Genomic DNA, 56836 nt, shown 5'->3' with positions numbered 1-56836 from the left:
TGGAGCATTCCACCCCTTTTTCATATTCGAGGGGCAGTTGGTTAAGCTAAGACTGGTGAGCTAACCTATGCGACGAATAAACACATGGAGTAAACTGGATCGTTCAGCATGGCTATTGTTGCTGGAAAACGGCTTGTTTGCCGTAGCTACTGCTTTGTCTGGAACATTTGTCAATGTCTTTCTGTGGAAGATCAAAAAAGATTGGAGCATGATCAGCTGGTTTAATCTCATCCATTTCGTGGTGGCGGCTCTTACTTTTGTCGTGGCCGGATGGATGGTGAAAAAGGTTGACCGCGTGGTGTCGATTCGCTTGGGAGTGGCCATCTTGTCCTTGTTTTATTTGGTGGTTTGGCTGCTTGGCAAAAACGCGGCTTCTTATGTCTACTTGCTCGGCGCGCTGCTGGGGTTGGGAGCGGGGTTTTTCTGGCTGGCCTACAATGTGCTTTATTTTGAAATCACTGAGCGGGACAACCGTGACATTTTCAATGGAGCGAATGGACTGATCACCTCCATCACGGGGATCGTTGCCCCGTTTATTTCCGGTTTGTTGATCCGCAACATGGGACAGGTCCGCGGCTACCATTTCATTTTCGGACTGTCGCTATCGATCTTCCTAGCGGCGGTGGTGGTCAGCTTTTTATTTAAGGCTCGATTGGCCCGGGGAGAATTCCAATTAGCCCGGGTGGTGCGTCTATTGGGGAAGCGTGATGCCCATTGGCGTTATGTCGGTCTGGCTATGGCCGCGCAAGGGTTGCGTGAAGGGGTGTTCTCCTTTCTCATCGGTTTGTTGGTGTATGTCACAACCAAAGATGAATTCACTGTGGGTAGTTTTTATACGGTGGGCTCCCTTGTGTCTATGCTGTCGTACTTTGTGGTCGGCAAAATGATGAAACCGAAATCACGCAATATGTTTATCTTGGTTGGGGCCTTGATGATGGGTTTGGTCATTTTGCCGTTTGCGTTTCACATGAGTGAATGGACGATGTGGGTGATGGGTGTGGGTGGCGCGCTTTTTTATCCGTTTTACCTGGCGCCTCTCACTTCTACTGTGTTCGATGTGATCGGGGAGACCAAACAATCGGCGGCCTTGCGGGTGGAGTATGTGGTTTCGCGGGAGTTGATGTTAAATGTGGGACGTGTCACGGGTATTTTGCTCTTTATTTTGTGGGTCGCCCAAATTAAGGATCCCACCGAGTTGCGGTGGTTTGTGCTGGTCATCGGTTTTACTCAATTGCTGACATGGTTAGCGATTCGCAAGGTGCCGCTGGTTGGACGGGCGAAGAAACGATTGCCCGCGAACCCGGCACATCAGGGAACGGGGCGTTAACGCCCCTTTTTTTGTGTATTTTCCCAGATGAACGGGTAAAGAAGATGGACGGTTGCACATATGATGGTTAGAGCGCGTTCGGCCATCCGAGTTGACCAGTAGGCAGAAGTTTCCGGATGAAGGGAGAGGAGAGCGTGTTATATTATTTTGCATACGGTTCATGCATGGATGAAGAGAGCTTCAAAGGGACGGTGGGCGAAGGTCGCTATCAGGTGCTTGGATCGGCGACGCTTCCCGACCACCGGCTCGCGTTTACCATGTACAGCGAATATCGGCAGGGTGGGGTGGCAGACATTGTGCCGGCGCCAGGAGAAGAGGTGGAAGGTGTGCTTTATCGCCTCGATCAAGAAGCCCTGCCGGATTTGGATAAGCGGGAAGGCGTGGATGTCGGCCATTATCGGCGCATTCGCGTGAAGGTGCGGCATCGGGAAAGCTGGATCGAAGCTGAAACATACACGGTGGTTAACAAATCTGAGGAAGAAATCCGGCCTAGCCTCGCTTATTTGCGTTTGATTCATCAAGGGGCCGTTCAGCAACTGAGCGAATCATACCGTCTCCGTTTGGTGGAACACTGGCGCGAGCGGTTTGGGGTGCATTCGGTTTTTAAATGAATTGCTTTTCTTGAGAAAGTCAGGCTCATTTTCTATACTGAAGCTGATAACATCTGAGTGGGGGCGTGGTGAATGGATGCGACATAAAGAGATTTTTGAGAAGCAGAAGGAGTTTTACCTGACGGGGAAAACCAAGGAGATCGCCTTTCGCTTGGAGAGCTTGCGCAAATTGCAATCTGCCATCAAACGATATGAGCCTGACATTACCACTGCATTGAAAAAGGATTTGCACCGTTCGGAGTTTGATGCGTATTTGTCGGAAATCGGACCGACGCTGGATGAGATCAAATATGTTAGCAAGCGTTTGAAAACATGGGCCAAACCGCGAAGAGTTCCGACACCGCAAGTGCTGATGGGATCGAAGAGTTATGTGTATCCTGAGCCGTATGGGCTCACCCTGATCATTTCGCCTTGGAATTATCCATTCAATCTCGCGGTGATGCCGCTGATTGGAGCGATTGCGGCAGGGAATTGCGTCACGCTCAAGCCATCGGAATGGGCACCGCATACGTCCCAAGTGATCATGCAAATGATTAAGGGGATTTTCGAGGAGGAATACATTGCGGTGATCGAAGGAGATGTGGAGACGAGCAAAGCGCTATTGGATCTGCCGTTTGATCACATCTTCTTCACCGGAAGTGCGCAGGTAGGCAAAACGATTATGGAAAAGGCGGCCCAAACGTTGACTCCGGTGACGCTGGAGCTGGGGGGCAAAAGTCCGGTCATCATCGATAAAGATGCCAATATTGAGCTGGCTGCCCGCAGAATCGTGTGGGGCAAATGGCTGAATGCGGGCCAGACGTGTGTCGCCCCGGATTATGTGTTGATCCATGAGGAACGCAAAGATGTGTGGTTGGCACAGTTGAAACAAGAAATTGCGCGGTTTTACGGGACAGATCCGCTGACAAGCGAGAATTATGGGCATATTGTGAATGAACGCCATTTTTCACGATTGGAGGCGTTCTTGGCTGATGGAGAGATTGTCATTGGCGGCAAAACAGATGCGCAACGGCGTGTCATTGAGCCGACAGTGTTGACGGGCGTGAGCTGGGAGGCACCGGTGATGCAGGAAGAGATTTTTGGGCCGATTTTGCCGGTGTTTACTTATACCGATCTGGATGAAGCGATTGCGGAAATCCGCAAGAAGGAAAAGCCGTTGGCATTGTACTTTTTTTCGGAGAATGAGCAAAACCAAGAAAAAGTGATTCGTTCTTTGCCATTCGGTGGTGGTTGCATCAATGACACCATCGTTCATATCGGCAATCCACATTTGCCGTTCGGTGGTGTTGGCACAAGCGGGTTGGGTAATTACCATGGAAAGTACAGTTTTGATTGCTTCAGCCACGAAAAAGCGATTGTTAAGCAGACGACGCAGTTTGACATGCCCTTGCGATATTCTTTTACTAAGAATGCGCTCAACTGGCTGAAAAAATTTTACGGCTGATCAGATGGGAAAGGGATTCACCGGTACGAGGCGAATCCCTTTTTTTGTTTATTCATCTCCAGTGGCGACCGGATTGCTTTGGTATGAAATCCAATCACTCCAACTACCAGCGTAAAGCTTGATCTTTTGGTAACCGGCCTCCATGAGGGCGATAACATTGGGGGTCGCTGTCACCCCAGAACCACAATAGACGATCACTTCATGTTCTTTGGAAATGTCGGCGAAGTGTTCAGCAAGCGCTTCTTCCGATTTAAAACGACCGTCAGCGAGCTGGGTTTCTTTGAAGAAATAGTGTTTCGCGCCCGGTATATGCCCGGCCACGGGATCGATCGGTTCCTGTTCGCCGCGGTAACGTGCGCCTTCGCGGGAATCGATGATCACCGTGTGTGGGTCGTTAAGCTTAGCTTTCACCTCTTCCATGGTGGCCAACCAGCGGTGGTTGATCTGGGGATGAAAGGTGCGGGGCTGTGCTGTTGGCAACTCGGCGGTAATCGGCAAGCCTTGTTTTTTCCACAAGGAGTAAGAGCCGTTCAACACTTTTGCTCGATGGTGCCCGAAATAATGAAGCAACCACCACAAGCGTCCAGCCATGGCTCCTCCTTGGTCGTCATAAGCGACGACGGTGACGTTTTCTCCGATACCGATGGCCCCTGCCTTGGCGGCAAACACATGGGGATCAGGCAGGGGATGACGTCCGCCGTGGACGGATGGGGGAGCGGACAAGTCTTGGTCAAGATCCAGATAAAAGGCGCCTAGGATGTGATCACGGAGATAAGCCTCCTTCCCGGCAGTAGGTTGTCCAAGCTGGAAACGGCAATCCACGATAATCAATTGCGGATCGTTCAGGTGGTTGTGTAGCCATTCAAGAGAAACGAGCTGAGTCACAAGCCGTGTCCCCTTTCGAGATCTGAACTGGTCAAGCGGGTATAACGTGACATTGCCTGACATCGTTGTGAGCGAAAATAGAGTGTCCAAAGGACGTTTGATCACTTTCTTCGTAACGTTTTAGCGATTTGAAGGGGGATTGATGGCGCTTTCGCTTCACCGTTTTTCAATGTATTCACTGACGAATGATTCCCCATCACGGTAAAAACGCGGATCAAATATACCCAAGCGTTTGCTGTCGTTGACGACGACGACAAACGGCGACCATTCGTAGAGAACCTTCGCTTTGGGATTCTGATTGAACAAGGGGGACAAATCGGTTTCTTCATGCGATTTGAGCGCAGCCACGGGTCGGCTGGTCGACCATACGGTGGCATCTGTCAATTCCACATGGTTTCCGGTTTTGCCGATCACCCGAAAATGCCAAGGAACAAAGCTGGCTGCCAGTTCGACGCGGTCATAACGTTGCTCGGCCCGTTGTTCCACAATCAACCCTTGAGCCGTTTGGATGCTGAAATGAAGGAGCATTCCCAAAGCCACCCATTGGAAAATTCGCTGTTTGGGGATGTGTTTCTTCATATAAGAGAACAAAAAACCGGCTAGGAAGAGACCCCAAAAAACGAAGTCGACAATGGGAAGGGTTCCAAAGGTGATGCGAGCGGAGGAAAATGGCTCAAATAAGCCGGTGCCCCAGGCGTTGAAACAATCGACAAAATCATGCAGGGCGACTCCGAACAAAGACAGGTGGAAGAAGCGCCAGTTTGTCACTTTGAACATCAGCCGTACCAAAACGTAGATCAGCAAAGCCCAAATGGGAATGAACAACAAGGAATGGGTTAGCCCGCGATGCCACATCTGTTCCATGATGCGGCCCGTTTCAGTTACGCGGACAACCACGTCGATATCGGGGATTTGGTTACTGACCAATGACACAAACAATAGGGCTTTCCCCTCTTTGGCGGGAATGTCCTCTTTTTTTAAGCACCGATACATCGTATAGCCAAACAGGCCGTGTGTGATTGTATCCATTGTGTCGCCTCACTCTGTTTGATGGAAGTTCATCATTTATTATAAAGGATATAAAAAAAATCGTCATATGACGATGGAATGGAAGCAATGATTAGACGAGAGCGAGTTTTAAAAGGAAGTGGTTGTTTCCGGCAAGCGAATGGTTAAGACGAAAAGCCAAAAGTGCTAGGGATGATTAGAGATATGGGAGATGCTGTATTCGCCAGGCCCAGTGAACATGAGTGAAATGGCGTTCACTATGATCAAGGCGTCAAATTCGTACCCATCGATGAAGCCTTTGGCCCCTTTGACAGTGATGATGGTGCCGCACATCAGCAGAATGGTGCACAATCCGGCCAACCGGATGTGAATCCCCAAGTAAAACGCGATACCACACAAAGTTTCCATCGTGGCGATGCCATAGGCGGACAAGGAGGGGAAGGGAACGCCAATCAGCTCGAAAAATTCCATGGTTCGGCTGATGAACAAGAGTTTTTGCAGTCCGTGGGCGAAAAGGATGCTCCCAAGGCCGATGCGCAGAAACAAGGGAGCAAGTGCGTTGGGTTGTACCATGATTTTCTCCTTTCTGTGTCTGTCATGCACCAGTGTGACCACATTCTACCTGCCGATTGTTGAAGAATAATGAAGGGATTTTTAAAAGCTAACAAAAAATGCGGCTCCGCCCTTCGGCTGAACCGCATTTAAATAAGATGAAGATGTAAATGTTGAATGGATTGATTTATATTTTTACAACTCTTCCTTCGTGTGCGCTGACGATTGCTGCCGAGATGACTTGCATAGTTAGCCGCGCTTCTTGAGCTGAAACGGGTACATCGGCTTGTCCCCTGATCGCTTGGGCCAATTGTTGATAGTACGTTTCATATCCTCCGGTCAGGGTAGGTACGGTGCCTTGCATCTCCACCCCTTGCACGGTGGTGGAGAGAGTGGCTTGGAATTCTGGAGATTCCTGCCCCCACCCCGGATCGCCTGGTTTCATCCCTTGTTTCAACATTTCTTCTTGTGGGTCCATCCCGTATTTGGTCAATGTGCCAAGGCTACCGTGCACCTGATATCGCGGCCCTGGTGCTTTAACCAGACAGCCGGCACGCAAGATGGCACGCAACCCGTTTTCGTATCCGAGGATGAGATGGAAGCAATCGGTTACTTGGGCTTGCGGGCGTTGCATCAAGAGGTCAGCCCACACTGTCTGAGGTGGCCCAAACAATTGGATGGCCTGATCGATCAGATGAGGCCCGAGATCGTACAACACTCCGGCTCCCGGCACATCTTGTTCGCGCCAACGAATGCGCACCTCCGGACGGTACCGGTCAAAATGCGCTTCATATGTATGAACCGTACCGAGCAAACCTTGCTTAACCACCTGTTTGACCGTGAGGAAATCGCTGTCGTAGCGGCGGTTGTGGTATACGCTTAAGATACGGTTTTGTTTGGTGGCTAGTTTGATCAATTCATCGGCTTCAGCAACATCGATCACGAAGGGCTTTTCGATCACCACGTGTTTCCCGCTCAGCAAGGCTTCTTTGGCGTAAGGGAAGTGCGTGTCGTTAGGCGTGGTGATCACGACCAACCCGATGTCGGGATGATCCCACAACGCACGGGGATCGGCCAGTACCTCTACTTGGGGGAGCCGACGATGCACTTTGCTGGGATCAGAAGAGACGACATGAGTCAGGTTGAGGCCAGGCACCTGTGTGATGACGGGGGCGTGAAAGGTGGACCCCGAGAAGCCAAAGCCGATTAGTCCAACTTGTATTGGTTGCAATGGTATCACTCCTTGCATCGAACATGAGGTTATAGAGATGGACAGTGAGCAGAAAGTCTTGCCAGTAAAGCGGCTGAGAGACGATGTTTTATCCGTCCTTTTAAGCATGCGTAGGCGACAAACACCGGTAGCGGGCAACGCGTTGGCCCGCTTTTCCCACTTGTGCGATGATGCTCGTGGGGATTGTCTTTTATCATGGTGGCGATTTGTTGAATAACCTCTTGCCAGCACTGCCATATTTGTTATTATAGCATTACGGGTTCACCAAGCAGTGAACGCCGGGAATACATCCCAGAATAGTTGGTTTATCATAACCAACAAGAAAAATGATTATCATTTGATGATTATATAGGTTTTTTAGCAGGATATATAGGTCATTTTGTGGAATATTATAATAATTGCCAAAATAGTTCTAGGATGTTGAACAGGTGAGGTCGAGGAGGAACGAAGGATTGAGACCGCGAGTCGTAGTGACCAAAGACATAGGGAAAGAACCGTTGGCCCGGTTGGCTAAGCATGCTGAAGTGGTGCTGTTGCCGCCGGAATGGACGGCTGTGGAGCTGATCCATCATTTGCAAACGAGCGAGGCCTTGCTCTGTAACGTGACTGACACCATCGACAAGGCTCTACTTCGCGCTTGCCCCGGTTTGCGGATGATCAGCAATTACGGAGTGGGAATCAATCATATCGACATCGCTTGCGCCCGCGAACAACAGATCATTGTGACCAATACGCCCGGGGTGTTGACGGAAGCCACGGCTGATTTGACATGGGCGTTGCTTTTGGATGTTTCGCGGAGGGTGAGTGAAGGCGACCGATTGGTGCGCGAAGGGAAATGGGCCGGTTGGGAACCTTTGTTCATGTTGGGAAGGGAAGTGTCCGGCAAATGCCTAGGCATCATCGGCATGGGGCGCATCGGGCAAGCGGTGGCACAGAGGGCCAAAGGTTTTCGGATGCCAGTCATTTATCATTCGAGACGCCGCTTGCCAGAAGAACGAGAAAAGGAGCTAGGGGCTCAATATGTCGATTTGGAGCAGTGTTTGAGCGAGGCTGATTATGTTTCCATCCATTGTCCTTACACGCCCGAGACCCATCATCTGATCGGTGCGGCCGAATTGGAACGGATGAAGCCCACGGCGTTTTTGGTCAACACGGCCCGCGGCCCGATTGTGGATGAGACCGCCCTGATCAAGGCATTAAAGGCTGGGCGCATCGCTGGAGCCGCGCTGGATGTATATGAAGATGAGCCTTATGTGCCTATGGAATTGCGGCAATTGGAACAAGTAGTGCTTGCTCCCCATCTGGGTAGTGCCACAGAGGAAACCCGCTTAGCGATGGCTGATATGGCGGTGAACCATTTGATCGCCTATTTCCAAGGAGAGACTCCGCCCAACGTTGTCTGTTGACCAAAAAACTTTAAGTGATCACTTGGAGTATTGATATAAATGTGCTAATATATTGTCCAGCTTGGCTTTTTAGTGAGGATTGCTGATGCAACATCACTAAATGGATGTGAAATCGTTACCAATGAATCTTTTGATCTGCGTAAAGTGACTAGGAAGTATGCATAATACTGGCTGGTTTGGCATATGCATTTGACGGGGATCTATCACATTTGCAAGCTTATGTGATTAAGGAGGAAACGTTTGATGTCTCAAAATAAAAAAGAAGTTTTATTAACTGAAGAAGGCCTAGAAAAAGTAAAACAAGAACTAGAACTCCTAAAAACGCAGAAGCGCCACGAAGTAGCTGAACGCTTGAAAGAAGCGATCGCGCAGGGAGACCTCAGCGAGAATTCGGAATACGATGCGGCGAAGGAAGAGCAAGCCTTTATCGAATCACGGATCATTACATTAGAGAACATGATTCGCAATGCGAAAATCATCGCTTCCAATCAAAACACGGGAGTGGTGAGTGTCGGTTCCAAAGTGACGATTGAGGAAATTCCGGATGGGGACAAGGAAACGTATACTATCGTGGGCAGTGCGGAATCGGATCCCTCTTCATTTAAGATTTCCAATGAATCTCCGATCGGCGCAGAACTGATCGGCAAAAAAGTGGGCGAAGTGATCAACGTATCCACTCCGGGTGGGACGATTCAATTTAAAATCATCGAGATCGAGTAAAGTAAACCCCCGTTAGCGCGGGGGTTTTTTTACGCATGTCCAGAAGCGGAGCATAAGTCTAAAGCGATTGTAAACTTCAAATGTTTTATTTTTGCGAATCCATTGTAAAAAAGTTTGAAGCTGGATCAACGAGAAGGAGGAAGCGGCTCCCCAAGAGTGGGCAGGACTTGGACCTGCACTTGGCGGAGTGCATGAGCGAAAACAGGGTGCGCAGACGATACAGATCCGTTTGTCAGCGCAAGGCGGTGTGAGATGTCTGGCCGGGGAAAACGGGTCCTCTCACTTATTGATGATGTGCGGCTTAACGCTACGCAAGAAGGCTTCAATCCGCGCAATGTCTTCCAACGCGATTTGGTTTTTCCGCAATGCGCTGTTGAGGTGTTTAATGGCGATTTCATACTCCTCCGACGTGATGTTCAAACCGCTATGTGCTTTGCGCAAGGTATTTCCTTCATAGTGCATTGGCCCGCCCAACGCGTAACTCATGAAATAGGTGACTTGGCGGCGCTTTAGCACATCCATGTTCACGCCGATGAAGTGATGGTTGACACGGTCGTCTTCAAGCATGCGATCATAAAATTCATTGATCACGATGGTGATCAATTCTTCCCCACCCAGTCTCTCGTACAAGGTGCTTCGCGTGCTTCTCAGCATGATGGGTCCCCCATTCCCAAGTGGAATAGACTAAAAATTTAATCAAATGAATGCGGATCAAGTTCTCTAAATCATTTATGTAAGTTCTAGAACATCATTTGAAACTTAAAAGGAAGCAATTCATTCATTTTCCAAAAACGCCCATTTTACCGATGATTGGTTTGTCAGAGCATCATTGATCAAAACGTGCGCAGTTATAAAACCTCAACGGAGTCTTTTCATATTTTCAAGTGCAAATAGAATGTTGCGTCAATGTTTGATAAATTTCGTATATCATCATATGATATTTTTTACATTTGCGCAATGGTATTTCTATTTCATTAGAGCGAATTAAGTCCCATGTTAACCATGGGACTTAATTAAATTCTTACTCATTATCATGATTTCCTGCTTGGCTATACATTTGTTGAATGGCGTTTTGCACGTGGCGGATGCCCTCATCCAGACTGGAGTCCACCGAAAAGGAGGATTCCCCTGGCTGGGGGGAGAAATGGAGTTCCGTCTCTTGGCGGGGGTTGTGCATTGAAAGTCACCTCCTGAAGCGGGTGTGGTGTTGACAATGGTTAACCTATCACCGCGCCTAATGGAATATGCGTGTCAGCCAACTGTATAATTATTGTAAATTGCCAGCAGGAAAAGGTTTGTCTTATGATGGAATGGGTATGATCATCTGAAAAACATCTGTTAAGGAGAGTATGGAAAGTGGAAGCGTTGCAAGAGGGATTTTCCGCATTTATTTCAGGATTCGCCCGTGTTTTTTTGGTTTCGATTGTAATCTGGATGATTGGCTTGGTAGTGATTCTGTTTAAAGAAATGTTCCAATCGAGAGAGCTCAATCTACGCGATTACTTGCAAAAAGTGTGGAAAATGTTACTTGCGTCCTTTGAGTTTACCGCCTATGGGGCCGTGGTTGTCGGGCCCATTTTGTTCCTGCGGGCTGAAGAAGAAGAACGGTTGACTTATGGGATGTTGACGGTGGCGGCGGTGATCCTGTCCATTATCTATTTGTATATCCGCAAACAGACAGGCGGGTTCAAGAAAGCCAAGCAAAGTGAATAGCAGCCACGTTTGCCGGTCGGTGTCAGCGCCGACCGGTTTTTTGTGCACCGCGGGTGGGGGAATTGTTTTCTAAATTCCCGATACAGCAGTCTTTTCCAACGCTTTACTTTCCTATTGGTCTGAGTAATAATAATAGGAAAATTTTATTCTAGGTACGGATGTGAGCGAAATGCCGGTAGAACAATTACTAAGCTTAGCCGCCACTTATTTAACAGAGGATGATCTTGTGCAGCTGAGACGGGCTTATGAGTTTGCGGATGAAGCGCACAAAGGGCAATTCCGTAAGTCAGGGGAACCTTATATTTTGCATCCCATCGCGGTGGCGGAGATTCTTGCCGATCTGCGCATGGATGTTCCCACGCTGATCGCCGCTTTGTTGCATGACGTGGTGGAAGACACGGGAGTGACGTTGGAAGAGATCGAAGAGCGCTTTGGGTCTGCGGTGCGCCATTTGGTCGATGGTGTGACGAAACTGAAGAAACGGATGAAATTTAAATCAAACGAAGAGCATCAGGCGGAAAACCATCGCAAAATGTTTGTGGCCATGGCACAAGATGTGCGCGTGATATTGATTAAATTGGCTGACCGCTTGCATAACATGCGGACACTCAAATACATGCCAGAACACAAACAACGGCAGAAATCGACGGAGACATTGGAGATATTCGCCCCGTTGGCTCACCGCTTGGGGATTTCCAAAATCAAATGGGAGCTGGAAGACATCTCGCTCCGCTATTTGAAGCCCCAGCAGTATTACCGAATCGTCCATTTGATGAAGAAAAAGCGGGCGGAGCGGGAAAAATATCTCGACGAAATTATCGATACTTTGAAGTCGCGCCTGGAGGAAATGGATGTCAAGGTGATGGATATCTCTGGCCGACCCAAACACATTTATAGCATTTATAAAAAAATGGTTACGCAAAACAAGGAGTTTAATGAGATATACGATTTGATGGCCGTGCGGGTCATCGTCGATACCGTCCGCGACTGTTATGCCGTCCTAGGTATCATTCATACGGTGTGGAAGCCAATGCCGGGCCGTTTCAAGGATTATATCGCCATGCCCAAGACGAATATGTATCAATCCCTGCACACCACGGTCATCGGGCCGAAAGGGGAACCGATCGAGGTGCAGATCCGCACATTGGAAATGCACCGAACGGCCGAGTACGGGATTGCGGCCCACTGGGCTTACAAAGAGGGATCGGCGGTAGAGAAATCCAAGTTTGACGAGAAATTGAAATGGTTTCGTGAAATGATGGAGCTGCAACAGGAAGCGTCCGATGCGAAGGAATTTGTGGAAAACCTCAAGATGGATTGGTTTTCTGATTCTGTCTTCGTTTTCACCCCGAAAGGCGATGTGATTGAATTGCCGATGGGTTCGGTTCCGCTGGATTTTGCTTACCGAATTCACACGGATATCGGCAACATGTGCATCGGGGCCAAGGTGAACGGCAAGATCGTCCCTCTGGATTATCCACTAAAAACGGGCGACATCGTCGAGATTTTGACGTCGAAGCACAGCTATGGGCCAAGCCAAGATTGGCTCAGCCTAGTTAAATCTTCCCATGCCCGGAGCAAAATCCGCAATTGGTTTAAGAAGCAGCGCCGCGAAGAGAGTGTGGCCAAGGGCCGGGAGATGGTTGAGGCCTTGTTGAAAAAACATGATTTCACAGTGAGTGATGTGTTGACGTCGGATCGGATCGAAGATGTCACCAAAAAGTTTAATTTTAATGAGGAAGAAGATTTGTTCGCCGCTGTGGGATACGGAGGCATTTCTACCGCCCAGGTGGTTCATCGCTTAACGGATGGGTTGAAAGAAGAGCAGCAGCCCGTCGTCCTACCGGAAGTCAAGGCGTTGCCGATTCGCAAACACAAGCTGGATCAAGGGGTTCGCGTAAAGGGCGTAGACAACTTATTGATTCGTTTGTCGCGTTGTTGCAATCCTGTGCCGGGGGACGAGATTGCTGGCTATGTGACGCATGGGCGGGGCGTAACGGTCCATCGGATTGACTGCCCCAATCTCAGCACCGTTCCGGATGAGCGTCGCATCGATGTCGAGTGGGACAGCCATGCGACTAAACATTATTATCAGGTGGACATCGAAGTGTCTGGGTTTGACCGCCAGGGATTGTTAAATGAGGTATTGCAGGCACTGACTGATTCCAAGACGGAATTGGCGGCCATCAGTGCTCGCGGTGACCGCAGGGGCATCGCTTCGATTCATGTCCGCATCAGCATTCAAAATATCAACCACCTCAAGTCAGTGGTGGAACGGGTTAAGCGCGTTCGTGACATTTACAGCGTGAGAAGAATCATTCAGTAAGGGGGCCACCGGATGAAAATCGTGTTGCAGCGCGTGCGGGAAGCCAGTGTCACCGTGGAGGGCCAGACGACGGGAGCAATTGGGCCAGGCGTGATGTTGCTCGTCGGCGTGGCTGAAGGGGACACTGAAGAAGATGTGCGCTATTTAGCGGAAAAAGTAGTTCATCTGCGCATTTTTGAAGATGAGACGGGCAAGATGAACCGCTCTCTGTTAGATGTGGGCGGGAGCGTCCTGTCCGTTTCCCAATTCACTTTATACGGGGACTGCCGCAAAGGACGGCGCCCCAATTTCATGAACGCGGCGAAACCGGAACTCGCCCGACCGTTGTATGAACAGTTCAACGCATGCCTAGCCCAATACGGCGTCACCGTGGAAACGGGCGTGTTTGGGGCGATGATGCAGGTTTCATTGGTTAATGACGGCCCAGTCACACTTATTTTAGAGAGTAAAGCGTGAGTGGGTTAAAGTGGGTTGTGCTATAATAACCAAGAACATGTTGATGTGAGTATAGTTAAGGGGGATACATAGTGACAAAAGTAGAACAACAAGCGATCAATACCATCCGGATGTTGTCCATCGATCAAATTGAAGCTGCGAATTCAGGGCATCCGGGGTTGCCGATGGGTGCGGCTCCCATGGCTTACACTTTGTGGGCACATCATATGAACCATAATCCGGCCAATCCGGAATGGATAAACCGTGACCGCTTTGTTCTCTCGGCAGGGCATGGATCAGCCCTTTTATATAGCATGTTGCATTTGTTTGGATATGGATTGCCGCTGGAAGAGTTGAAGCAGTTCCGGCAATGGGGAAGCTTGACGCCGGGGCATCCGGAAGTGAAGCATACCCCGGGGGTGGAAGCGACGACTGGCCCGCTGGGACAAGGTATCGCTAACGGTGTCGGTATGGCCATGGCCGAAGCACATCTCGCTGCTACCTTCAACCGGGATGGGTTGGACATCATCGACCATTTCACCTATGTGTTGTGTGGCGATGGTGACCTGATGGAAGGGGTGGCTGCAGAAGCTGCATCGCTGGCTGGTCATCTCAAGCTGGGCAAGCTGATCGCCCTGTACGATTCCAATGACATTTCCTTGGACGGGGAACTGGCGCATTCGTTTACCGAAAGTGTGCAAAAACGGTTTGAGTCATACGGGTGGCAAGTATTGCGCGTCGAAGATGGCAATGATGTGGAAGCGATTGGCCGCGCAATTGTTGAAGCGCAACAAGAAACCAGCCGTCCCACACTGATTGAAGTGCGTACGGTGATCGGGTACGGAAGCCCCAATCGCGCTGGTACTTCCGAAGCACATGGAAAACCCTTGGGCCAGGAAGAAGTAGCGGAAGTTCGGAAGTCTTACAACTGGGCTTATGAAGAGCCGTTTACGGTTCCGGCGGAAGTGAGAGTGCATTTTGAAGCGATCCAATCCCGCCTTGCGGAAAAAGAAGCGGCTTGGAATGACCTGATGAAGCAATATGAGACAAAGTATCCTGAATTGGCACGTGCCTTGCGTCAAGCGATGAATGGGGAGCTGCCGGAAGGATGGGATGCTGAATTGCCCAAATTCCAAGTAGGCGATAAGGCGATTGCAACTCGCGCAGCTTCTGGTGCAGCGCTTCAAGCTTTGGCCAAAGGCGTGCCGTCGTTGATCGGTGGATCGGCCGACTTGGCTTCTTCCAACAACACCATGATGAAGAGCGAGGGTATTTTCCATGCCGAAGATTACAGCGGCCGCAACATTTGGTTTGGTGTGCGCGAACACGCTATGGCGGCGGCGATGAATGGAATGATGCTCCACGGGGGCGTGCGGGTTTATGGCGGTACGTTCTTGGTGTTTTCTGATTACTTGCGCCCGTCTGTTCGCCTGTCAGCGCTGTCCAAGCTACCCGTTGTCTATGTGTTGACGCATGACAGCATTGCAGTTGGCGAAGATGGGCCAACCCATGAACCGGTGGAACATGTGCCGTCTCTGCGCCTGATTCCAGGCTTAAAGGTGATTCGCCCCGCGGATGCCAACGAAACGGTAGCCGCTTGGCAGTATGCGCTCAACCAAAATGAATATCCGGTCGCGCTGATCCTGTCCCGGCAAAATCTGCCCATCCTGCCGGGCACTGTGGACAAAGACCAAGAAATCATCGCTAAGGGTGCGTACATTGTATCCGAGGCGGATGGTGACCACTTGGATGGCATCATCATCGCGACGGGCTCTGAGGTGAGCTTGGCTGTGGATGCGCAAGCGAAACTGAAAGAAAAAGGTTTGCACGTGCGCGTGGTCAGCATGCCGTGCCGTGAGAACTTCGACGCGCTCCCAGAAAGCGAACGCGAAGCGATTCTGCCTAAAGCCGTTCGTGCGCGCTTGGCTGTGGAAGCGGCTCATCCGATGGGTTGGGATCGCTATGTTGGCGAACAAGGTGCCGTGATTGGAATCGAACAGTTTGGGGCTTCTGCACCGGGCGGTTTGCTCATGAAAGAGTACGGTTTCAGTGTGGAGAATGTGGTAGCGAAAATGGAAGCCATTTGCAAAAAATAATAACGGGATAGAAAGTTAAACGGCCGCTGTAAGAACAGCGGCCGTTTGATTTGTCTGTGCGGGGGCAAGACTAAGATCGATCAATGAAATGGAAGAGGTGAACGAGATGCGGCGTTCCCCCCGCGAAATGGATATGCAATCGCAAATGGTGCTTCAGGGCTGGGCCGACCGGTTACAACCGATGCCGCTCACAGACTTCCGCACTGCGGGTGGCGACAGGCACACACAAATGAATGAGAAGCAGGCAAGCACATTGCAGGCGATAAGGTGAAGGCTATGATGGCCTAAGACCGATCAACCGGCTTCATGAAGCGTGAGTCACAGGTGTTTGGCTGCGGTGACGGCGACCAGAATCCAGCCAGCGATAAACGCTACACCGCCAATCGGGGTGATGGCTCCCCACGTTTTGACTCCGGTGAGCACCATTGCGTACAAGCTCCCGGAAAAGAACAGAATCCCGGCGACAATCAACCATCCGCCGATATTCAGCAAGGAAGTGGATCCGTTTATTTTGGACATCAACAGGCCTATTGCCAAGAGGGCTAAGGCGTGAATGATGTGGTAATGGGCTCCCGTATTCCAGTTTTGCAGCATTTTTTCGGTCACTTTGCCGGCCAGCCCATGGGCGCCGAATGCCCCGATGGCCACGGCGAGCGCCATGTTGATGCTACCGATCATGATGAACAGTTTCATCCGTTTGGTCACTCCTCATTTCAACATAGGTTCTCCCCATACTATACCACACTCCTTACTGTGAAAGCCGCGGTCCTTGTGTCATGGTGGGATGGCTAGCAGTCCAAAAAAACTTTTTTTCATTTCTTGACAAACCGATAACACCTGTTTAAAATGAGTTAACAAATCCGCTTGAATCAACTACATACTTAACTCCTATGAAGGGAAAAGTAACCGTTTGACGGGCAACCAGAGAGGAGAACCCATCGGCTGCAAGGTTCTCTATGTTACGAAGCGGCGAAAGACACCTGGAGGATCTAACCGAACGCCGCATGCCGCGGTTAGTAGACTTAGACGTCATCCTGGCGATAACAGGATTTGAAGCGGGAAACCCTGGCAGATCGGGGTTTTCAATTAGGGTGGTACCACGGGAAACGTTAAACCAATCTCTCGTCCCTGACAATGAGGTCAGTGGCGGGAGATTTTTTATTTATGAGCCAAGTTGATCGAGGGGGGTACGCGGCAGTGAAGTTTCAAACTTCAACCAAATTGCAAATTCCTCGCGGCACGGATGATATCATGCCGGGGGAAGTTGAGCAGTGGCAGTGGATAGAGCAAAAAGCGCGAGAAATTTGTAGCTTATATGATTATCATGAGATTCGGACGCCGATGTTTGAACACACCGAGTTATTCCAACGCGGCGTAGGGGAAGCGACCGACATTGTTGAGAAAGAGATGTACACGTTCACCGACCGCGGCAATCGGCAGATTTCCTTGCGTCCTGAAGGCACCGCCGGTGTGGTGCGTTCGTTTGTGGAGAAGAAAGTGTTTGGTCAGCCTCAACCGACCAAATGGTACTATATGGGGCCGATGTTCCGGTACGAAAATCCTCAGGCGGGGCGGCGCCGCCAATTTCATCAATTTGGCGTAGAAGCTTTCGGTAGCCCGGACCCGTTGTTGGATGCGGAAGTGATTGCGCTCGGGATGCATTATTTCCAAGCGCTGGGGCTGAAAGATGTGCGGGTGGAAGTGAACACACTGGGAGATGTGGAAAGCCGATTGCAATATCGGGAGAAATTGATCGCTTATTTCGAGAAGCATATCGATGAGTTATCTGCCGAGGCCAAATCACGGCTTTACAAAAATCCGCTCCGCATTTTGGATAGCAAGGATGAACGGACCAAAGAGATTGCGGCAGGGGCACCGTCCTTGCACGATCATTTGAATGACGACAGCCGTAAACACTTTGACACCGTGTTGCGTGCGCTTGACTTGCTCGGTGTGCCCTATGTGGTTAATCACCGTCTGGTGCGCGGCTTGGATTATTACACGCACACCGCGTTTGAATACACGGTGGACATCCCAGGAGCGCAGGCCGGGAGCATCGGCGGCGGCGGCCGGTATAACGGCTTGATCGAACAATTTGGCGGGCCAAGCATGCCGGGAGTCGGCTTCGGTATCGGATTGGAACGGGTGCTCTTGGCGCTAGGGGCGCAACAAGTGGAAACACCGTCGAAAGCTGGGCTGGATTGTTATCTCATCACCATGGGAGAGGAAGCCAAGCTGGTCGGTATGAAAGTGTTGCAAACGATGCGCCAAGCAGGGTTGCGTGCAGAGCGTGACTATCTGGACCGCAAGATGAAAGCGCAATTTAAGGCCGCTGACCGTTTGCAGGCGAAGACGGTGGCCATTTTGGGCGAAGACGAATTGAAGCAAAACCAAATCAATGTGAAACAGCTCGCGACCGGGGAGCAGGTGACTATTGCACTGGATGAACTGGTCGCTTACATCAAGCAATTGCCTTAAGGGGGAGAACGTGATGGAAGGTGTCCATCGTACACATTTTGCAACAGAATGCACAAAAGAATTAGTTGGGAAAAGAGTCACCTTAAACGGGTGGGTGCATAAGCGCCGTGATCTGGGGGGACTGATTTTCTTGGACTTGCGCGACCGTTCGGGGCGGGTGCAAGTGGTGTTTAATCCGGAAATCTCCCCTGAAGCCGTCCGCATCGCCGAACAGGTGCGTTCGGAATATGTTTTGGCGATCACGGGGAAAGTGGTGGAGCGTGAACCAGGCACCGTCAACCCTAACATGAAGACGGGTGAAATCGAAATTCAAGGCGAGCAGGTGCATGTGTTCAATGCCGCTAAAACTCCGCCGTTCATGATTCAGGATGATCTGGATGTGGATGAATCGATTCGATTGAAGTACCGTTATTTGGATTTGCGCCGTAGCAAAATGCAGAAGACGATGCTGATTCGGCACCGGGCGATGCAAATCGTGCGCCAATTCTTGGACCAGCACGGATTTGTCGAAATGGAAACGCCGATGTTGACCCGTAGCACACCGGAAGGTGCGAGGGATTACTTGGTGCCGAGCCGGGTGCATGAAGGTTCGTTCTATGCATTGCCACAATCCCCGCAGTTGTTCAAGCAATTGTTTATGGTGGCGGGAATGGAGCGGTACTTCCAGTTTGCGCGTTGTTTCCGCGATGAGGATTTGCGGGCCGACCGGCAACCGGAATTCACCCAGATCGACATTGAAGCCTCTTTCTTGCCGACGGAGACGTTTTTGTCGATGATGGAAGAGATGGTGGCAAAGCTATTCAAAGAGACAATCGGTGTGGAGGTGCCTCGCCCGTTCCCGCGGTTGACGTATCAAGAGGCGATGGAACGGTATGGCTCAGACAAGCCGGATTTGCGCTTTGGCATGGAGTTGGTCGACTTGTCCGACATTCTACGCGACTCTTCATTCAAAGTGTTTAGTGGAGCGATCGCTTCGGGTGGTCAGGTCAAGGCGATCACGGTGAAAGGTTGCGCTGATTGGAGCCGCAAAGAAGTGGACAACTGGGGTCAAGTCGCCCAGGCCTTCGGAGCCAAAGGGCTGGCATGGATGGCTTTGAAAGAGGGCGGATTGAAAGGATCGGTCGCCAAATTCCTCAGTGAGGAAGAAGTGGCAGCGATCCAAAAAGCAACCGGGGCAGAGACGGGTGACATGCTGTTCTTCGTGGCCGACAACAAAAAAGTGGTTGCCGATGTGCTGGGAGAATTGCGCGTCCGCTTGGCAAAAGCACTCAACCTGATCGATCCCGACCGCTACGCCTTCGCGTGGGTGACCGAGTTCCCGCTGTTGGAGTACTCGGAAGAAGACAACCGCTATTATGCGATGCATCATCCATTCACCATGCCCATGGAAGAGGATGTGCCGTTGTTGGAGACTGATCCTGGCCGGGTGCGCGCCAAAGCTTACGATATGGTCTTAAACGGTTTTGAAATCGGCGGCGGTAGCCAGCGGATTTACCAACGTGACATCCAAGAGAAGATGTTTCAAGCGTTGGGCCTTTCCATGGAAGACGCCAAAGAGAAATTTGGCTTCCTGCTTGAAGCGTTTGAGTATGGTGCACCGCCGCACGGTGGGATTGCCTTTGGCTTCGACCGCATTGTCATGTTGCTTGCTGGCCGTACCAACTTGCGTGAGTGCATCGCCTTCCCCAAAACGACAAGCGGCACTTGCTTGCTGACAGAAGCTCCGGCGCCGGTGGATGAACAACAGTTGAACGACTTGCACATCCAAATAGCGACACAAAAATAGGCTTTCCTGTAATTGTAACAGCTGACAGCTTGATCTTGGCGCTGTGATCTGTTAACATAAAATCAACAGAACGAGTCCTGCGATGTTCGTGACACCCGAAAGTTTTGAGCCAACACGATGACAAAGGGAGCTTGAAGTCACCCGAGGAAGTGGAAGCCACCGCCGAGTGGACCCATGAACTGCGGGTTCAGGGCACCCACCTGCTGATGAGGCAGGTTCAAAACTGACGGAGCACGGCATAATGGGGCTCTTTTTTTGCGCATATCTCGCTGGTTTTGGGGAAAATGTTATATGAAATGACTGATCTTGAGCGAAGGCAGGCGAGATGGCATGATCTTAGGTGTAGATATCGACGGCACGATCAAGGATACACAACGGGCCGCAGTCGAAGTACATAACCGGGTCTTGAAGCGTAATGTTAAATTGGAAGATATCAGCGATTTATATCTTGATAAAGCATACGGAATTACTCCTAAGGAAGCGTCGCGCTTGTGGCGGAAGCTAGAGGAAGAGATTTATTCGCTTGGCGTTCCACTTCAGCATGCGGCTGAGGTGTTGAATGAACTGGTCAAGCAAGGGCATCGCGTTTATTTCATCACGGCCCGGCCTGGCTTTCCCAACGTCACGCAAGTGACAAAAGAGTGGTTGAAGAAACATGGGTTTCCCTACACTGGAGATAACTTGGTCATGAATGCGCAAGATAAAGCACGCAAAGCCAAAGAGCTCGGTGTGGAATTGTTTTTTGAGGATGCCCCTAGCCATATAGAAAATCTTGTTAAAAACAACGTACCCACGGTGATTGTCGATGCCGTGTACAACCGTAAAATGCCCAAGGAGATCAAACGAATTACCGATTGGCGGCAGGTGTATGCCCTAGTAGAAGAACATATGAATCAGAATGAAGCGTAACGGAATGAGTCCGCGTTGTTGTCAGAACGCGGGCTTTTTTACTTAGCCGGAAACTAGCCCAAACTAAAACAGCCTAGCGGAAATGCTAGGCTGTTTTGCGCACTTATTGTCACTGCAGGGGAAGTTGGGGAGGAGTGGCCGGGCCGAAGGATGTGGTGAGTTGTTGCATTTCTTGTTGGGAGAATTGAGGCACTTGGTAGTAGCCCCGCTTGTTCTGATAAAGGAAGACTTCATACGCCATTTCAATGCAGTTGGGAATGCTGTCTGCCAATACGCGGCGCACAACAGGGTTGGTTGTTTCCGTGGCGGCCACGGCTTTATGGCTGGCTCCAGTCTTCAGCATGCCCAGTATTTGCGACGAAATCCGTTGGTCGTTGATTTCGGACGGGTTGGTCATGGGCTTGTGCGGTTGCCCTTGCTGCTTCATCCCGTAGATCACATTGTTGCCTTGTTTCATTTGATAGCGTGAAGTTGGTGTGGCGGGATCACGTCCCGTCGAGAAGCAGTCGACCAAGGTGTTGTATTCGTTCACCATGTATTGGTGTTGGCGTTGCATGATATCCGCCAACTCGGGATCTTGCACATGAGGCCGCAACATGACATAAGTGTTCATCGTGTTAACCGCATGCGATAAAATCTCATGCACGTCCAATACTTCATGTCCTGCATGGTTCATGACCGGTGGCACCGGATTCACCGTTTGGTTTTCCATCTGATTGTTCGCGTTCATCGGTTGCATGTGCATGTTAGAACTCCTCCTTCCTGAATGTGACATTAAGTAATATGTCCAAGTGAGGGGGTTCTACACATCGTTGCCGATGGGAAGGAGAGGAAATCGGCGGACTGTCTCATTCCGGTCGGCCGTGATCCTCCCCTTTCATCCAGCGCAGGAACGTTTGTAATTTGTGCTCATATCCATGCGGGCTGGGATGGTACAGGCGCTTGTCGCGGTGTTCGTCCGGCAGGTATTGCTGGGCGACATAGCCCCGAGGATAATCATGCGGATAGCGGTAACCTTTGCCCCTGCCCTGGGCTTTAGCCCCCGCTCCATGGGCGTCGCGCAGATGTGGGGGAACATCCCCGCGATGTTCTTGTTTAACCAAGGTGTTCGCTTCATTGATCCCTCGCACGGCTGAATTGCTTTTGGGAGCCGTGGCGATGTAGATGACCGCTTGCGCCAAAGGGATTTGCGCTTCGGGCAAGCCGATGAAATCGACGGCATGTGCGGCGGCCGAAGCGATTAAGAGGGCGCGGGGGTCGGCCATGCCCACGTCTTCTGCGGCATGGATGAAGATGCGCCGGGCGATAAAACGGGGATCTTCGCCGGCTTGCAACATTTTGGCCAAGTAATAGAGAGCGGCGTCGGCGTCTGATCCGCGCATGCTTTTGACGAAAGCGGAAATGGTGTCATAATGCTGGTCGCCGCTCTTGTCATAGCGGATGACTTTGCGTTGGATTGACTCTTCCGCCACTTCCAAAGTGATGCGGCGAATGCCCGATTCGTCAGGTGGTGTGGTGACGACGGCCAATTCCAATGCATTTAAGGCAGTGCGGCTGTCTCCTCCTGCACAGCGGATGAGGTGTGCTTTGGCCTCCGGTTCCAACTCAACCCGATACGCGCCCAGTCCGCGTTCGGAATCGGCCAGGGCGCGGTCCAATACGAGACCCAGTTCCTCTTCGGATAGTGGCTTTAACGTAAAGAGCCGCGAACGCGACAGCAACGCGGCATTCACTTCGTATGAGGGATTTTCGGTGGTCGCGCCAATTAAGATGACGGTTCCGTCCTCGACATGGGGAAGCAAAGCGTCCTGCTGAGAACGGTTGAAGCGATGGATTTCGTCGATGAACAACACGGTTCGTTGCTCGTACATGTTGATTCGTTGCTTCGCCTCTTCTATGATCCGGCGGATGTCGCTGACACCGGCCGTAACCGCATTGATGCGTTCGAAGTAGGCACTGGTCTGATTGGCGATTACATGGGCGAGCGTGGTTTTACCTGTTCCGGGCGGGCCGTAAAAGATGATTGACGACAGCTGATCGGCTTCAATCATTCGTCTCAGCAATTTTCCTTTGCCAATGATATGGGTTTGCCCCGCAACTTCATCCAAGCAGCGGGGACGCATGCGGGCGGCAAGCGGCTCGCTTCGCCGCGATTGCTCCCGGCTGTATTCAAATAAATCCACCGTTATTTTTCCGCCTTTCTGTCCATCCTGATTCTCCTATTTATGATAGTGTGAATTCCACACATTGGCTAGAGCGGGATGGATGGATTTTTTGCATGCGGGAAAAAATCATGTCGAAACGTAATAATCCTATGATAAACTTGACAAGTGTGGCCGTAAAATAACAGCTGAAGGATCGATGAGGATGCATAAGATAAAGCGTATGGCTTGGGTTTGGCAGTGGGTGTTTTTCTTCAGCGGATTGTGGACCATTTCTTTCGGCACGGTCTTTGCCATAAAATCAGATCTGGGTGTGGCGCCTTGGGATGTGCTACATATCGGATTGGCTCGGGTTTCATCGTTATCCATCGGCACATGGGTGACCGTCTTGGGAATCGTGATTGTGGCTGTTACGTGTTGGTTGAAACGTTCATATCCACAATGGGGAACGTTTCTTAATATGTTGCTCTTGGGTCCGTTTATTGATTTGATTATGTTTTTGAACCTGATTCCCGCTGTAAGTGGATGGGTGTTGCGCTTGGTTTACTTGACGGTCGGGGTGGCCTTGGTCGCCTTTGGGGTAGGGTTGTACATTGCGCCGCGCACCGGGGCGGGACCCCGCGACGGGTTGACTCTGGAGTTGGCAAAACGGACTGGCTGGTCGATTCGTGCCGTTCGTACTATAATGGAGGTAATCGTTGGAGGGACCGGCTGGCTTCTGGGTGGACCTGTACATATTGGAACACTCTTTTTTTGTTTTTTGACGGGGCCGTTAATGCAATGGTCCATTTCTTACTGTGAGCGGTTGTTAGAAAGAATAACGAAAAGGGGTGCCATTCTTGAAAATCTCAACCAAAGGAAGGTACGGACTTACCATCATGATGGATTTGGCTGCTAGGTACGGCAAGGGACCGGTACCATTGAAAAGTGTGGCCGAGCGTCACGCTTTGTCTGAGCATTATCTGGAACAGTTGATCGCTCCGCTTCGCAATGCCGGATTGGTACGGAGTGTGCGGGGGGCTTACGGTGGTTACAAGCTGGCGAAGGCTCCAGAGGAGATTTCGGCGGGAGATATCATCCGCGTGTTGGAAGGGCCGATCAGTCCAGTCGAGTTCAATGAAGAGGAAGATCCTGCCCGTCGTGACCTGTGGAAGAGGATTCGTGATGCGATCGCTAAAGAATTGGATACGACGACGCTTGCTTCTTTGATCAATTTCACGCATGATGGACAAAATGACAACTATATGTTTTATATTTAGCAGGTGAAACATGATGGCAATTTATTTGGATCATGCCGCAACGACGCCGATCCATCCATTGGTGAAAGAAGCCATGCTCCCCTATTTGGGGGAGGCGTTCGGCAATCCGTCCAGCATGCATCAATATGGCCGCGACGTGCGCGTGGCCATCGACCAAGCACGCGACCAAGTGGCGCGCGCGTTGGGGGCGGACGCTGGGCAACTGGTGTTCACTAGCGGTGGGACAGAAGCGGACAATATGGCTTTGCTTGGCGTGGCTGCGGCATATGCAGAGACAGGAAAAAAACATCTCATTACCACTCAAATCGAGCATCATGCGGTGTTGGATGCCTGCCGGTATTTGGAGCGGATCGGCTTTGAAGTTACCTATCTGCCGGTCGATCATACTGGTTTGATTGATCTCGAGCAACTGCGGCAAGCGATCCGCGACGACACGACGCTGATTTCGATTATGATGGCCAACAATGAGATCGGTACGGTGCAACCCATTGAACAAATCGGCGAATTGGCGCGCGAGCGGGGTGTGCTGTTCCATACGGATGCGGTGCAGGCTTTCGGTTCTCTTGAGATCGATGTTAAGCGCCTGCCGGTGGATTTAATCTCGGTATCAGGTCATAAGATCAACGGGCCGAAAGGGATTGGAGCGCTTTATCTGGGGAAGAATGTGAAGTTTATCCCGAGGACTTTCGGTGGCTCCCAAGAACGACGCCGTCGACCCGGCACAGAGAACGTCATGGGGATCATCGGCTTCGCCAAAGCGGTTGAGCTGTCGCAAGCCTCCCGGGAACAACATATGGCGGACATGCGCGTCCTGCGCCAAGCGTTTGTGGAAGAGTTAAACAGACAACCCATTGAGTTTGTCGTCAACGGCCATCCCACAAAGAGTTTGCCCCATATTTTGAACGTCAGCTTCCCGGGAACCGATTCCGAGACCCTGCTCATGAATTTCGACCTGGCGGGAATCGCATGCGCAAGCGGCTCAGCTTGCACTTCTGGTACGCTGGAAGTATCCCATGTGCTTCAAAGCATGCATTTATCTGAAGAAAGAACCCGGTCAGCCATTCGCTTCAGTTTTGGGCGCGGCAACACCGTTGATGAAATCAAACGCGCCGCTGAAATGGTAGCCAGCATTGTTCACAGATTACAACGACATGAAGAGATTTGAGGGGAGAGGGACTGTGAATTTCAAAGAGCTAGATCAAATGGTGGGCTGGGAACAGGAAGTGGATAACATCGATTGGAAGTCGATGTTGGAGGATATTGATCGCGCTTTAATGGACAACTTGGCCGCGGAACTGGGCTTTCGCACATATGAACAACTGGAACACGCATCAGAGCGGATTGTCCAGGATTACTACATCGTTTACCTCTCCGACGGAAGATACGCATGGTGGAACCCGTTGAAGTATGCTACGGAAGATCCGCTGTACTTTGCCGACAAAGAGGAAATTGAACAATACATCACGGGTTTGCTGAGACTGGATAATGAACAGCGCGCCCAATTGCGGAGCGGACTGGCCCGCATTCCGCAGATGCATCGTTGCATCGTGTGCGAATATGAGTTCAATCCCAAAGATCCTGAGCGGCGTAAGTGGGACAGCTCAGAAGAACGCCATGAATTCTGCTCTGCGGAATGTGCGATGGAACATGTGATGACAGAAATGAAAGAAGACTTCACCGGATGACGTGACCTCTAGCAACTAGAGGTCGTTTTTGTAAGTCCTTCTTACCGAGCGTTTTTTGCGAGGTTAGAAGGACTACACTCCGCCGAGCGGAGTAACCGCTACACTTCTTACCGAGCGTTTTTTGCGAGGTTAGAAGGACTACACTCCGCCGAGCGGAGTAACCGCTACACTTCTTACCGAGCGTTTTTTGCGAGGTTAGAAGGACTACACTCCGCCGAGCGGAGTAACCGCTACACTTCTTACCGAGCGTTTTTTGCGAGGTTAGAAGGACTACACTCCGCCGAGCGGAGTAACCGCTACACTTCTTACCGAGCGTTTTTTGCGAGGTTAGAAGGACTACACTCCGCCGAGCGGAGTAACCGCTACACTTCTTACCGAGCGTTTTTTGCGAGGTTAGAAGGACTACACTCCGCCGAGCGGAGTAACTACTACACTTCTTACCGAGCGTTTTTTGCGAGGTTAGAAGGAGGACGCTTTCGCATGGGGGCGATGATAAAGCGCATGATGAGAATAAGGTGTGCATGGAAATGAAGCAAGCGGAATTGGAATTGTATAAGGACAATTTCATCAAAGGCTCATTTATTCAAGAGATTTTTTACAACGAGGACAATGGATACGGCGTTTTTTTGATGCGCGTCAGCGAAGCGTCCGACGATAGGGTGGATGAAGAAGTGACGGTGGTGGGCCATATGTTGCGCCCGCATGAGGATGAGGTGTACACCTGTCATGGCGAATGGCGGGAACATCCCAAGTTCGGGCGGCAATATTATGCGCATCAAGTGAAGAAAGAAGTGCCGCGCTCAAAAGAGGCGATCGTGAAATATTTGGCGAGCGGCCTGTTTGATGGCGTTGGCAAAAAAACAGCGGAAAAAATCGTTGAGCACCTGGGTTCTGATGCGTTGGACAAAATCGCTCAAAATCCCGAGGTCTTGACGGAGATCCGGGGTATCTCCAGTTCCAAAGCGCAGCGGATCGCCGAGCATCTGTATGAGCATCAGGCGTTGGAACAGGCGATGGTTTATCTGTATCAGTTCGGCATCGGTGCGACCATGGCTCTGAAAATCGTCCAGGCATACAAGCACCAGACGATCCCCATCCTGAAGGAAAATCCTTATCGGTTGATTGATGATATCGATGGGATCGGTTTTCGCCGCGCTGATGAGATCGCCCAAGTCCAAGGACTGGATGAATCGGCCACGGAACGGTTTCAGGCTGCCGTTTTGTACGCCATCAAAGAGGCATCCATGTCACAAGGGCATGTGTACCTCACTTGGGAGCAACTAAACGCGCAAGTGAATGATCTGTTGGGCGAGCGGGCCGATGAGCTGTTTCCAGAAGATGCGCGTAAGCAAGGGATGGAAAAGCTACTGGACGACGAACGTCTGTTGTGCGAGCAAGACAGGTATTATATGCCGTCCCTGTATTATGCGGAATACGGTTGCGCGCTTCGGGTGAAACAATTGCTGGAGCAAGAACTGGATCTCGCATTTAGCGTGGCTGATCTCTACCGAGCGATCGGGGAGATTGAAGAGGAGTTGGGCGTCAGCTATGCCGACAAACAGCGCGATGCGATGATCACGGCGCTGACGTCGCCGTTTATGATCTTGACGGGGGGGCCGGGCACGGGAAAAACGACCGTCATCCAGGGGATTTGCCAACTATATGCCCGATTGCGGGAAATTTCCATTGACCCCGCAGATTATGAAGGAACGGAGAAGCCATACCCCATCCGCCTTGTGGCGCCGACAGGCAGAGCGGCGAAACGGATGTCCGAAACCACCGGTTTGCCGGCTATGACCATCCATCGCTGTTTGGGTTGGAAAGGCGAATTTTTTGAACATGACGCCGAACACCCGATTAGCGGATCACTCCTGATTGTGGATGAGACGTCCATGTTGGACATCTGGTTGGCCAACCAATTGTTGCGTGCCTTGCCGAAAGGGATGCAAGTCATTTTTGTCGGAGACCAAGACCAATTGCCGTCAGTCGGTCCGGGGCAGGTGTTGCACCATCTCCTGCAGGTACAAGCGATCCCTCGGGTTGAATTAAATGAAATATTTCGCCAGGCAGAAGGATCGTCCATCATTCGGTTGGCTCACTCCCTCAAACGGGGAGAGGTGCCGGACGATCTGATGGAGCGATGGGCAGATCGGCGCTTCTTTCCCTGCAAGAAAGAACAAGCTTTGCCGATCATCGTGAAAACGGTGGAAAATGCCATCAAAAAGGGTTATACCTTATTTGACGTGCAAGTGTTGGCTCCGATCTATAAAGGACCGGTAGGGGTGGATCGCATCAACCAAGAGATTCAAGCCACCCTCAATCCCAAATCCCCTGACAAAAAAGAGGTGACATGGGGTGAAACGGTATTCCGATTCGGTGATAAAGTGCTCCAACTGATCAATCATCCCGAACATCCTGTTTACAACGGGGACATGGGGATTATTTCGGCCATCGATGAGGATGCCGGCGGGGACCAGCCCGTGCTGTGGGTGCGGTACGATCAGCTAGAAGTCCCCTACAAACGGACGCAATTGAATCAGATCGCTTTGGCTTATGCTTGTTCAGTCCATAAATCACAAGGGTCTGAATTCGCGATTGTGGTGTTTCCCCTGTTACACGCATACCGTCGGATGTTGGAACGCAATTTGATTTATACCGGCATCACGCGCAGCAAGTCTTATTTGATCATGTGCGGCGAGCAAGAGGCGTTTGCGGAAGGGGTTAAGCGTCAGCGGGTAGATGGGCGAAACAGCTGTTTGAAAGATTTAATAGAAGAGGATTGGTAAACAGGGCTTCCCATGCACTGGGTGTGCGGGAAGCCTTTTTTGGTGTGTCGGGAATTCGGCTTCCAACATCTCCCCCACATGCTTCAGCCCGCCTTACCCATACTATTCATTAGGCGGAGGAGGCGATCATCCTTGCGCAAATCCCAGGAAGTGATTGGGCTATCCATCATCCACCGCTACACAGGCAAACAGTTGGGGACGGTTTCCGATGTGCTCTTCGATTCCGCCAATGTCTGGCAAGGGATTTTATTGGAGCAGGGGGGCTTGTTCAAACGGCGCAAGTTCATCCCGGCCAAGCGGTTGTGTTCGGTCGGGATGGATGCCGTCGTCGTCGAGAGCGAAGCGGACATACAAGATCTTCCCAAAGAAGCGGAGTCCTGGATCGGTCTTTGTTCCGGAGAGAAAAAGCTAAAAGGGCGCACCATTATGCTCAGCAACGGTCGAGAATTGGGGATGGTAGAAAATGTCTATTTTCAAGAGGAAGTGGGAACGCTGGTAGGGTACGAAGTATCCGAAGGGCTCCTGGCCGATCTCAGACAGGGGCGCAAAGTGCTGAGATGCGCCCAACCCCTTGTGTGGGGGGAAGATGTGCTGATCGCGCCGTTGGACGGGATCCGGATCAAAGAAAGTTAGCTTGAAGGAAGGGAAGAAGTATGCTTCGCTGCCCCAACTGCAATTCGCACGACCTGGGAAAAGTGGGAACCAACCAGTTCTATTGCTGGCAATGTTTTGTAGAGATGACAACAGATGATAAAGGGATTTCCTCCATCTACCAAGTGGAGGAAGACGGAAGTTTGACGTCCCTCAACGACCTGTTTTTTGAAGAGGATAGCCGAACGGTTTATTTGGATTAACTCATCTTTCAACCGTGCCAAAAGGAGGGAACCACATGAATCGCCCGATGGTGATCACCCTAATGCTGGGCAGCTTGCTGGCGATCGGAGCCAACGCTTTGATGAATGCGAGACGGCGGAAAAACAAATGGTTCCGTTATGTGTATCCCATGTTGAAGCAAATCAATGGGAACCGCATGATGAAACGGATGATGAGAAATCTCCCGCTGGCTAGGTAAACACCGCACCCCTGGGCCGTATGGCGCGGCCCAGGTTTTTTCCGTTTGTGAGTGAAATGGCGGACATATCGGAGATGCGATCATAAACTCTCTTTTTTTCTCGTATCTTAAGGGTAGCAAGTCTTGTCCGATTGGAGGGGGAGCTGTTGGAAAGGTGGAACCTCAGTAAAGCGCTACAAGTTTCCTTGCTGATACTGGTGCTGCTGGGGATATTGTTCATGCTGTATCAGATCAACCCGTGGCTGCAAGTGGTGTTTCAGTTTTTGCGTGCCGTGTTGGGGCCCTTCTTTATTGCGATGGTCATCTCTTACCTCCTCCATCCGATCGTCAATTTATTGAGCCACAAAGGCTTGTCCCGCTCATTGTCCGTTTTGTTGATTTACACGCTGTTCATCGCATCGTTGGTGATCCTCACGATGAAGACCGTGCCGATCCTCGAAGAGCAAATACAGGAACTGTCGGAGCATTTACCGCAGTGGAGCCAAAAGTTCCAACAGATGATGAAAGAATACAATGATCACAGTAGTGAATTGCTTCCTTATGGGGTTAAGCAGGGAATCGAAAATTCGCTGGGTCGGTTGGAAACGAAATTGACAGAACATGTTGAGAAGATGATGAGCGGTTTGGGGACCACAATAAACCAACTGTTTTTGTTATTCATCACTCCTTTCTTAGCTTTCTACATGCTAAAAGATATTCACTCCATCGAACGCTCCTTTTTTTCGCTGTTTCCCAAACAGCGGCGCCGCGAATTGGTTCGGCTGATAAGGGACATGGATCAAGCGTTGGGAAACTATGTGCGAGGACAGTTTCTCGTGTGCATGGTGATCGGGGTATTGGCGTATATCGGATACCTGATCGTGGGAGTGCCGTATGCGCTGTTGTTGGCGGCGATGGTGGCCGTATTTAACATCATTCCGTATCTGGGGCCGATTTTTGGAGCGATTCCCGCTTTATTCGTCGCTTTGTTCCATTCACCGCGCATGCTCGTGGGGGTGGTGCTGGTCAACTTGGGGGTGCAGGTGCTAGAGGGAAATGTGATTTCGCCGCAGATCGTGGGCCGCAGTCTTCACCTTCATCCGCTCGCCATCATTTTCGCGCTGTTGGTGGGTGGAGAATTGGGTGGAGTGTGGGGATTGATTCTGGCCGTACCCGTTTTTGCCATGGGCAAAGTGATGTTGGAACACATCGTGGATCATTTGACGAAAGTTAGGGTTTGAAACTTTCCATGCAAGCTTGTATAATGGGTAAAGACAATGCAAAAGCGAACAAGATGGTGATGAAACCGAGCGATCCTATCCCCCGTCAGAGAGAAAAGCCCTTGGCTGAAAGGCTTTTCCGGTTCAGGTTGGTTCGCGGCCAGTTTCGGAATGCAGCTAATCCCTGCCGGCATCGACCATGCCGTTATCCAAATGAAGTGACCGTGTTACATAGTCGGCTGTTGGCCGCTTGCATAGATGCGGTAAATAGGGTGGTACCGCGGAAACCTTTCCGTCCCTTACTGACAGGGGATGGAAAGGTTTTTTCTTTGCAAAGAAAAGGAGGCATACACACATGAAAGCAAGTGAGATTCGTCGCAAATACCTGGAGTTTTTCAAACAAAAAGGGCACGCTATCGAACCGAGTGCGTCGTTGGTTCCGGTCGATGATCCCACCTTGCTGTGGATCAACAGCGGAGTGGCAACACTTAAAAAGTATTTCGATGGCCGGGTCACACCTGAAAATCCGCGCATTGTCAATTCACAGAAATCCATTCGTACCAACGACATAGAAAATGTGGGCTACACCGCACGCCACCATACATTTTTTGAGATGTTGGGCAACTTCTCCATCGGGGATTACTTCAAAGAAGAAGCGATCACCTGGGCTTGGGAATTCCTAACCTCGCCCGAATGGATGGGTCTGGACCCCGACCGCCTATCGGTGACTGTCCATCCGGAAGATGAGGAAGCGTACCGTTATTGGCATGAGAAGATCGGCATTCCCAAAGAGCGCATTGTCAAGCTGGAAGGCAACTTCTGGGATATTGGCGAAGGGCCGAGCGGACCCAATACGGAGATCTTTTATGATCGCGGCGCGCACATCGGCGATCCCAACGATCCCGAGATGTATCCCGGCGGTGAAAATGAACGCTATCTGGAAATCTGGAACTTGGTGTTTTCTCAGTACAACCACAACCCAGATGGCACGTACACCCCCCTGCCGAAAAAGAACATCGATACGGGGATGGGATTGGAACGGATGGCTTCAGTTATGCAAGATGTGCCGACCAACTATGACACTGATCTGTTCCTGCCGATCATCGAAGAAACCTGTCGCATCACCGGAGCGACTTACCAGCAGAACGAAGAGACCGACATCGCGTTGAAGGTGATCGCCGACCATATTCGCACCATTGTGTTTGCCGTGGGCGATGGCGTTTTGCCGTCTAACGAAGGTCGTGGGTATGTCCTGCGCCGCTTGTTGCGCCGCGCTGTCAGATACGGACGGAAGCTTGGCATGGAACGCCCATTCCTGCACGAGCTGACTCCGGTGGTGGCGGAAATCATGCGTGACTACTATCCAGAGCCAAGTGAGAAGAAAGCATTCATCGAACGGGTTATCAAAAGCGAAGAAGAGCGCTTCTTGGAAACCTTGAGTGAAGGTCTGCATATCTTGGAAAACATAGTGGCCGAGGCGAAACGAGAAGGGCGCACCGTGATTGGCGGAGTTGACGCGTTCAAACTGTATGATACCTATGGGTTCCCCGTCGACCTGACCGAAGATTTCGCGAGGGAGCATGGGTTGGAAGTGGATCGCGCTGGCTTTGACCGGGAAATGGAATCGCAACGGGAGCGTGCCCGTGCTGCTCGCCAAGAAGTAGACAGCATGCAAGTGCAAGGGGGCGCTTTGAGTGAGCTTGAAGTCGCTTCGCAATTTGTTGGTTACACCGAACGTGTGCGGCAAACCCGAGTGAGTGCGATCATCATCGACGATCAGCTGGCCGAGTCGATCCAAGCGGGCCAAAAAGGACTCATCATCTTAGATGAGACTCCCTTCTACGCAGAAAGTGGTGGCCAAGTAGCCGATACGGGCTGGATTGCGTCCGCTGGCGGCAAGCTTCGGGTTGAAGAAGTGAAAAAAGGTCCGCGTGGCGAACATGTGCACTCCGTTGTAGCCGAGGAAGGAACGGTTCGGCAAGGGGACGAGGTTCGCGCTGCTATCGATGAAACCTTGCGCCAGGACATCGTCAGAAACCACACCGCTACGCATCTGTTGCACAAAGCGCTCAAAGAAGTACTGGGTGAGCATGTGAACCAAGCTGGTTCCTTGGTGGCGCCGGATCGACTTCGCTTCGACTTCTCGCATATCGGTGCGATGACGGATGACGAGGTTCGTGAGGTGGAACGACGTGTAAACGAACAAATTTGGGTGAATACTAAGGTTAACATCATGCAAAAATCTCTGTCCGAAGCGAAAGCGATGGGTGCAATGGCCTTGTTTGGCGAGAAATACGGTGATGTTGTGCGCGTGGTTCAAGTCGGCGACTACAGCTTAGAGCTCTGCGGAGGCACCCACGTTGAAAGCACAGGGGAGATCGGTCTATTCAAAATTCTGAGCGAAAGTGGCATCGGTTCAGGCACACGACGCATTGAAGCGGTGACGGGCCGCCGGGCTTACGCTTATTTGGAAGAACAGATGGCGCTGTTGGGCAAAGCGGCAGCCTTGCTCAAAACCAAGCCGGCTGATGTGGCGGAACGCATTGAGCAATTGCAAGAACGGAATAAAGAATTGGCACGGGAAAACGAGTCGCTCCAAGCGAAACTCAACCAAGCGGCAGCCGGCGAACTGATCAACCGGGTGCATGAAGTGAAGGGCGTGCCGGTGCTGTGGGCGCAAGTTGATGCCAACAGCATGGATCAATTGCGTTCGATGGTGGACGATCTGCGCCAAAAGATGGGGCAGGGCGTCATTGTACTCGGTTCCAATGCCGATGGCAAAGTGCAGATTGTCGCTTCCGTATCGCAAGATTATGTGAAAGCTGGCTTACACGCAGGCAAATTGGTAAAAGAAGTGGCCACCCTTTGCGGTGGTGGCGGTGGTGGCCGCCCCGACATGGCGCAAGCGGGAGGCAAACAGCCTGAGCGGTTGCCAGATGCGCTGAATCGGGTCGATGAATTCGTCGAAGCGCAAATATAGAATTTGACAGGAGAATGTCCGGGCAAGGGAGAAGAAAGTAAACGCTGGTCATCCAAACAGAGAGGTGTGAAATCATCCATGGATGAAACAATGAAGTTTAATTTTCGGGGTGATCAAGACCTTGACCCTAAGGATGTCTTGTTTCAAGTGTATGGGGCGCTACAGGAAAAAGGGTACAACCCGGTCAACCAAATCGTTGGCTATCTCATTTCTGGAGACCCAGCATACATTCCCCGCCACAAGAACGCCCGGACATTGATCCGCCGGCTTGAACGCGATGAAATCATCGAGGAATTGGTCAAATTCTACATCGAACAGAACAGTCAATAATAGTGAGGAAACCAACATATGGGGTTTGAGGAGTTCTCTTCATTGGATATAGATGCACCTCGCATCCTCGGCTTGGATGTGGGGGAGCGGAGAATCGGTGTCGCGGTGAGTGATTCCTTGGGTTGGACGGCTCAGGGAGTCACCGTGATCGACCGCAAAGCGGGTGATTGGTGGCAGGCATTGGATCGCTTGGTTCAGGAATACCGCGTCAAAGAGATCGTGGTCGGCCTGCCCCGCAATATGAATGGGACACTCGGTTCGCGCGGGGAAGCGTGCCAAGCGTTGGCCGAGCAAATCCGTGCCCGTTATTCCCTGCCCGTCCACATGTGGGATGAGCGCTTATCCACCGCCGCGGCGGAGCGAACGCTGATTGACGCAGACATGTCCCGGAAGAAACGAAAACAAGTGGTTGACCAATTGGCAGCTACTTGGATTTTGCAAGGATATATTGATGCAAACAGGAGGATTTAAACATGGCAGAACAACAAGAATTTCTTATGATTCCCAACGAAGACGGCACTGAAGAAAAATTTGAGATCCTGTATACATTTGAAAGTGATGAAACGGGCAAAAAATACATGTTCGTCGCGCCGGCGGATGAGTTGGAAAACGAACGGAACAACGAAGACGAAGAAGGCGTGGAAGTGCTTGCTTTCCGTTACACCGAAGAGGGCGACGATATTACGCTGGAGATGATTGAAGAAGACAACGAGCAGGAATGGGATCTGGTTGAGGAAATGTTTAACACCCTATTTTCTGGCATCGAACTAGAAGACGAAGAACATCAGTAAGTGAGGTTTTGGCACGATGGATGGACTGGGAGCGCGCGAGGTGCAGATCTTGCGGCAACAATTGGCCGATAGGCCGATGATTCATCAAGAAACCCCATATCATTTGGTGAGTGAAGTGGACGTGGGGGGGCAACATTACGCCCTGTTGCGCAAAGAGGGCGACCCTGCGGATGACGCTTATCTTTTCCGTGTCAACCAAGGAAGGTTGGAAGAGATAGAAGATGACAATGAATGGGAGAATATTGCCGAAGCTGTAGATGAAATGTTATATTTTCATGAATTTCAGTAAAAACGGGGAAATTTCCCCGTTTTTTTTTATGCCATGTGTGATACCCTATAAAAGAGTTTTTTGACAAAAGAAGATCCTATTTTCACTGAAGTAGAAGGGGTACAAAGACATATGACATGGTTTTGGCGTATCTTCTTTACCTTTGTTCTCCTTGCCGGGTGGGGGGTATTAGGTTACTTCTATGTTGATTTTACGCTGGGATCACCAAAACGAACCAAACCAGTGGAAGTTGAAATCCCAAGCGAGTCCACCTTGCAAGAGATTGGGGAGATTCTTGAACAGAAGCGATTGTTGCGAGAGTCAACTTTTTTCCGTTATTATGCGAAATGGAAGAATCAGACCAATTTGCGTGCGGGGACATTTGAAATCCTGCCGAATGAAACATTGGACCAAATATTAGTAAAGATTGCCGAAGGAAAAGAAAACAAAGTCAAAATCGTCGTTCCTCCAGGCTGGACGGTATATGAGATCGCTGATCGATTGGAAGCTAAAGGCTTTGACAAAAAGGCGTTTTTGGAAGCGTTAAATAATAAAAAACCTAGGTATGCGTTTGAACATAAAATCGCCAAAAGCCCGGATCGCAAATATAAGCTGGAAGGTTATTTATATCCAGATACATATTATTTTAAGCCAAGTGAAAAACCCGAAGAGATCATCAACACGATGCTGGGGCAATTTAATGCCCATTATGAGAAACTCAATCTCGAACAGAAACTGCAAAGCAATCCGCGCCTCAAGAACATGACGCTTGATAAGGTGGTCACCGTGGCATCGCTCATTCAGCGCGAGGGGCAAGACAAACAAGAATTGCCACGCATCGCCGGCGTTATTTATAACCGGTTGGATATTCGAATGCCGTTGCAAGTGGATGCATCGATTGTTTTCATGTACAGGGAGCAGGGGAAAAAAGTTACCCGGGTGTATCAAAAGATGTACAAAGGCGTCAATCATCCATATAACACGTACATCAATTATGGCTTGCCCCCCGGACCGATCTCCAATATCACAATGGAGGCGTTGGCGGCAGCTGTAAACCCGGAGAAACATAAATTCCTGTACTATGTGACAAGGGAAGATGGTACGAAACGCCACTTCTTCGCTACGAACTTTCAACAGCATCAACAGTATAACGCCATCAGCAAAAGAAATAGGGAAAAAGGCCAAGCTATTCCGACAAATGGAGAGTGAATGGCCAGACAAAAATCACCTTCTCCCTCGGAAGGTGATTTTTACTTTGGAGCGAATGGTCGAGATGAGGAAGGATATCAAGGATTCAAGTTCATTGGATGACTTTTCTTTGTGTGGATGTGGGGTCAGTTATGTTAATATGAAATAAAGTTTCGCAAAGACGATTGACCTATATTAATAAAAGGAGTACTAGATAATGAAATGGTTTTTACGTATTTTCTTTACCTTGGTGCTCTTAGCGGGATGGGCTGGATTGGGCTTGCTCTATGTGGATTTCACATTGGGATCGCCCAAGCGGGCAGAACCGGTGCAATTGAAAATTCCGCCGCAAACCTCCTTGGAGGGCATTGGCCGGATTTTGGAAGAAAAAGGCTTGATTCGAAAATCAACTTTTTTTCGATATTATGTTATATGGAAAAACAAAACCAATCTGCGCGCGGGCAACTATGAAATCGCCCCAGGAGAAACACTGGATCAAATGCTGACCCGGTTTGCTGAAGGGAAGGAAAATACTGTTCGCATAGATGTTATCCCCGGTTTTACTGCTTATGACATTGCGGATCGCTTAACGAAAAATGGATTGGATGGAAAAGGCTTTCTCAAAGCGTTAAACGATAAGCCGCCCAAGTTCGCCTTTGAAAAATCGATTCCTAAGCATCCGCAGCGCCCTTACAAGCTGGAGGGGTATCTGTATCCGGATACGTATTATTTTCCCAAAAAGGAAAAACCGGAAAATATCGTTAATGCGATGTTAGAGCGCTTCAACGAGCAATTGGTTAAATTAGATATCGAGAGGGAATTGAGGGAAAAGTCTCCGCTTTCCGGCAAAAAGATGACATTGGACCAATTGGTGACGGTCGCTTCCCTCATTCAGCGCGAAGGCCAAGTGGCGAGTGAAAAGCCGATTATCGCTGGTGTGATTTACAACCGGTTGAATAAGAACAAAAAATTGCAAGTGGATGCGACCATCGTGTTTATGTACCGGATGAAAGGGCAAAAAATCAAGACGGTGCTGGAACGGATGTATTATGAAAAACATCCCTACAGTACGTATGCGATCACAGGATTGCCGCCAGGTCCGATTTCCACACCGACCAAGGTGGAATTGGAAGCGGCATTGCATCCGCAGAAACATCGGTATTTGTTTTATGTGACCAGAGACGATGGTTCCAACCTGCATTATTTTGCAGAGACGGATCAAGGCCATCGGGCCAATCTCCAGAAGCGGGAGCGCAACCGCAAAAGCGCCCAGGCGAACAGCCAATAGGCGCATGAACCGCTGCATGCTAGTAAAAAGGTGCCGAATGAGATCGGCACCTTTCTTTTTATTGGTCTTGGATGTCTTTGATCAGTGCTTGCTTTGTTTCCAGCTTTGCGATAGCGGGGGCGACTTTAAGGGCAGGTGAGATGTTGTTGCCATCGACGGCGAATTTCCCTTGGTATGCGCCGATGATCACATAAGCATCTTGGTTGGTGACGGAGCCTTGATATTTTTGCAAGAACAGGACATAAGATTGGTTCTTATCCATAATCTTATTTCCTTCAACGGTTAAGTAGTTTTTACCGTCGAACCCGCCCGTTTCCAATATGCGAATCGTTTTTTTGTCTGCATGGCCTTTAATTGTCTTGTTGATGTGAAAGTCCGTTACTGTGAAAAGCATGTTTTGATAGCGGATGCCTTGCTGCTTGGTCGATGCCGTACCTTCGACAATCAATTGGGCTTCTTGTTTCATTTCATCCACGCTACTGTATTGCTTGTCCAAGGAGACGCCGACTTCCACCTCTTTTGGAGCGACGAAGGAAAAGTATATTCCACCCACCAGCAAAAGCCCGAGAGCAGTCATCATCAGGGTGTAAGCATTGCGCTTGATGCGTTTAACCATGGGATGGTTCCTCCTTTATGATTAGGATTGGGTTTGGGAAGAAAGGGGATAGATCAATAGATTGCATTTACCCCGTTGATATCGTCTTGCGTGGGGGAGTAAACAGTTCTGCCGTCATTGTCATACATGACAGAACCCCCTGGTCCCAAACGGTTTTCGTGGCTCAGGCCCAGAGCGTGCCCCAATTCGTGGGTGATTACCCCTTTGCGTTTTTGGGAGGAATAACTATCTGTATAGTATGTGTTGATGGAGATATCCATGCGGTAAACCGTGCTTCCCGAGCTGGAGCCGACTGAGCATAATCCACTCCAAGAAACGTTGCCGTAGTTGCCTGCCGTAGTAGTGATGCCGGGATTGGAGCTGTAGGACAAATTGACATCGGTCCAGTTGCTCCATTCCGTTTTGCCGTTGTTGCACTGTGTGGTGTAATCGCCGTGCATGTCGCACTCGTACGTGATATTGGGACTCGCCCACTTGTAACCCCATAATACATAAGCGAATGTAGGAGACCAAGCACCTAAGACCAGTAAAAACGCGAAAATAGCCAACCCTTTTTTCATGTTGTGAACCTCCTGTGGCCAATAGGTTGATTGTGTTAATAATTTAATAATTAGATATTGAATTAAAATTACCTTTATTAAAATAAAAAAATTATTATAATAGTATAATTGTTATAATAAAATTTAATTATCTATCTAAATGGGTGGTTAACGTGTGTTCGTTGCATAGGATCGTGGCTTCCAATGCGTTTTCCCACTCATCTCAACGGTAAAAGGCCTTCCCGCCGCTTTGATCCCCGAACGAGATTTGTGAGACACGCTCAGGATGGAATGTATTGGGTTTTGATATTTCTGAAGAGAGATGATGTTTCACCGATGATCGCGTGCGTTTGTGATAGAACTAATTATCGAAATGGCATAAATATCTGATTTAAAACGGGATCTTTATCGTTCGTTTACGTGTTATTAACATCTTTCCATTAATTTAGAACATGATAGATGATTGACATTTCCGGATGGAGAGTGAGTGTCAGCATGGCAGAAAATCATATTACGCGACGCGAATTCATGAAGTTTGTTGGTGTGGGGACGGCGGCATTGGTCGGAGCGACCACTGGACTGGAACAAGTCGCGCAAGCAGCGGAGAAGGGCGCGACTGACGCGTTTAAAAAGATGGCCCACCGCCCCCCATTTCGCCCCATTTCCCCATCGGATCAGGATAAACTCGTTTTGCCCAAGGGATTTCGGCAGGATCTCATTGCCGCTTGGGGTGACGACATCGGCAATGGTGAAAAGTTCGGCTACAATTGTGACCTGACCGTTTACTTTCCGATTAATGGATCGTCAAAACACGGACTGTTGTGGGTGAATCATGAGTATATTGGCACTGGGGCGCTCTTCATGTATGACGCTGACACGCCGGAAGCCGAGAAACATGCGATTGAACAATACAATGTCGGTGGAAGTGTCATTGAGATCAAGCTATCTGACGGCAAGTGGCGGTTGGTGAAAGGCAGTCGGTATGCGCGCCGGATTACAGCAAACACCATGATGGAACTGACCGGTCCCGCGCGCGGGGATGCGGTGGTTGGCGGAGTCCACAAAGTGAAAGGGACATTTGCCAATTGCAGTGGAGGTCGCACGCTGTGGGATACGGTTCTCACTTGCGAAGAAAATTTTGAAGAAGATGCAAAGCGCTGGGGCCGCAACGACACCCATTATGGCTGGGTGGTGGAGGTGGACCCGTTTGATCCGTCTTCCACTCCGCAGAAGCATACGGCATTGGGACGGTTTTCCCATGAAAACGCGGCGATGACGTTGTCAAAGGATGGTCGGCTGGTCGTCTACATGGGCGATGATTCCAATGACCAGTATTTTTACAAGTATGTGAGCAAGAAGAAGTATCAGCCGTCCCGGGGTAAAGACAATCGGTACCTGCTCAGCGAAGGCACGCTCTATGTGGCCAACTTGGCTGATGGCAAATGGATGCCCTTGGATTTAGAACAAAGCCCTGCTTTAAAAGCCAAGTTCAAGACGCAAGGGGAAGTATTGGTGCATACACGGGATGCGGCCAAGCTGGTGGGAGCGACTCCGCTTGACCGGCCGGAGGATGTGGAAATAAATCCGCGTGACGGCAGCGTGTACCTCGCGTTGACTAACAACACCAATCATGGCAACTTTCATGGGCAAATCCTGCGCCTGATTGAAGATGGGGATGATGCCGCCGCGAAACGCTTCGTTTTTGAGGTATTTGCTGTAGGGGGACGGCAAAGCGGGTTTTCTTGCCCCGACAATTTGCTGTTTGACAAACAAGGCAATCTATGGGTATGCACGGATATTTCTTCTGGCAAGATGAACAAGGACAATACCTATGAGTTGTTTAAGAACAATGGCCTTTTCTTTATCGCGACCCAAGGGCGGCAAGCGGGAGAAGCTTTCCAATTCGCTTCTGGCCCCCGTGAAGCGGAAATGACTGGACCCGATTTCACCCCGGATCAGCGTACGTTGTTTATCGCTGTTCAGCACCCAGGTGAAGAGACCAAAGACCCAAAAAATCCAACTAGCCATTGGCCGTATGGTGATATTCCCCGTCCGGCTGTTGTAGCGATTCGTGGATTCTGACACAAGCCGGTTTTGAAACAACTTTGACAACAGGACTTATGCGTATACCCCGCTCATTTCCTGTCCAAGATGGAGAGAGAAGAGCGGGGTGTTCATGTTATGAGGAAGTGGCGTACTTGGCTTATCAGCTTCGTTATGATCGCCGCGTTTGGTTTGATTGTGTGGCGGCTTTATTATATTCAAATTGAAGCGACGCGCTCATTTACCATGCGTAATCAGCAGGTTGATCTCATTCGTCTAGCGGAAGAGCGCCAACGGGAGGAGATGCTACTTAATAGCGGTCGCGGCGCGATCTTGGATCGCCATGGGGAGCGGTTGGCCGGAGGGGATGATTATCACCTCCTTGTGTTTCCGCAAACACGCCACCTGATGAAAGCGAAGCGACAACAGTTTGCCCAATTGGCCTCGTTTATCCATATGCCACTAACCCAACTGGAGAGTCAATTGGCGCAAATCCGGTTTCCGGGGCTGTTGTCCGGGCCAGCGGGGGAAGAGATTGTTTTGTCGCAGGCCGACAAGGAACAGATTCACCGCTTGCAATTGCCCGGCGTGATGGTGGTGCGTTCCGACTACCGGATGTCCATCAATCATCCAGCGCAACAGGTGTTGGGGCGCTTGGTGCAAAATCCAGGCTTGATGAAATCGTGGTATCCAGAGCAGGTGGCGAGTGGCAAGTGGACCCCCGATTCTCACTTAGGTGTGACTGGCATTGAGGCCGCGTTCGAGCCTTTCTTGCATGGCAATCAAGAAGAGCGGTTGGCTTACACGACCATGGGTAGTGGACTGCCGTTAATCGGCGGAGAGATGAAACGGACAACGAGCAGAGCAGGCAACGATGAACATCCTTACACGGTGGTTACCACGTTGGACAAAGAGCTACAATTGCGAGTCGAACAGATTCTGCGCCAGGAAAATGTGCAAGATGGCGCCGTTGTTGTGCAAGATGTTGCCAGCGGGGATGTGTTGGCGATGGCCAGCCGCCCCGCTGTTCGTAAAGGTGTCCATGAGAACCAGCCTTGGGACAACCGGGCGTTGCTGGAGACCGTACCTGGGTCCATCTTCAAGACGGTCGTCGCGGTGGCTGCATTGGAACAAGGGATTGTGAAGCCGGATACCGTTTTCCATTGCGACGGAGAATTGGAACAAGCCCAGTTAACTGACGACAAGCATGGAGGGCATGGTCGTCAAACATTTGCCGAGGCTTACGCCGACTCTTGCAATGTGGTGATGGGGATGGTGGCCCAGAAGTTGGGAGCCGAGCGCCTTGAAGCTTATGCCAAACGGCTGGGGTTGGCGCAAGAAGTGCTCTGGTCAGGAAAAGTGTTCCATGATGAGCATTTCACCCAATTGCCCCAAGAACAGAAAGGCATGGTTTTTGCCAAGACGACGCCGAAGAACGATCCCGGAGTCATGGCGCAAACAGGCATCGGACAGCGGGACGTGCGGGTGACCCCGCTTCAGGCCGTCAATATGGTGACGGCCCTGTTTCACCAGGGAAAGCCTTTAAAACCGAGAGTGGTTAAGGAAATTCGAGATGAAACGGGGCGGGTGGTATACCAGTTTAAGCCACAAGTATTGCCTGGGGCCAAGCCGTTAAGGCCGGAGACGATTCAGGCGATGAAACAAATGATGCGGTTGGTGGTGGTTAAGGGGACTGCCAGATCAGTAGCCGGTACGACATGGTCACTGGCCGCAAAAACGGGGACGGCGCAAATCGGATTGGATAAAAAACGCTATAACAAGTGGATGATCGGCTTCGGCCCCTTCGAGAGGCCGCGAGTGGCAATCTCCGTTGTGTTAAGAGACATCTCGGATTCTGAAGATCCACGGGCCAAGCGTGTATTTAGAGCGGTGATGGAAGAGATAGCTAAACAGAAACCTACCGATGAAAAAGAGCATGTAGCGAAGAAACAATCTGCCCAGAAATAGAAGATTATATGAATATAAAAGCAACCAGCTTGTGTTCTGGTTGTTTTGTTATGTTGTTATGATTATCATATAGGTAGGTTAAAAGGATAAGTCAAAGGAGTAGACACAATGAAGATCACCGTGAATCTGACAAAGGCTGAACTAGATTTGATTGAAGAGGCGCTCTTGCAATATCAAAATCTTTTGCTGAAATCGAAAGATCAGGATGAGATGGTATCGGATGAGCTAAAATTAGTTCAACGCGTATTAGAAGAATTTGGCATGGAAGGATTGGAAAGTGAAGAGATGGATCAGGCGCACGCTCAACCTCAATCGCAAAAAGCGCTACCAATTCCGCCTGCCAACAATCAATACCCAACTCAACCCAATCAGTTTCCAGGGCCCAACCAATATCATGGCCCAGGGACGTTTGTCACGCCAAACCAATACCCATTTTCCCGATAAGGTTAACCACTTCATCGGGAGGTTAGGGAACGTTTCGTTCTGTGAAAGGATGAAACGGCTAGCTATGACAGGGTAAAGGAGTTGCACTCACCAGAGGCAACTCCTTTTTATGTTTGTCGCTCTAAGTGAAAGTTCAAATATGCGAAAAGAAAAATCTGCTATGTTAATGTATAATCATTTTATATAAAAGTGTGTTGATTACCCATTGAATGGAAAAGGTGATTGGAATTGGGTGGCCGAATATATATGAAATAGCGCCTCTCCAGTTTTCCAGAGGCCAGACTCACCATATGGGAAGACATGATGCTTCGGGAGGCGTTTATGCAAGTCATACGAACGGGTGTGCTAGTCCTCGCACTGGTCATGGTACTATCAGCGTGTACCATGTCTTGGCAAGAAGTGCAAACGGGATGGGGAAAAATAACCCCTACTTTGCGCAAGCCGACATTGGCGGAAATATTGGAATTGACCCGGACGACACTCAAAAAAGAAGCCGGTTGGACTTACAAGGTCAAACGTCAGGAGAAGTTGACCAGGAACCAACAGCAAACGGCGTCACAGTATGAAGCCAAGATCAGTGTGACCAGTGACCCTTATGCGATTCGAAGTCAGGGCACTATTACATCCAAAGGAAAAAGCGAATCCGAACAATTAGTGATGATCGGAGATAAAGGATATCTAAAGATCGGGAATGCACCATGGGAAACGGGCACGCGTGCGGAATTGCGGACAAGTGTTGAAGATCCGACACAAGCACTCATTGAATTAGCGGCAGCTGTCAAACAAAAAAGCGCCACATTTCGCATGGCTGAAACGAATGGATTTTTCCGCGTCACAGCGGAGTTACCTCCCGGACGGGCGGCGGGGATATTAGGAAACAATGCCCGGGCCGAATTGGAGCCTTCCTTGGCGCAGCTACGGGGATTGGGTATCCGGGTGAATCCAGCGAATATACGTTTGAAATCTTATAAGAGAGAAGTGCATATTGATTCGAAAACCCACGTGTTGCATGCCGTGTTGACCCAGTTTTCATTTGAGATACCGACCCCGACTGGGACGGTGACGTATCAACAAACGCAAACGGCAGAAGTGGGTGGTGTGTTCAAAGAGAAAATCACGCTACCGGTTGAGTTGCGACCAAAAGCGAAGTGAGGCGCGGCGGTCGTTCATGTGGGGGCGCCAATTGGCCGGAAAGGTTCCTTGTGTGAGGAACCTTCTTTTTGTTTTACCGCCATCATTGATATGGTATGGTGTTCACGTGGCATCATAAGCCAGCGGATCTTGCCGATGCGATGGGCGTCGTGTCCGGGAATCACCAAGGATTCCCTATGGATTCTTTGTGGATTCCCCTTAATTGGGGTGACTGTAGCGAACGCCAATTGTTGCAAACTGACGATTGTAGTCGGTATGCAACATTTTTTTACTTAACTTTCCACTTATATGGAAGGTTTATACTTCGAGTACAGAAAGGAGCGAATCTCATGTTTAAGATCAGCGAGTTCTCAAAGTTGAGCCAAGTGCCCGCTAAAACATTACGCTTTTATGATCAAATTGAACTTTTAAAACCTGCCTACACGGATCAACAGAGCGGTTACCGTTACTACAAGAGCGAACAGTTGCTCGATCTGCATCGGATTCTGGCGTTTAAGGAGCTTGGTTTTACCCTTGAACAAATCAAACAGCTCTTGAAAGACAACGTATCTACAGTAGAAATGCGAGGCATGCTTCGTCTTAAGCAAGCAGAACTTCACTCGCTGATTCAGTCGAAAATGGAGCGTTTAAGGCGGATTGAGGTGAGACTGGAACAAATTGAACGGCAAAGTGACGGTCTTTCTCAGTATGAGGTTGTGGTGAAGAAGGTGGAGCCCTTATTGGTTGCGACACTTAAAGAGACCACAAGCAGAGCAAGCATTCCCGGGCTGTTTGAAGAAATCGATGAATATCTAAAATGGGATAACATACCGCTTCCTGTCACCCATATGGTGATGAGGCATGGTTGTCCGGAATGTGAAAGCAACATCGATTTAGAAATCGCTTGCCCCATTCCGCGCAAGCTTCAGGACACCGCACGTTTTCGGACAGTAGAGTTGCCGGGATTGACTGTTGCGGCGGTGACCCATATCAGCCGACCGGATGTGGATACGCCAGTGAGCATCGATCTAGGATCATGGATTGAGGAGAACGGCTACCAGATCAGCCCGGAAATGCCAAGCAGAGAAGTATATTTATCAACTAAAGAGGGTGACAAGCTGCGGTATGTAACCGAGAGTCAGATGCCCATTTTGGGAGTCGGGTGTATGTAATGAACCAGTATGCCGATTGCTCTTTGGCGTTTTCTTACCTCATTAAACTGACAAGTGCACTGACCTTGGTTACCGGTTTAATCTTGTTTTGGTAACTGTTAAAGGCGTTTTATTACTTTAGAAAAAGGAGTGTGTTATATGACTGATTATTCGGCGAATCAGATGATTTCGGAATTTGATGTGCCCGTTAAGATGAGAGATGGGGTCGTGTTGCGTGCAAATATTTATCGGCCCAATCAGGAAGGAAAATGGCCGGTTCTACTCCATCGCCATCCGTATAATAAAGATAACCCTCCTGTTTCTTTTGGGTTATACGATATTTCTCGTGCCGTTCGGCAGGGATATGTGGTCATCGTTCAAGATACAAGGGGAAGATTTGCTTCTGAAGGAGATTGGGAGCTTTTTTCGACCAGTCAACAAGAAGCTTCTGATACCGTTGAGACCATCCGCTGGGCAAGTACGCTTCCCTTTAGTAATGGTAAAGTCGGTTCGTTTGGTGAATCTTATTCCGCATTTGTACAGTGGGCAGGCATGTTACAGCATCCACATGAACTCAAAGCAGCAGCGCCTTCTTTTTCTTGGAGCGATCCCTTTGATGGATTAATATACCGGGGAGGAGCGCTGGAACTCGGTTTTTTGTCCTATTGGCAATTAGGAATGTATCTGGACACGCTCTCAAGAATTTATGCCGATGAGCAAGAACGGGCTATTGCCTTGGCGCAGTTAATTTCAGACATTGATCAACTAAAAACGGAGATCAACGCACTGCCATTGAAAAATTTTGCTCCTTTTGCCCGAAATAAGGTAGCTCCGGCCATTCTTCAACAGTTTGAGCGCGGCATGGATCAAGATGATGTAGATGCATTATCGTTGAAGGGGAAATATGACAAATTTACGGTTCCTACACTAAACATGGCAGGTTGGTACGATATCTTCTTACAAGGAACCATTGAAAACTTTTTGCACATGCGTAACAAAGGCGGTAGTCCAGAAGCGCGGCAGAGCAAACTAGTCATCGGGCCATGGGTGCATTTGGATCACAGTCATCAAGCCGGTGAAGTAAATTTTGGATTGGCTGCCAGCTCTGCTGTCGTGGATTTGGTCGGACTCCAGTTGCGATGGTTTGATCATTTCTTAAAAGGAAAGGATACGGGTATCCTCAATGAAGCACCTGTCAAGCTATTTGTGATGGGCGAAAACGTTTGGCGCGATGAATATGAGTGGCCGCTTGCTCGGACTATTTTTACTCCGTATTACTTGCACAGCCAAGGACATGCGAATACGCTTCTAGGCGATGGCGTGCTTAGTACAATCGCACCCGATCAAGAGGCAGCCGATCATTATACGTATGATCCAGGGAGGGGGCTGTGATATTGGAAAACATCCCCTTGCCATATACTGAAAAATCCGATATGTTGGAGATAATGAGGTGAGATGAATGAGCGAAACGCACTGGGAAGAGCGGCTGAAACGGATTGAAGAGAAGATAGAGCAGCTTCCTACCAAAGAGGATTTAGAAAGTGTTATTCATGTTCAAGAGGTTGCGGCGGCATCTCTGCAAGAGAAAACCTATCAAGTAGGCGACCAAGCAGAGAGTGGCTATGTGGTCTTGGAGTCGTTATTTAAAGGCTTAGAAGATCGTGTAGCAACCATGATTCAAGAAAGTGAACAACGGATTATGACCCAGATGGAACAGATGGGCAAGGTGTTGGAGATGGTGGCCACCCTCAATCAAAAACAGGACGAGCGGCTTTCACGATTGGATGAGAGATATCAAGGATGGAAGAAAGTATATCCGGGTTAACGGACATCACACGCGCCTGGATTTATAAAGGGAACCTAATTGAAAAGGAAGTGCAGGAGTTAAAGAAACGGATGGGGGACGAGTAGTCGTCCTTTTTTTATTGCGTCCAAAAAGTGATGGGTGACTCTCTAATAGTCACCCCTTTTCAACTTCATGTATTCTTTTAATATCTCCCCACACTCCACACGCATGAACTCATTGAGAAACTTCATATTGAGCCGATACCCCTGATATACATACTCCACCATGCGTTCCCCCCGCCAATTGAACCGTTTGGATGATTTCTCCCTGGGATTGACGGAAGTAACGGCGAAGGTCAGCCATTTCCTTTAAGATGAGGTTGGTGATGTGGTCGAGTTGATATTGATACACATGTGCCATTTTGAGATGATCCATGTGCTTTTTATCTCGGTCTAAGGCTTCGAGTAGAACTTCGAGGTGGGTGTAGCGTTTGAGTTTGATTTCAAGATCGAAGTGTTCGTCATCATAAAGCATCTTCCATCACCTAAATCCATGATAGCACGTGGATCAAGGTTCAGAAGGATTCTCGGGCTTTAAAGGACCGATTTCCATATATTTAAGCACGATCTTCTCTTCTTGCTTCTCTGCTTGGTTTAACTCATTGGTGTCTTTGACCACTATGACAGGTGGATCTTTGTCGTCTTTGTGCATGGGGATGAGTTCGAATTCTGGTTTAAAGGTTTTCCGCTTGATATTGACAGGGGCAGTAATGTAATAGTCTTTGTATGTATCAAGAACAACTTTCGTTTCTTTATTTTGTTCAATTACATAGTGCCAGGAAGTCTTTGTAACTGTATATCCGGAAAACATTATTGCCAAAGGGACAACCATCAGCAAACTAACCACTCCTGATGTAAAATATATACGAAACCAAAAGAGTCTAGGGTCTACATCTTCTTTTACAAACATTAACTGAAACTTTGTGTAATGCTTCGCAATAATAAAGGAGAAAGAAGCAAGTATAATAGTATTTAGTAATGTATAAAACTTTGTATCTGGATTTGCATTGATTGGAGAAGTAAAATATATCGAATTAATAAAGCATAATGAAAAAGGAACCATTATATTAATGAACCTAGTCCGAGTACTAGCACCATTCATTATCGATGCAATGACAATCATGATAAATTGGAACATATATTTTCCTGGTTCAATCAAAGAATTAAAGGAATAGTCTATATAATCAAAAGGGATATTTAGTTGCTTAAACTTAGTCTCATAATAAATTTGAACGCAATAGTACCATAGCAGTGCTAACAATAATATTAACAACTCCACACCAATCAACTGCTGCCACCAGGTCCAATTTTGAGTCATTTCCTCTTTCTTTTCTCCAATTAAAGCAGACAAAGCCTCTTCACTTTTCTTTGTATCCTTTTTTTCTTTTTTTTGACCATTATTATTCCTTCCCCCTCAATAAATCAATTTTTCTCACTCATTCTCTCCTTTTCTCCATATTTGAAGAACGAGAAATAGGATATTTATTCATCTTTAGAGGATGGGTCATTAACAAACATCCAATCATGAATATGATAGACCTCGCTAACATCAATTTGGGGTTTAACCATGAAAAGAATGTCATAACCTACCACAATTCCCATCAACATATTGGTGATGGTTTGCGTATCCACATCCGTTCGGATTTGACCTAACTCCTGACCTCTTTTCACGATGATGTTTAAAAAGGTTGACCACTGATCAGCATTAGCTTCCAACCATACGCGAACAAATTCATCCTTACGGGAATGGATTAAGAGATGATAATAAGCAAATGCCCAAGTCAAGCGATCTTTTCCTGAGCTTGCATGGATTTCAGCTATCACTTTTTCCAGAATGGCTCGAACATTGCAGTTGTCTTTAGACAATTCCTTTGGAATCTCTTCTGTCATCCGATCATGACCCCGATCCAAGCGTGTACGCATCACTTCATACAGCAGTTCTTCCTTGCTTTTAAAGTGAACATAAAAGGACCCTTTGGTTCTCCCAATGCTGGTCATGATGTCGTCAATACTTACAGCGTCAAATCCTTTATCGGCCATGAGCTGAAATGTAGCATCAAGGATTTTTCGTTTGGTTTCAATGCCAGTTGAAGATTTCATAAGCAACTACTCCTCTTGCTAAATTTATCATAATTTACTAAAAAATTGTTGGTTCATTCGGGTGTGTATATTATAATTAGATTGTACCAAACGTTCAGTTTGATTTTAACATCAAAGAAGTGAAGCGTCTTGCAAGGAAATAACTTTAGGGAGGCTAAATAAGTGGTGAAAAAAGTATTATCATTGTTTTTTGCTTTGTCAATGCTTTTGACTGCTTTTGTAAATTCGGTTTATGCGGAGGTGAGTGCAAAAGGATATGATAGTGCAACGGCAGAGCTCACAAGAGGATATGGGGAAGCAAGGGCAAGATTATATGTTAGCAGCAGTAGTGATTTAGAAGCGTTTTGGCAAGTTAGTAGGTATAGTAACCATTCGGTTATTTTTAAAGTAATAGACCCAGCCGGTCATGTGGTTGCACAAACTGTAAAAGGCCCTGGTACTGCCGGCAGATTCCTAAACGATTGGACACCGAGTACGGGAACTTATCGCATAACAGTGGATTGTTATGGTTCAGCAAAAGATTGTATAGCTGAAGGAACTCTTCAAGAACGTTGGTAGTATATAATATTTATAAGTCAATTTAAGCGTAATCTCTACAATACTACTATGAAATATAGTTACAACCCGATTGAAGGATACCGATTATCTCAAGTACTTAGATTACATTGTTTCAACTGAATAAAAGGGCCCGGTCGATGATTCTAATCTTCGAGTCAAATTATGTAGACGGGGCGGTTCTCCTTGTACTGTGCAAAAACGGTTCAATGGAACTTACGCATACTTCACTGGTCTGAACAGCGGTGATTATGAAATCATAATTACCGATTCGAGCAGTACGTACCATTATAGAGGCAATGGTGCTTACCAGGTATATTAATATTGAAACTGCACTTTGCTATTGTGAGTGTAAGGAGTAAATCTAAACAGAACAGAGCGGACATGATCCGCTCTGTTTTATGATCAGATAATAAACTCCTGAAACACGGTATTCGTATCAATCCTCACTTGGTTAGCCTTCTCGACTTCACCTTCATGCGGATTGCCGGCATCAGATAAATAAACTCCTTATCCTCATCAACCTTCGCTCGATCCAGCATCAACCAAACGGCCTTGCGTGCATCAGGCGGAGCCGGAAAATCGATGATTCCCGCCGGCCGCACGTTCCCCTTTTCCTCCAGACCGATAAGCCAACCAAACTCGCCTTTGCGAACTCCAGTTAACCGCACCTCATGGTAGTGATAGTTGATTACCTTGAGCCAATCATGCGATCTGTTCCCCACTTGGTAGGACGAATCCTTTTTCTTCATAACGATGCCCTCTAGGTTATGCTGGCTGACGAGATCAAAGAAGCCCTTTGCCTGTTTACCTGGTACGCTTCGCACTAAGGAGAGATGGGGTTGCTCGTTGATTCGATCTTGTAAAATGGCCTTTCGTTCATGAAGAGGCAGCATAGTCACGTCCTGACCGCCGATCATCAGTACATCAAACACACAGAACTGGACAGGATGGGTTTTCATCAGCGCGTTGATCTTAATTGGATTCGTTGTCTGGAAACGGGTCATCACAGCTTCAAAGTCAGGGTGTGCCCGCTCATCCGTGACAACCACTTCCCCATCCAGTACAGTATCAGGCGGGAGGTCAAGCCTGGCCAACTCCGGGAACCGATCCGTACACGGAGTTCCGTGCCGTGTCCAACAGCGAATGGTTCCACTGACGGTTGAGAGGATTCATCACGAAAGGTGGATCAATCATGATGCCTCCTGATTTTCCTAGCGGTGCAATGGATCAGCGAGAGATCGAATCACGCCATGACGTATTGGTTTATACCACTCCCGTATTAGAAGAAGACATAGAAGTGACAGGGCCGGTTAAAGTAAAACTGTGGGCAAGCTCAAGTGCCTTAGACACCGACTTTGTCGCGCGATTAGTTGATGTTCATCCCGATGGGTATGCACAAAATCTAACCGATGGCATTATTCGAGCCCGTTATCGGAATGCTGCTAAGGGGGAGGCTCCTAGCTTAATCGAGTTGGACGTATCTCCGATTAAAAGAAATTACCGCTGAAAATGAAAAAAGAGGAATCTTGGTAGCATTCCTCAAACGTCTTTATTTATCCTTTGGCTTTCTATAAACCAAATTATGATTTTTGAATATTTGTGTTTAGGAAATCCCCAAAGAAGCAGCTGGAGCATGGCATCCGGCTGCTTCTTTTAGGTCGCGTGTGCTGATAAGTTGGGTTGCGCTTCATTTTCGCATGCCAAATGCGGCGTTGATTTGGCCCCGGATCATTTGATTCCGTAGCTGGCGGTGCTTCCGTTGGCTTTCCATTCGTTTGATCTCCACTGTCTGCAATCCGTCTTCTATGTGGTTGGCGATATCCATCAACTTCTCAATATCCGAAAAGGAAAACTTTCGCGTCCCGCCTTTCGTCCGCTCAGGAAAGATTAATTGTCGCTCTTCATAATAGCGGATCTGTCTGACGGACAGCCCGGTCATCTCGCTAACCGTTCCGATATTGATGACTTTGCGATCTTTGTAAGACATAAGCCGCTCACCTCATATTCACTTTAACATAAAACCAGGCGGCTTCAGGTTGTTTTTGTTAGATTATCTTACATAAATAAAAGTTGAAATGTATTTTGTGTAATATAATATGACATGATTATAGAGTGGATTGAAACCATTGTGACATAATGAAGTGACAGGAAAAAACGCGCGGTTAGAGAATCTTTCAACAATTGGAAATAGATGTTAGATGACAGAGCGATGTAGGAACAGGGAGGAGGCGGCCGAATGGCGGAATATGCGACAGCTTGTCAAATCCCGTCAAAAATCAGCCTACTGGAAGTGATCCGCTTTGTGGAAAAGGCAGATCAATATGATTGCTATATAGTAATTGAAGCGAATCAAATTTCTATCAACGCCAAAAGCTTACTCAGCATGTGCGTGTTGGTGTCTGGCATCATTAAAGGTCCCGTCACGATCCGAACTTCTGGCGTGGATGCAAAAAAAGCGCTAGTGGCAATGGAGCGGCTGTTTTCGCTTCCCCTTGGTAGCGAGCGAATCGACGCCGCGGCTGGTGTCGATGTGCCCAGCGCCGAGACAAGCGCGGAACGGTTTTCGGCATCGTCGGATCAATAGGATGAGCGTGGCGTAAACTTTTGTCCGCAGTGTAGTGCTCTTAGAAAGGGGTAGCCTGGTTATGCCTAAAGTGTCGTTGATAGCTGACATTGAGTTATTGCTGTTTAATAAGATATCGATGCGGTTGATTCTGTGGTTTACCGCGACGCTGGAGGGATTTGTACCAAAGGAGTCCGTTCTGGTGACCCGCTGATTATGGCACGTCATTGCTGAACGGATTGGTTGCATAGGCACGGTGGGTGTTTGGTTTGTAGCAAACTTAATTAGAAGATACCAAATAGGAATGATGGCTATAACCCGAGCGATCTAAGACCTAACAAATAGAAGCATATTGATTTACGAAAGTTAGGTTTCGTAAACTGAGATGAAAAAGCCAGTGTTTATAAGGGTTTTGAGGCGGTTTGATTTGATTATATTTACGACTGGCATTGTCATTTTCTGTTTATTTCTCATTACATTAAGTTATCTTAAAGATGGAGAAAAGAGATGAAAACGTTTGATGAATTGGCCCAAGAATTAAAACCTGCTGATCCCGATGTTTCCGCTGCTTGGGAGTTAGTTTTGATTGGTTTGCAAATAAGAATGATATCAGAAAGAGAATTACAGGATACGCTAGATGGTTTAAAACAAAATGTCGGAAAAGGGTTTAATGAAATTGATTTTGACCCACATTTTCCCGATGGTGAACTTCGTGTTTCTTTATTGGATTATGAAGAGGTATTTTGTTCTAAGAAACGGTTTATTGAACATTTACAGATGGTGCTGGAACGATATAAATAGTATTGTAGCCAGTAAGAGACTTATTCGTTAATGAAGTATGTGTAAAACTCGTTTACTATTCTTAGAAGAACAACATAATGAGCCCCACTCCTTTCACTCATCGGCGGTGGAAAAACAGGATTTCGATGAGGAGGGAGTGGGCTTTTAGTTTGTATCGGTATCTGACGATGTGTAGAAAGGATTTATTCAATTAGAATGCCATTCCATCGTTTTCACCCGTCAAGGGCGTGCGATTCTAGGAAATTGCGACAAGGGAAACAATGTAGGTAATGTCAAATGTAACACGTCTAATAAATTGACAATCTATTTATATTAGATGGAAAATTATAATGGATTTGTAATCTTTGTAAGGAGTGTGAAGAAATCTAGTGGCTGAACCTTTTCAACGATGGGCTATGGGACGATGGGAATTAATTGCGGGCAAATGGAGAAATTGGTTGGAAAGGCATCCTCGGGTGGTTCGTCGAGTACGCAAGACATATGTCTTTTTCTCTTGGCTGGCCTTGTTGCTTTCTATTCTGTGCTGGATTTTCATCCCTGAAACAAGAAAAGCGCTGATTCAGTTGATATGGAGCTATTATGTTTTATGGCAGTTTTGGTTTATCGCCAGAAGCAAAACGCTGACATGGACAACCTATGCCCGCTTTTTTACGATCGGAGCTTGGATTATCGGGCCGTTGACGGCCGTGATTATATGGGGCGTGCATGGAATGGTGAGCGGAGACGCCAGCTCGTCCATCAGTGATAACTGGAGTGAAGACGTCTTGGGGCCAATTGTGGAAGAACTGGCCAAACTCCTTCCACTGATGGTGTTTCTGTTGTTTTCCAAACGAGCCAAATCGTTCAGCGTGACTGACTATTTGCTGGTGGGCGCGGCAACAGGCGTCGGATTTGACTTTATCGAAGAAGTGGTGCGCCGTTGGGGTGAACGTGTATATGATGATAGTATTTTTGGGGTGATTGGAGATTTCTTTAACAACTCTGAGCAGGTTTGGGCATGGGATGTGTTGTTTCCTGGTTATGTCATCAATGGCGATGTACTTAGTCCAGGTCATTATGTATGGACTGGATTTGTGACGCTTACCATTGGATTTGTTGCGCGGTTCCGGGCGAAATGGGGGAAAAAAGTTTACCTCATTCCACTTGCAATCTTGGCTTGGGCGATGTTTGACCATGGGGCGTATAATGCGACCATTGACGGAGATTTGCCTCCGGCGCTGGAGTTGGTTCATGAATGGACGGGGCAGGGACATTATTATAAAACCATGCTGATCGTTTGCTTCGGGTTGGCCATTTTGCTTGATTATCGCGCATTGAATAAGTCGAGATATTCATTGCCTCTTTTGCCTAATGAAAAAGTGATTGAGCCAATTAGTGAAGTGATCTTCTTGTTGCAATCCATGTGGTGCGGACCAAAAGCGTGGGGCAACATGATGTCCTTTTTACGGGAACGGAGGCATACGGGGAAATCCAGTATCAAATAGCATAGGTAAAACAATCTATCCCAAATACCTAACTGCAGGCGAAATAGACCAAATAGCTGAATTGGCTTTTAAAAAAGCACTAAATGCTGAACAAGGAACACTGCTGAAAACGCAACTTGGGAATAGGGGCATTTTTAAAGCAATAGTGAAGTTGAAAAATAACATTGAATTAGAGATAGAGGGCTGGTTTAAAGAATTAGCTGATGGTACGAAAGAAATTACTTCCCATTGTCCCGCTTATGACAGAAAGAATCCTCCTAACTGGACAGACTTAGGGCCTAATGATTGGTAAAAGTAGAAGAGAGGGTTTTCAATTATGGAAGAAAAAAAGAATTTACGCTTTGAAGAGATTGCCAGAGAACTTAAACCCATAGACCCCGATGTTTCCGCTGCTTGGAGAATTGTTTTAATTGGATTGGATACAGAGATGTTAACGGTAAGGGAATTAAAAGAGGTTTATGAATGTCTGAAAGAAAATGTCGGCCGTGGCTTTGATGAATTTGATTTTGATCCACATTTTCCTGATGGTGAGATTCGGGTTTCCTTATTAGATGAAGAAGTATTTTGTTCAAAGGAGTTGTTTATTGAGCATTTGGGAAAAGTGCTTCACAGTTATAACGAATCTAGTTAGAGTATAAGCGAAAGGTTAGGTCAAATTTCTTTTAAGTGGTTAACAAATAGCCCCACTCCTTTCACTCATCGGCGGTGGAAAAACAGGATTTTCGATGAGGAGGGAGTGGGGCTTTTAGTTTGTATCGGTATCTGACGATGTGTAGAAAGGATTTATTCGATTAGAACGCCATGCCATCGTTTTCACCCGTCAAGGGCGTGCCATCCTGGGGAGATAGGACAATAACCCGCAAACATATACATAACAGTGGTGAATTGAACAGGAACCCAAAAGCCCAATTTGTCATAAGGTAGTATGGTCTGCGCTTACGATCGGGTGGAGGTGGAGTGGATTGTTAGGACTTTTCACAGCCGTGGCGATGGTGATCAAAGAAATGATCGCCTTTGTTTCGTATATTAAAAACAATGCCTTTCCGCAACCCTTATCAGAAAAAGAAGAAGCAGAATGCTTGCAGCGCTTGGCCCAGGGAGATCAGGAGGCAAGAAACAAGCTGATTGAACACAATCTGCGTTTGGTGGCGCATATTGTGAAGAAGTTTGAAAACACCGGTGAAGACAATGAAGATTTGATTTCCATCGGCACCATCGGTTTGATCAAAGCGATCGAGTCTTACCAATCAGGCAAGGGCACCAAGTTGGCCACCTATGCAGCCCGGTGTGTCGAAAATGAAATTTTGATGTTTTTGCGGTCCCTGAAGAAATCGCGCAAGGATGTGTCATTGCATGATCCAATTGGCACAGACAAGGAAGGGAATGAAATCACATTCGTTGACATTTTGGGGTCAGATAAGGATGAAGTGGTGGATTCCGTGGAGTTGAAGATTGAACGGGATAATATCTATTCGCATCTTCACATCTTAGACAAACGGGAGCAAGAAGTGATCTGCTGCCGGTTTGGCTTAAATGGCGAGGAAGAGAAAACACAACGGGAGATTGCTAAAGCGTTGGGGATCTCGCGCTCATATGTGTCACGGATCGAAAAGCGGGCGTTGATCAAGTTGTTGCATGAGTACTATCGGTCGGGAAAG

At 48.7% G+C, this 56836-nt stretch carries 61 protein-coding genes and 1 other RNA gene (1 of these 62 cut by a window edge); 46 read left to right on the top strand and 16 right to left on the bottom strand.

What is annotated here, in order from left to right; genetic code table 11:
* Nucleotides 1–67: 67 nt before the first annotated feature.
* The 3 genes from QQZ12_RS06105 (at nucleotide 68) to QQZ12_RS06095 (ending at nucleotide 3382) form a co-directional block, all read left to right on the top strand.
* Nucleotides 68–1327, top strand: a complete 1260-nt coding sequence (locus QQZ12_RS06105) for an MFS transporter (protein WP_102993089.1) — start codon at nucleotides 68–70, stop codon at nucleotides 1325–1327.
* 134 nt (nucleotides 1328–1461) lie between these two features.
* Entirely contained in the window at nucleotides 1462–1938 is a 477-nt protein-coding gene (locus QQZ12_RS06100; protein WP_284724108.1) for a gamma-glutamylcyclotransferase family protein, read from the top strand.
* A gap of 76 nt (nucleotides 1939–2014) precedes the next feature.
* Complete coding sequence (locus QQZ12_RS06095; protein ID WP_102993087.1) at nucleotides 2015–3382, top strand: aldehyde dehydrogenase; 1368 nt, start codon at nucleotides 2015–2017, stop codon at nucleotides 3380–3382.
* 48 nt (nucleotides 3383–3430) lie between these two features.
* On the opposite strand, the gene QQZ12_RS06090 is transcribed toward QQZ12_RS06095, so the two are convergent.
* The 4 genes from QQZ12_RS06090 to QQZ12_RS06075 all read right to left on the bottom strand — a co-directional run bounded on the left by QQZ12_RS06090 (nucleotide 3431) and on the right by QQZ12_RS06075 (nucleotide 7058).
* Nucleotides 3431–4267 carry a sulfurtransferase gene (locus tag QQZ12_RS06090; protein ID WP_284724107.1) on the bottom strand — a complete coding sequence of 279 codons (837 nt, stop codon included), beginning with the start codon at nucleotides 4265–4267 and terminating at the stop codon, nucleotides 3431–3433.
* Nucleotides 4268–4423: 156 nt separating this feature from the next.
* Complete coding sequence (locus tag QQZ12_RS06085; RefSeq protein ID WP_284724106.1) at nucleotides 4424–5296, bottom strand: metal-dependent hydrolase; 873 nt, start codon at nucleotides 5294–5296, stop codon at nucleotides 4424–4426.
* A 165-nt stretch (nucleotides 5297–5461) separates the two neighbouring features.
* Entirely contained in the window at nucleotides 5462–5848 is a 387-nt protein-coding gene (locus QQZ12_RS06080; RefSeq protein ID WP_102993084.1) for a DoxX family protein, read from the bottom strand.
* Nucleotides 5849–6014: 166 nt separating this feature from the next.
* Nucleotides 6015–7058 (bottom strand): oxidoreductase, encoded by a 1044-nt coding sequence (locus QQZ12_RS06075; RefSeq protein ID WP_284724105.1) that lies wholly within the window; start codon nucleotides 7056–7058, stop codon nucleotides 6015–6017.
* A 452-nt stretch (nucleotides 7059–7510) separates the two neighbouring features.
* Between QQZ12_RS06075 and QQZ12_RS06070 the strand changes: the two genes are divergently transcribed.
* Together QQZ12_RS06070 and greA are read left to right on the top strand one after the other, a co-directional pair.
* On the top strand, nucleotides 7511–8464 hold the full coding sequence (locus QQZ12_RS06070) for a 2-hydroxyacid dehydrogenase (protein WP_284724104.1): 954 nt from the start codon (nucleotides 7511–7513) through the stop codon (nucleotides 8462–8464).
* Nucleotides 8465–8707: 243 nt separating this feature from the next.
* Nucleotides 8708–9184 carry a transcription elongation factor GreA gene (gene greA, locus QQZ12_RS06065; protein ID WP_022736771.1) on the top strand — a complete coding sequence of 159 codons (477 nt, stop codon included), beginning with the start codon at nucleotides 8708–8710 and terminating at the stop codon, nucleotides 9182–9184.
* 279 nt (nucleotides 9185–9463) lie between these two features.
* Here the strand turns inward: greA and QQZ12_RS06060 are convergent, their stop codons facing one another.
* Nucleotides 9464–9838, bottom strand: coding sequence for a group I truncated hemoglobin (locus QQZ12_RS06060; RefSeq protein ID WP_102993081.1), 375 nt, complete (start codon nucleotides 9836–9838; stop codon nucleotides 9464–9466).
* A gap of 367 nt (nucleotides 9839–10205) precedes the next feature.
* The gene (locus QQZ12_RS06055; protein WP_181352768.1) at nucleotides 10206–10361 is read right to left on the bottom strand and encodes a hypothetical protein; all 156 of its coding nucleotides are present in this window, start codon (nucleotides 10359–10361) and stop codon (nucleotides 10206–10208) included.
* 179 nt (nucleotides 10362–10540) lie between these two features.
* Between QQZ12_RS06055 and QQZ12_RS06050 the strand changes: the two genes are divergently transcribed.
* From QQZ12_RS06050 to QQZ12_RS06030, 5 genes are all read left to right on the top strand, one after another.
* Complete coding sequence (locus QQZ12_RS06050; protein WP_102993080.1) at nucleotides 10541–10897, top strand: hypothetical protein; 357 nt, start codon at nucleotides 10541–10543, stop codon at nucleotides 10895–10897.
* 169 nt (nucleotides 10898–11066) lie between these two features.
* Entirely contained in the window at nucleotides 11067–13223 is a 2157-nt protein-coding gene (locus tag QQZ12_RS06045) for a RelA/SpoT family protein (RefSeq protein ID WP_154986853.1), read from the top strand.
* Nucleotides 13224–13235: 12 nt separating this feature from the next.
* Complete coding sequence (gene dtd / locus QQZ12_RS06040) at nucleotides 13236–13679, top strand: D-aminoacyl-tRNA deacylase (protein ID WP_022736766.1); 444 nt, start codon at nucleotides 13236–13238, stop codon at nucleotides 13677–13679.
* A gap of 68 nt (nucleotides 13680–13747) precedes the next feature.
* Nucleotides 13748–15754, top strand: a complete 2007-nt coding sequence (gene tkt, locus QQZ12_RS06035; RefSeq protein ID WP_284724163.1) for a transketolase — start codon at nucleotides 13748–13750, stop codon at nucleotides 15752–15754.
* A gap of 106 nt (nucleotides 15755–15860) precedes the next feature.
* Nucleotides 15861–16025: a hypothetical protein gene (locus tag QQZ12_RS06030; RefSeq protein WP_154986854.1), complete on the top strand. Its 165-nt coding sequence runs from the start codon at nucleotides 15861–15863 to the stop codon at nucleotides 16023–16025.
* A 47-nt stretch (nucleotides 16026–16072) separates the two neighbouring features.
* Here the strand turns inward: QQZ12_RS06030 and QQZ12_RS06025 are convergent, their stop codons facing one another.
* Entirely contained in the window at nucleotides 16073–16447 is a 375-nt protein-coding gene (locus QQZ12_RS06025; protein WP_102993078.1) for a DUF423 domain-containing protein, read from the bottom strand.
* A 471-nt stretch (nucleotides 16448–16918) separates the two neighbouring features.
* Here QQZ12_RS06025 and hisS point away from each other — a divergent pair, with 471 nt between their 5' ends.
* From hisS to QQZ12_RS06005, 4 genes are all read left to right on the top strand, one after another.
* The gene (hisS, locus tag QQZ12_RS06020; protein ID WP_102993077.1) at nucleotides 16919–18232 is read left to right on the top strand and encodes a histidine--tRNA ligase; all 1314 of its coding nucleotides are present in this window, start codon (nucleotides 16919–16921) and stop codon (nucleotides 18230–18232) included.
* 13 nt (nucleotides 18233–18245) lie between these two features.
* Entirely contained in the window at nucleotides 18246–20018 is a 1773-nt protein-coding gene (gene aspS, locus QQZ12_RS06015; RefSeq protein WP_102993076.1) for an aspartate--tRNA ligase, read from the top strand.
* 71 nt (nucleotides 20019–20089) lie between these two features.
* Nucleotides 20090–20270, top strand: a non-coding RNA gene (ssrS, locus tag QQZ12_RS06010) — 6S RNA.
* A gap of 78 nt (nucleotides 20271–20348) precedes the next feature.
* Nucleotides 20349–20927 carry a 5' nucleotidase, NT5C type gene (locus QQZ12_RS06005; protein WP_102993075.1) on the top strand — a complete coding sequence of 193 codons (579 nt, stop codon included), beginning with the start codon at nucleotides 20349–20351 and terminating at the stop codon, nucleotides 20925–20927.
* A 109-nt stretch (nucleotides 20928–21036) separates the two neighbouring features.
* Here QQZ12_RS06005 and QQZ12_RS06000 read toward each other — a convergent pair whose 3' ends face one another.
* Complete coding sequence (locus tag QQZ12_RS06000; RefSeq protein ID WP_375163205.1) at nucleotides 21037–21666, bottom strand: spore coat protein; 630 nt, start codon at nucleotides 21664–21666, stop codon at nucleotides 21037–21039.
* 109 nt (nucleotides 21667–21775) lie between these two features.
* Nucleotides 21776–23110, bottom strand: coding sequence for an AAA family ATPase (locus QQZ12_RS05995; RefSeq protein WP_102993074.1), 1335 nt, complete (start codon nucleotides 23108–23110; stop codon nucleotides 21776–21778).
* 184 nt (nucleotides 23111–23294) lie between these two features.
* On the opposite strand from QQZ12_RS05995, the gene QQZ12_RS05990 reads away from it, so the two are divergent.
* From QQZ12_RS05990 to mltG (QQZ12_RS05915), 16 genes are all read left to right on the top strand, one after another.
* On the top strand, nucleotides 23295–23987 hold the full coding sequence (locus tag QQZ12_RS05990) for a YczE/YyaS/YitT family protein (RefSeq protein ID WP_123827467.1): 693 nt from the start codon (nucleotides 23295–23297) through the stop codon (nucleotides 23985–23987).
* Nucleotides 23929–24348 carry a cysteine metabolism transcriptional regulator CymR gene (gene cymR / locus QQZ12_RS05985; RefSeq protein ID WP_102993072.1) on the top strand — a complete coding sequence of 140 codons (420 nt, stop codon included), beginning with the start codon at nucleotides 23929–23931 and terminating at the stop codon, nucleotides 24346–24348. The genes QQZ12_RS05990 and cymR overlap by 59 nt, the downstream gene beginning before the upstream one ends.
* A 10-nt stretch (nucleotides 24349–24358) precedes the next feature.
* Nucleotides 24359–25513, top strand: a complete 1155-nt coding sequence (locus QQZ12_RS05980; RefSeq protein WP_102993071.1) for a cysteine desulfurase family protein — start codon at nucleotides 24359–24361, stop codon at nucleotides 25511–25513.
* Between the two features lie 13 nt (nucleotides 25514–25526).
* Nucleotides 25527–26033, top strand: a complete 507-nt coding sequence (locus QQZ12_RS05975; RefSeq protein ID WP_102993070.1) for a hypothetical protein — start codon at nucleotides 25527–25529, stop codon at nucleotides 26031–26033.
* Nucleotides 26034–26560: 527 nt separating this feature from the next.
* Nucleotides 26561–28819 (top strand): SF1B family DNA helicase RecD2, encoded by a 2259-nt coding sequence (gene recD2 / locus QQZ12_RS05970; RefSeq protein WP_284724103.1) that lies wholly within the window; start codon nucleotides 26561–26563, stop codon nucleotides 28817–28819.
* Between the two features lie 132 nt (nucleotides 28820–28951).
* Nucleotides 28952–29452: a PRC-barrel domain-containing protein gene (locus QQZ12_RS05965; protein WP_189318868.1), complete on the top strand. Its 501-nt coding sequence runs from the start codon at nucleotides 28952–28954 to the stop codon at nucleotides 29450–29452.
* Nucleotides 29453–29472: 20 nt separating this feature from the next.
* Nucleotides 29473–29673, top strand: coding sequence for a hypothetical protein (locus QQZ12_RS05960; RefSeq protein ID WP_102993067.1), 201 nt, complete (start codon nucleotides 29473–29475; stop codon nucleotides 29671–29673).
* A gap of 35 nt (nucleotides 29674–29708) precedes the next feature.
* Nucleotides 29709–29891, top strand: coding sequence for a hypothetical protein (locus tag QQZ12_RS05955; protein ID WP_022736752.1), 183 nt, complete (start codon nucleotides 29709–29711; stop codon nucleotides 29889–29891).
* Nucleotides 29892–30037: 146 nt separating this feature from the next.
* Complete coding sequence (locus tag QQZ12_RS05950; protein WP_284724102.1) at nucleotides 30038–31111, top strand: AI-2E family transporter; 1074 nt, start codon at nucleotides 30038–30040, stop codon at nucleotides 31109–31111.
* A gap of 334 nt (nucleotides 31112–31445) precedes the next feature.
* Nucleotides 31446–34070 carry an alanine--tRNA ligase gene (alaS, locus tag QQZ12_RS05945; protein ID WP_102993065.1) on the top strand — a complete coding sequence of 875 codons (2625 nt, stop codon included), beginning with the start codon at nucleotides 31446–31448 and terminating at the stop codon, nucleotides 34068–34070.
* Nucleotides 34071–34148: 78 nt separating this feature from the next.
* The gene (locus tag QQZ12_RS05940; protein WP_022736749.1) at nucleotides 34149–34400 is read left to right on the top strand and encodes an IreB family regulatory phosphoprotein; all 252 of its coding nucleotides are present in this window, start codon (nucleotides 34149–34151) and stop codon (nucleotides 34398–34400) included.
* Nucleotides 34401–34442: 42 nt separating this feature from the next.
* On the top strand, nucleotides 34443–34871 hold the full coding sequence (gene ruvX / locus QQZ12_RS05935; protein WP_223247962.1) for a Holliday junction resolvase RuvX: 429 nt from the start codon (nucleotides 34443–34445) through the stop codon (nucleotides 34869–34871).
* Between the two features lie 2 nt (nucleotides 34872–34873).
* Complete coding sequence (locus QQZ12_RS05930) at nucleotides 34874–35191, top strand: DUF1292 domain-containing protein (RefSeq protein WP_022736747.1); 318 nt, start codon at nucleotides 34874–34876, stop codon at nucleotides 35189–35191.
* 16 nt (nucleotides 35192–35207) lie between these two features.
* Nucleotides 35208–35480, top strand: coding sequence for a DUF1292 domain-containing protein (locus QQZ12_RS05925; protein WP_102993063.1), 273 nt, complete (start codon nucleotides 35208–35210; stop codon nucleotides 35478–35480).
* A 111-nt stretch (nucleotides 35481–35591) separates the two neighbouring features.
* The gene (mltG, locus tag QQZ12_RS05920) at nucleotides 35592–36668 is read left to right on the top strand and encodes an endolytic transglycosylase MltG (RefSeq protein WP_102993062.1); all 1077 of its coding nucleotides are present in this window, start codon (nucleotides 35592–35594) and stop codon (nucleotides 36666–36668) included.
* A 196-nt stretch (nucleotides 36669–36864) separates the two neighbouring features.
* Nucleotides 36865–37935, top strand: a complete 1071-nt coding sequence (gene mltG, locus QQZ12_RS05915) for an endolytic transglycosylase MltG (protein ID WP_102993061.1) — start codon at nucleotides 36865–36867, stop codon at nucleotides 37933–37935.
* Between the two features lie 58 nt (nucleotides 37936–37993).
* On the opposite strand, the gene QQZ12_RS05910 is transcribed toward mltG (QQZ12_RS05915), so the two are convergent.
* Both QQZ12_RS05910 and QQZ12_RS05905 read right to left on the bottom strand, forming a co-directional pair.
* Nucleotides 37994–38551: a hypothetical protein gene (locus tag QQZ12_RS05910; protein WP_102993060.1), complete on the bottom strand. Its 558-nt coding sequence runs from the start codon at nucleotides 38549–38551 to the stop codon at nucleotides 37994–37996.
* A gap of 53 nt (nucleotides 38552–38604) precedes the next feature.
* Nucleotides 38605–39111, bottom strand: a complete 507-nt coding sequence (locus tag QQZ12_RS05905; RefSeq protein ID WP_102993059.1) for a M57 family metalloprotease — start codon at nucleotides 39109–39111, stop codon at nucleotides 38605–38607.
* Nucleotides 39112–39585: 474 nt separating this feature from the next.
* On the opposite strand from QQZ12_RS05905, the gene QQZ12_RS05900 reads away from it, so the two are divergent.
* From QQZ12_RS05900 to QQZ12_RS05870, 7 genes are all read left to right on the top strand, one after another.
* The gene (locus QQZ12_RS05900) at nucleotides 39586–41172 is read left to right on the top strand and encodes a PhoX family protein (RefSeq protein WP_102993058.1); all 1587 of its coding nucleotides are present in this window, start codon (nucleotides 39586–39588) and stop codon (nucleotides 41170–41172) included.
* Nucleotides 41173–41271: 99 nt separating this feature from the next.
* Entirely contained in the window at nucleotides 41272–43101 is a 1830-nt protein-coding gene (locus QQZ12_RS05895; protein ID WP_284724101.1) for a peptidoglycan D,D-transpeptidase FtsI family protein, read from the top strand.
* Nucleotides 43102–43209: 108 nt separating this feature from the next.
* The gene (locus QQZ12_RS05890; RefSeq protein WP_102993056.1) at nucleotides 43210–43545 is read left to right on the top strand and encodes a hypothetical protein; all 336 of its coding nucleotides are present in this window, start codon (nucleotides 43210–43212) and stop codon (nucleotides 43543–43545) included.
* 321 nt (nucleotides 43546–43866) lie between these two features.
* Nucleotides 43867–44697, top strand: coding sequence for a hypothetical protein (locus QQZ12_RS05885; RefSeq protein ID WP_284724100.1), 831 nt, complete (start codon nucleotides 43867–43869; stop codon nucleotides 44695–44697).
* 329 nt (nucleotides 44698–45026) lie between these two features.
* A complete protein-coding gene (locus QQZ12_RS05880; RefSeq protein WP_284724099.1) occupies nucleotides 45027–45848 on the top strand; it encodes a MerR family transcriptional regulator in 822 nt (273 codons plus the stop codon).
* A 138-nt stretch (nucleotides 45849–45986) separates the two neighbouring features.
* Nucleotides 45987–47219, top strand: coding sequence for a CocE/NonD family hydrolase (locus tag QQZ12_RS05875; RefSeq protein WP_284724098.1), 1233 nt, complete (start codon nucleotides 45987–45989; stop codon nucleotides 47217–47219).
* 67 nt (nucleotides 47220–47286) lie between these two features.
* Nucleotides 47287–47652: a hypothetical protein gene (locus tag QQZ12_RS05870; RefSeq protein ID WP_102993052.1), complete on the top strand. Its 366-nt coding sequence runs from the start codon at nucleotides 47287–47289 to the stop codon at nucleotides 47650–47652.
* A gap of 195 nt (nucleotides 47653–47847) precedes the next feature.
* Here QQZ12_RS05870 and QQZ12_RS05865 read toward each other — a convergent pair whose 3' ends face one another.
* The 3 genes from QQZ12_RS05865 to QQZ12_RS05855 form a co-directional block, all read right to left on the bottom strand.
* Nucleotides 47848–48147 (bottom strand): YhjD family protein, encoded by a 300-nt coding sequence (locus QQZ12_RS05865; protein WP_284724097.1) that lies wholly within the window; start codon nucleotides 48145–48147, stop codon nucleotides 47848–47850.
* A gap of 33 nt (nucleotides 48148–48180) precedes the next feature.
* Nucleotides 48181–49023, bottom strand: coding sequence for a hypothetical protein (locus QQZ12_RS05860; protein WP_284724096.1), 843 nt, complete (start codon nucleotides 49021–49023; stop codon nucleotides 48181–48183).
* A gap of 131 nt (nucleotides 49024–49154) precedes the next feature.
* Nucleotides 49155–49772, bottom strand: a complete 618-nt coding sequence (locus tag QQZ12_RS05855) for a TetR/AcrR family transcriptional regulator (protein ID WP_284724095.1) — start codon at nucleotides 49770–49772, stop codon at nucleotides 49155–49157.
* Between the two features lie 162 nt (nucleotides 49773–49934).
* Here QQZ12_RS05855 and QQZ12_RS05850 point away from each other — a divergent pair, with 162 nt between their 5' ends.
* The gene (locus tag QQZ12_RS05850) at nucleotides 49935–50330 is read left to right on the top strand and encodes a hypothetical protein (RefSeq protein ID WP_102993048.1); all 396 of its coding nucleotides are present in this window, start codon (nucleotides 49935–49937) and stop codon (nucleotides 50328–50330) included.
* A gap of 443 nt (nucleotides 50331–50773) precedes the next feature.
* Here the strand turns inward: QQZ12_RS05850 and QQZ12_RS05845 are convergent, their stop codons facing one another.
* On the bottom strand, nucleotides 50774–51424 hold the full coding sequence (locus QQZ12_RS05845; protein WP_284724094.1) for an ATP-dependent DNA ligase: 651 nt from the start codon (nucleotides 51422–51424) through the stop codon (nucleotides 50774–50776).
* Between the two features lie 98 nt (nucleotides 51425–51522).
* Between QQZ12_RS05845 and QQZ12_RS05840 the strand changes: the two genes are divergently transcribed.
* Complete coding sequence (locus QQZ12_RS05840) at nucleotides 51523–51837, top strand: CocE/NonD family hydrolase (RefSeq protein WP_102993046.1); 315 nt, start codon at nucleotides 51523–51525, stop codon at nucleotides 51835–51837.
* 180 nt (nucleotides 51838–52017) lie between these two features.
* Here QQZ12_RS05840 and QQZ12_RS05835 read toward each other — a convergent pair whose 3' ends face one another.
* Nucleotides 52018–52317 (bottom strand): MerR family transcriptional regulator, encoded by a 300-nt coding sequence (locus QQZ12_RS05835; protein WP_102993045.1) that lies wholly within the window; start codon nucleotides 52315–52317, stop codon nucleotides 52018–52020.
* A 249-nt stretch (nucleotides 52318–52566) separates the two neighbouring features.
* Here QQZ12_RS05835 and QQZ12_RS05830 point away from each other — a divergent pair, with 249 nt between their 5' ends.
* From QQZ12_RS05830 to sigK, 7 genes are all read left to right on the top strand, one after another.
* Nucleotides 52567–52914: an HPr family phosphocarrier protein gene (locus QQZ12_RS05830; protein ID WP_102993044.1), complete on the top strand. Its 348-nt coding sequence runs from the start codon at nucleotides 52567–52569 to the stop codon at nucleotides 52912–52914.
* A gap of 61 nt (nucleotides 52915–52975) precedes the next feature.
* On the top strand, nucleotides 52976–53107 hold the full coding sequence (locus QQZ12_RS05825) for a hypothetical protein (RefSeq protein ID WP_262983039.1): 132 nt from the start codon (nucleotides 52976–52978) through the stop codon (nucleotides 53105–53107).
* Nucleotides 53108–53400: 293 nt separating this feature from the next.
* Nucleotides 53401–53694 carry a hypothetical protein gene (locus tag QQZ12_RS05820; protein WP_102993043.1) on the top strand — a complete coding sequence of 98 codons (294 nt, stop codon included), beginning with the start codon at nucleotides 53401–53403 and terminating at the stop codon, nucleotides 53692–53694.
* Between the two features lie 368 nt (nucleotides 53695–54062).
* Nucleotides 54063–55178 carry a PrsW family glutamic-type intramembrane protease gene (locus QQZ12_RS05815; protein ID WP_284724093.1) on the top strand — a complete coding sequence of 372 codons (1116 nt, stop codon included), beginning with the start codon at nucleotides 54063–54065 and terminating at the stop codon, nucleotides 55176–55178.
* A gap of 61 nt (nucleotides 55179–55239) precedes the next feature.
* Nucleotides 55240–55470 (top strand): hypothetical protein, encoded by a 231-nt coding sequence (locus QQZ12_RS05810; RefSeq protein WP_102993040.1) that lies wholly within the window; start codon nucleotides 55240–55242, stop codon nucleotides 55468–55470.
* A 24-nt stretch (nucleotides 55471–55494) separates the two neighbouring features.
* Complete coding sequence (locus QQZ12_RS05805) at nucleotides 55495–55809, top strand: hypothetical protein (RefSeq protein ID WP_054095960.1); 315 nt, start codon at nucleotides 55495–55497, stop codon at nucleotides 55807–55809.
* A gap of 331 nt (nucleotides 55810–56140) precedes the next feature.
* On the top strand, nucleotides 56141–56836 hold the 5' portion of the coding sequence (gene sigK / locus QQZ12_RS05800; protein WP_102993039.1) for an RNA polymerase sporulation sigma factor SigK. Its footprint extends 12 nt past the window's final position; the window shows 696 of its 708 coding nt (coding positions 1–696); its start codon is at nucleotides 56141–56143; its stop codon lies off the right edge, out of view.

This window comes from Laceyella tengchongensis, assembly GCF_900182735.1.
GTDB classification, from domain to species: Bacteria; Bacillota; Bacilli; order Thermoactinomycetales; family Thermoactinomycetaceae; genus Laceyella; species Laceyella tengchongensis.
Note: the sequence above shows the minus strand (reverse complement) of the source record. Positions and strands in the feature narration are given on the sequence as shown.

Coding starts and splice junctions, on each gene's coding strand:
- QQZ12_RS06105 (WP_102993089.1), top strand. CDS start 68: ATGCGACGAATAAACACATGGAGTAAACTGGATCGTTCAGCATGGCTA.
- QQZ12_RS05880 (WP_284724099.1), top strand. CDS start 45,027: ATGTTTAAGATCAGCGAGTTCTCAAAGTTGAGCCAAGTGCCCGCTAAA.
- QQZ12_RS05980 (WP_102993071.1), top strand. CDS start 24,359: ATGATGGCAATTTATTTGGATCATGCCGCAACGACGCCGATCCATCCA.
- QQZ12_RS06095 (WP_102993087.1), top strand. CDS start 2,015: ATGCGACATAAAGAGATTTTTGAGAAGCAGAAGGAGTTTTACCTGACG.
- QQZ12_RS05820 (WP_102993043.1), top strand. CDS start 53,401: ATGAAAACGTTTGATGAATTGGCCCAAGAATTAAAACCTGCTGATCCC.
- QQZ12_RS05870 (WP_102993052.1), top strand. CDS start 47,287: ATGAGCGAAACGCACTGGGAAGAGCGGCTGAAACGGATTGAAGAGAAG.
- QQZ12_RS05830 (WP_102993044.1), top strand. CDS start 52,567: ATGGCGGAATATGCGACAGCTTGTCAAATCCCGTCAAAAATCAGCCTA.
- QQZ12_RS05855 (WP_284724095.1), bottom strand. CDS start 49,772: ATGAAATCTTCAACTGGCATTGAAACCAAACGAAAAATCCTTGATGCT.
- QQZ12_RS05835 (WP_102993045.1), bottom strand. CDS start 52,317: ATGTCTTACAAAGATCGCAAAGTCATCAATATCGGAACGGTTAGCGAG.
- QQZ12_RS05875 (WP_284724098.1), top strand. CDS start 45,987: ATGACTGATTATTCGGCGAATCAGATGATTTCGGAATTTGATGTGCCC.
- QQZ12_RS06085 (WP_284724106.1), bottom strand. CDS start 5,296: ATGGATACAATCACACACGGCCTGTTTGGCTATACGATGTATCGGTGC.
- QQZ12_RS05895 (WP_284724101.1), top strand. CDS start 41,272: ATGAGGAAGTGGCGTACTTGGCTTATCAGCTTCGTTATGATCGCCGCG.
- QQZ12_RS06000 (WP_375163205.1), bottom strand. CDS start 21,666: ATGCAACCGATGAACGCGAACAATCAGATGGAAAACCAAACGGTGAAT.
- hisS (WP_102993077.1), top strand. CDS start 16,919: ATGAGCCAAGTTGATCGAGGGGGGTACGCGGCAGTGAAGTTTCAAACT.
- QQZ12_RS06055 (WP_181352768.1), bottom strand. CDS start 10,361: ATGCACAACCCCCGCCAAGAGACGGAACTCCATTTCTCCCCCCAGCCA.
- QQZ12_RS06005 (WP_102993075.1), top strand. CDS start 20,349: ATGATCTTAGGTGTAGATATCGACGGCACGATCAAGGATACACAACGG.
- QQZ12_RS05840 (WP_102993046.1), top strand. CDS start 51,523: ATGATGCCTCCTGATTTTCCTAGCGGTGCAATGGATCAGCGAGAGATC.
- QQZ12_RS05910 (WP_102993060.1), bottom strand. CDS start 38,551: ATGGTTAAACGCATCAAGCGCAATGCTTACACCCTGATGATGACTGCT.
- mltG (WP_102993061.1), top strand. CDS start 36,865: ATGAAATGGTTTTTACGTATTTTCTTTACCTTGGTGCTCTTAGCGGGA.
- QQZ12_RS05940 (WP_022736749.1), top strand. CDS start 34,149: ATGGATGAAACAATGAAGTTTAATTTTCGGGGTGATCAAGACCTTGAC.
- QQZ12_RS06030 (WP_154986854.1), top strand. CDS start 15,861: ATGCGGCGTTCCCCCCGCGAAATGGATATGCAATCGCAAATGGTGCTT.
- recD2 (WP_284724103.1), top strand. CDS start 26,561: ATGAAGCAAGCGGAATTGGAATTGTATAAGGACAATTTCATCAAAGGC.
- mltG (WP_102993062.1), top strand. CDS start 35,592: ATGACATGGTTTTGGCGTATCTTCTTTACCTTTGTTCTCCTTGCCGGG.
- QQZ12_RS05825 (WP_262983039.1), top strand. CDS start 52,976: ATGCCTAAAGTGTCGTTGATAGCTGACATTGAGTTATTGCTGTTTAAT.
- QQZ12_RS06080 (WP_102993084.1), bottom strand. CDS start 5,848: ATGGTACAACCCAACGCACTTGCTCCCTTGTTTCTGCGCATCGGCCTT.
- QQZ12_RS05885 (WP_284724100.1), top strand. CDS start 43,867: ATGCAAGTCATACGAACGGGTGTGCTAGTCCTCGCACTGGTCATGGTA.
- alaS (WP_102993065.1), top strand. CDS start 31,446: ATGAAAGCAAGTGAGATTCGTCGCAAATACCTGGAGTTTTTCAAACAA.
- greA (WP_022736771.1), top strand. CDS start 8,708: ATGTCTCAAAATAAAAAAGAAGTTTTATTAACTGAAGAAGGCCTAGAA.
- QQZ12_RS05905 (WP_102993059.1), bottom strand. CDS start 39,111: ATGAAAAAAGGGTTGGCTATTTTCGCGTTTTTACTGGTCTTAGGTGCT.
- QQZ12_RS05955 (WP_022736752.1), top strand. CDS start 29,709: ATGAATCGCCCGATGGTGATCACCCTAATGCTGGGCAGCTTGCTGGCG.
- QQZ12_RS05865 (WP_284724097.1), bottom strand. CDS start 48,147: ATGCTTTATGATGACGAACACTTCGATCTTGAAATCAAACTCAAACGC.
- QQZ12_RS05990 (WP_123827467.1), top strand. CDS start 23,295: ATGCATAAGATAAAGCGTATGGCTTGGGTTTGGCAGTGGGTGTTTTTC.
- QQZ12_RS06045 (WP_154986853.1), top strand. CDS start 11,067: ATGCCGGTAGAACAATTACTAAGCTTAGCCGCCACTTATTTAACAGAG.
- QQZ12_RS05960 (WP_102993067.1), top strand. CDS start 29,473: ATGCTTCGCTGCCCCAACTGCAATTCGCACGACCTGGGAAAAGTGGGA.
- QQZ12_RS05900 (WP_102993058.1), top strand. CDS start 39,586: ATGGCAGAAAATCATATTACGCGACGCGAATTCATGAAGTTTGTTGGT.
- QQZ12_RS06025 (WP_102993078.1), bottom strand. CDS start 16,447: ATGAAACTGTTCATCATGATCGGTAGCATCAACATGGCGCTCGCCGTG.
- QQZ12_RS05890 (WP_102993056.1), top strand. CDS start 43,210: ATGAAGATCACCGTGAATCTGACAAAGGCTGAACTAGATTTGATTGAA.
- dtd (WP_022736766.1), top strand. CDS start 13,236: ATGAAAATCGTGTTGCAGCGCGTGCGGGAAGCCAGTGTCACCGTGGAG.
- QQZ12_RS05805 (WP_054095960.1), top strand. CDS start 55,495: ATGGAAGAAAAAAAGAATTTACGCTTTGAAGAGATTGCCAGAGAACTT.
- QQZ12_RS05930 (WP_022736747.1), top strand. CDS start 34,874: ATGGCAGAACAACAAGAATTTCTTATGATTCCCAACGAAGACGGCACT.
- aspS (WP_102993076.1), top strand. CDS start 18,246: ATGGAAGGTGTCCATCGTACACATTTTGCAACAGAATGCACAAAAGAA.
- QQZ12_RS06060 (WP_102993081.1), bottom strand. CDS start 9,838: ATGCTGAGAAGCACGCGAAGCACCTTGTACGAGAGACTGGGTGGGGAA.
- QQZ12_RS05925 (WP_102993063.1), top strand. CDS start 35,208: ATGGATGGACTGGGAGCGCGCGAGGTGCAGATCTTGCGGCAACAATTG.